We start from the raw sequence: 57,671 nt of genomic DNA on the forward strand, positions 1-57,671 counted from the left end.
AACGTTGGGAGATGAATTTCAAGGACTTTTTCAGGTGGATACTCCTATTTTCCATCTGATTGATTTGATTAATCATCACATGGATATCCCTATTCGATTTGGAGTAGGAGTAGGTTCTATTTTAACAGACATCAATCCTGATATTAGTATTGGGGCTGATGGACCTGCTTATTGGCATGCTCGTGAGGCTATTCGTTATATTCATCAAAAAAATGATTATGGTAATACTACATTAGCTCTTCGGACTGGTCATCACAACCAAGATGATGTATTAAACAGTTTACTAGCAGCTGGAGATGCTATTAAAGCCAACTGGCGAGCTAGTCAATGGGAAATTTTTGACACGCTTTTAGATTTGGGTATTTATGAAGAATACTTTGATCAACAACGATTAGGAAAGCAATTATCTCTTAGCTCTAGCGCTTTGTCAAAACGTCTAAAAAGTAGTCATGTTAAAATTTATCTGAGAACACGGCAGAGTGCACTAAACTGTCTCAAACAAATCAAGGAGGAAGCTGATGATTAATGGTGTCTCTCACTACCTAGCTCAAACCCCTACCCTTACCCTGTTTCTCATTTGTCATGTGTTATCAGACTACCAGTTACAAAGTCAGCAAGTAGCTGATTTAAAAGAAAAACATGTGACTTATTTAGGTTACCACTTGATTGGAGTTAGCATTCCCCTAATTTGTTTAACTCTCATTATCCCACAAGCATGGTTGATGAGCCTTTTGGTTATGATAAGTCACGCGCTTATTGACTGGCTAAAGCCACAGGTGGCTAACTCTCTAAAATGGAAAAGAGAGTGGATTTTTCTGCTGGATCAATGCTTACATATCGCTATTAGTTCATTTGCTGGGCTAAGATTAGCACGGGTGACCTTGCCTAATTGGCTTCCGATACCTATTTTGATGACCGTTTTATTTATCCTACTCATTACCAAACCAACTAATATTGTCTTTAAACTCTTTTTCAGCAAATACCAGCCTGACCAAGGAGAAAAAATGGACACGATCATAGGAGCGGGGGCTACCATAGGAATTCTAGAGAGAATTGTTATTGGTGTGTGTATGATCATGGGGCAATTTGCTTCAATAGGTCTGGTCTTTACCGCTAAATCTATTGCTCGCTACAATAAAATTTCGGAAAGTCCAGCTTTTGCAGAATACTACCTGATTGGGTCTTTATTTAGTATTCTCAGTGTTTTTATCGCAGCATGGATTTGTTTCTTCTAGTCGAAAAGGGTTCCCATAGAAAGAGGCTAACGCTTAGTCTCTTTCTTTTTCTTTCTTCTTATTTCTGTTATAATAAGTCAGGTAACTACATTAGAAAGATTTGTGGGTCTGTCATCTAAGAGATGTCATTCCCGAAGAGGTATTAGTGACTTGTCTCAATCAACTGCAACTTATATTAATGTTATTGGAGCTGGGCTAGCTGGTTCTGAAGCTGCCTATCAGATTGCTAAGCGCGGTATCCCCGTTAAATTGTATGAAATGCGTGGTGTCAAAGCAACACCGCAACATAAAACCACTAATTTTGCCGAATTGGTCTGTTCCAACTCATTTCGTGGTGATAGCTTAACCAATGCAGTCGGTCTTCTCAAAGAAGAAATGCGTCGCTTGGATTCCATTATTATGCGTAATGGTGAAGCTAATCGTGTACCTGCTGGAGGAGCAATGGCTGTTGACCGTGAGGGGTATGCAGAGAGTGTCACTGCAGAGTTGGAAAATCATCCTCTCATTGAGGTCATTCGTGATGAAATCACAGAAATTCCTAATGATGCCATTACGGTTATCGCGACGGGTCCATTGACTTCAGATGCCTTGGCAGAAAAAATTCACACGCTAAATGGTGGCGACGGATTCTATTTTTACGATGCAGCAGCGCCTATCATTGATAAATCTACCATTGATATGAGCAAGGTTTACCTTAAATCTCGCTACGATAAAGGCGAAGCTGCTTACCTCAACTGCCCTATGACCAAGGAAGAATTCATGGCTTTCCATGATGCACTAACAAACGCAGAAGAAGCACCGCTGAATTCTTTTGAAAAAGAAAAGTATTTTGAGGGCTGTATGCCGATTGAAGTTATGGCTAAACGTGGCATTAAAACCATGCTTTATGGACCTATGAAACCCGTTGGATTGGAATATCCAGATGACTATACAGGTCCTCGCGATGGAGAATTTAAAACGCCATATGCTGTTGTGCAATTGCGTCAAGATAATGCAGCTGGAAGCCTTTATAATATCGTTGGTTTCCAAACGCACCTCAAATGGGGTGAGCAAAAGCGTGTTTTCCAAATGATTCCAGGGCTTGAAAATGCTGAGTTTGTCCGCTACGGCGTCATGCACCGCAATTCCTATATGGATTCACCAAATCTTTTAGCCGAAACCTTCCAATCTCGTAACAATCCAAATCTTTTCTTCGCAGGTCAAATGACTGGAGTTGAAGGTTATGTCGAATCAGCAGCTTCAGGTTTGGTAGCAGGTATTAATGCAGCCCGTTTGTTCAGAGGAGAAGAAGCGCTTGTTTTTCCTCAGACAACAGCTATTGGTAGCTTGCCTCATTATGTGACTCATGCCGAGAGTAAGCATTTCCAACCAATGAACGTCAACTTTGGCATTATCAAAGAGTTAGAAGGCCCACGCATTCGTGACAAAAAAGAACGTTATGAAGCTATTGCTAGTCGTGCTTTGGCAGACTTAGACACCTGCTTAGCGTCGCTTTAACACTAAAAAAGAGTTCCTTTTCAGTTGAGTTGCTGAAGAGGACTTTTTTACTTGCTGATTTGAGCGCTAACTATGCAAAAGAATGCACAAAAAATACATGAATGGGCTATGGTCGCTAAGGGCAATATTATATAATGAATAGTACTCATTAGTTGATTTAGTTTGGAGGTTTTAGCATGCAGCAGCAAGTCGCAATAACGGAGACAGTTTTACGAGACGGTCATCAAAGTTTGATGGCAACGCGTCTACCTATCGAGGACATGCTCCCAGTTCTTCCTATATTAGACAAGATTGGTTACTATTCCCTAGAATGTTGGGGAGGGGCCACGTTTGATGCTTGTATTCGTTTTTTAAATGAAGACCCTTGGGAAAGGCTGCGCACGTTAAAAAAAGGCTTACCTAATACACGCTTACAGATGTTATTGAGAGGCCAAAATCTTTTAGGCTATCGTCATTACGCAGATGACATCGTTGACAAATTTATTAGCTTATCGGCTCAAAATGGGATTGATGTTTTCCGTATTTTTGATGCCTTAAATGACCCACGAAATATTCGTCAAGCGTTATCGGCTGTCAAAAAAACGGGTAAAGAAGCTCAACTGTGTATTGCCTACACGACCAGCCCTGTACACACTCTGGACTATTACCTTTCTTTGGTAAAAGAATTGGTTGAGATGGGCGCTGATTCTATCTGTATCAAAGATATGGCTGGTATTCTAACCCCCAAAGCGGCTAAAGAATTGGTAGCTGGTATCAAAGCCATTACTAACTTACCTCTTATTGTGCATACCCATGCAACCAGCGGTATTTCAGAAATGACTTACTTAAAAGTGGCAGAAGCAGGAGCTGATATTATTGATACAGCGATTTCCTCTTTTTCAGGGGGAACCAGTCAGCCTGCCACAGAATCAATGGCGATTGCCTTGACGGATTTAGGCTTTGACACAGGCTTGGATATGCAAGAGGTAGCCAAAGTTGCAGAATATTTCAATACCATTCGTGACCATTACCGAGAGACAGGGATTTTAAATCCCAAAGTCAAAGACACTGAGCCAAAAACATTGATTTACCAAGTTCCAGGTGGCATGCTATCAAACCTATTGAGCCAATTAACCGAGCAAGGCCTAGCTGATAAATACGAAGAAGTCTTAGCAGAAGTACCTAAAGTAAGGGCTGATCTTGGGTATCCGCCACTCGTAACGCCATTATCACAAATGGTTGGAACACAGGCCTTGATGAATATCATCTCAGGGGAACGCTACAAGGTAGTTCCAAATGAAATCAAAGACTATGTTCGAGGGCTATACGGTCAATCACCAGCGCCATTAGCAGAAGGTATCAAAGAGAAAATCATTGGTGACGAAGCAGTCATTACTTGCAGACCAGCCGACCTAATCGAGCCTCAAATGATTTATCTGCGTGACGAGATTGCTCAATACGCTCGTTCAGAAGAAGACGTGCTAAGCTATGCAAGCTTCCCACAGCAAGCCAGAGATTTCTTGGGACGCCGTGAAGATTCTTTCTATGATGTTCCGGTTCAAGAAGTTACTGTACAACTGGACATTCAAGACTAACAGAGAAAATAGCTAATCCTCTTAACCATTAATCTCCTTGGTTGGGGAACTAAGCGTTTTTTCTTAGTGAAAAGTATTTGCTGTAAGAATAATACCAAAAACCTACCTGATTTTGAAAATCAGGTAGGTTTTTTATCTCAATAATGTTTGACAGACGAAGTGGACTGTATCTTTTCAATAATGGGACGGGCTTCTGGTGAACGAAAATAATCCAAAGACGTTTTGGGAAGAAGTTTTGCCAATAGTTCCCAATCATTATCTTTCAATGCCTGCCTAGCCGTTGAGGCACTGATAGGATCTTGCTGCTGATTGATAGCTTTCCTTGGCAGAATATCTAGGAGGATACCAGCTTGCTGCAACTGCTGAGCCATGATTTCATTGTAAATAGCAGTTACTCGGCTGGTTGGCTCTTCTCCAACGTATCTTTTATGAATATGAAGGGTCTGAGCAATTTCAACAAAGATTGCCGTATCTAGTAAGGCTTGGCTCTTAATCACGTCATTGTCTTCTTTTTGGAAATAGGCTGGGAAAGTCGCTTGGCTAATCAAATAAGGACCTGTTTCATGATATATGACATTATCAAGATGAGCTAGACCTTCTTGAATCAACCTCTTTCTCACCGAAAAAGGAATTAGACTGCGGTCTTCACTGACCATAAACAGATGAACCCAATCATTTTCTCTTGCAGCTTTCTCCACTAAAAATTGGTGCCCTAAGGTAAAGGGGTTAGCGTTGATAACAATAGCAGCAACCTTATCCCCTATGTGCTCAGGAGTCTCAAGATCATTTAGGTAGTTTTGGAAGCCATTTTTTTTATTTTCCAAAAAGCTAATATGATGATCAATATGAGCAATTTCAGTAAAACCAAGATCCTTGAAAAAAGCAGTAGAGGAAGTTTTAGTATAGACAAAAAGATGGAAGTTACCAATAGCATATTCTTCATCTATCAGATGACTAACAATTCTATTAAGAAGACCTTCTCCTTGATAAGCTCGGGAAACGCAAAGACAGCGCAAACTATTTCCAAAATAAGAACCTGTGGCAATGACATCACCAGAATCATTAAAAATAACACAAGTATAATCTAAATGAGCATCTAAGCGTATTCCTTCTTGATGAAGCAGGTTCTTTACTTTGGCCATTGTCGTTTTATCTGAAGGAAAGACTTTTGAAATGGTATAGTGAGACATTTCTTCTCCTTATCTATGGTTTTATTAAATCATATCATAACAACTCATTTACGAACCATCCATTACTAACTCAATCAATTAATTAGTCCCGTAAAATTTGTCAAGCTTATTATAACATGATTTCACAGCTATTTTATCAGCCCATTGGGCTTAAGAACAGCAAAAATACTATCCTTAAGACTTCAAAACTATAAGTATAGCAGAAGCGCTCTACTATCACTTATAGCCAAAATAGACTAACCCTTAGATGGATTAGTCTATTTTTATCAGCGATGTTTTTTAAAAGGAAAACGAATATGTTTCACAGACTCAAACGTATCCGCAAGTTTTTGATTGCGTTCCACAGTCCGTAAGGTTTCTTGGTCTAATAAGTCTTGGCTTTTTTCTAAGACATCAACGGTAATGTAGTAGAGTTTAACCAGGCTTCCTATCTTATGTTTACCAGATTTTGGAGACATGGCAACCACTTCATTGAGGCTACTGTGAAGCCATTTTTTATGGGGCTTAGCAGGTATAGTTGCGACTACAAAGCCAAGTTTTTCTAAATGAGCTTGTGCCTGATCAACAGGAAGATTGACCACATCATCTATCGTGCGTAGCTGCATCTCCCTTTCATGTTTTTGTTCCATCCGTTTTTCGATAATTGGGCGACTGTTATCAATCGTTTTTCCAATAATTTCAGTGGTGTCAGGAATAATTGACATCAATTTCCCAACTGCTCCCAGAGCTTTGCTTATTTTCTTTGGCATCTCTTTTCTCCTCGAGTCGTTTCTTTCTTTTATTATAACAAAATGTCTGAAAATAGCATGCGATAAACCTTACAGAACTGTAAGTTAGCTCATTAGCATTGTAAGGTTATTACTTGCCTTTCTGGAGTAAACTAGAGTTACAAAACAAGAAAAGGAGACCGACCGATGAAACGGTATTCCAAAGGATTAATCATTTTAGGTATTCCCTTATTAATCATAACAGGCATAGCTTTTTATGGGATTCAGCGTTATGGACCTAACTTTAACCTTTATCTATTTCCACCCAGCGTTCAAAAATATGGGGATATCGCCTTAGAACGCTTAGACACACTCGGCTTATATGCTCAAGGAGAGCAGTGGAACAAGACACGTCAAGAAACTCACAAAGCGTTAAAAAAAGCTAAGTCTTACAAAGAAGCGCAACAAATACTTCAGAAGGCAGTGGTCGTAGCAGGAGGAAAACACTCTCGTTTAATCAATAAGGCCAGTTTTAAAAAAAGCTCAATGAAGCATCCTCAACCGCAAATCCGAGCGGAAGATGATGGGTTATTCTATCTCAAGGTACCTGCTATCGAAGCACTAGACAAAAAATCAATGACAATTTACGCCAATCAATTAAACAAGCCTCTCACTAAAAAATACAAGGGTATCATTGTCGACTTACGTGGCAATACTGGTGGCAATATGGCACCGATGCTTATTGGTCTATCAGGACTTTTACCAGATGGGGACTTATTCCGTTTTGAAGATAGATACCATAATCAACAGGTCATACAGTTAAACGGACATGAATTGAGTCATCAGGAGAATCTCCAGTTGGAGCAATCCGTTATCAAGCAAAAAGTTCCTGTTGCAGTCCTTATTGATCGCTACACAGCCTCATCAGGAGAGATGACCGCCTTTGCTTTTCAAGGACTTGAACATACCCTATTTTTTGGAGAAGCAACAGCTGGCTACACCACTGGAAACCATGTTATCCCTTTATATGATGGTGCCTTGTTGGTCATTACTAGCAGTCGTGTCATTAACCGTCAAGGACAAGCCTACGAAAACAATCCAATCCTCCCTGATAGAGAAAGCAAAGACCCACTCACTGAAGCCAAAGTATGGCTATCAGACGTTACAAAATAAGATATAATAGACATAAGGTTGTCAAAGGAGTTTATCATGTTATTAGAAATTAATCACCTCGAAAAAGTCTTTCGCACGCGCTTTTCTAAAGAAGAAACGAGAGCCCTACAAGATGTTGACTTTAAAGTGGACAAAGGGGAATTTATCGCCATCATGGGTGAGTCTGGCTCAGGAAAAACAACCCTCTTAAATATTTTAGCAACTTTAGAGAAGCCAACGAATGGTTCCATCTTTTTAAACGGTACCGATGTTACCAAAATCAAAGAAAGTCAACTTGCTGATTTTCGTCTCCAAAATCTCGGATTTGTTTTTCAAGATTTCAATTTGCTGGATACCTTGTCTGTACGAGACAATATTTTCTTGCCTTTAGTGCTAAATCGTAGACCTGTCAAAGAAATGGAATCTCGACTAAATCAAATTGCCCCTAAATTACACATTGATTCCCTTTTAGACAAACGACCATTTGAACTATCAGGCGGACAAAAACAACGCGTCGCCATTGCTCGAAGTCTTATTACACATCCACAATTGTTGCTTGCTGATGAACCCACAGCCGCATTAGACTATCGTAATTCAGATGAACTGCTCAACCTGTTTGAAGACATTAATAACGACGGTCAGACTATTTTAATGGTTACCCATTCAGCAAACGCTGCGAGCCATGCTAAGCGGGTATTATTCATTAAAGACGGCCGTATTTTCCATCAAATCTATCGAGGCAATAAAACCAACTTAGACTTCAACAAAGACATCTCCATTGCCATGACAGGCCTTTTAGGAGGTGAGTAGGATGTTTTACCTCAAATTAGCATGGAATAACCTGAAAAATTCTCTAAGCGTGTCAGCTCCTTTTTTACTGGCCAGTACTGTCCTCTATATGCTTAATTGCATTGTCCTCATTATTCTCATGAGTCCCATATCAGAAAATATGAGATATGGCAAAATGCTTCTAGGATTGGCCATTGTGATCTTAGTCTTATTTGCTCTCATCATGGAAGTTTACAGTTACCGTTTTTTACTCAATCAAAGAAGTCGAGAATACGGTCTCTATAACATGCTGGGCATGACCAAAAAGCAAATCAGTTGGATCTCTAACCTCGAGCTTATTTTAATGTATCTAGTGACAGTAGGAGTAGGAAGTCTCTTATCAGCTGTTTTCTCACACCTCTTTTACTTGATTTTTGTCAATTTGATTCATTCTCCTAATCTTACCCTACAATTTCAGATTAGTGCATTTATCCTAACAGCCCTTGTTTTTGCGTTCATTTTTGGTTTCTTAGCCTTAGTGGGCTTGGTTAAGGTCAAAAAAACCTCTCCCTTAATGCTGTTTCGAGACAAGGAAAAAGGAGAAAAAGAACCACGAGGAAACCTCTTGTTGGCAGCTTTATCTCTTATTGCTCTAAGTATTGGTTACTATATTTCCTTAACTTCATCAACATTAACAGCTTTTGAAACCATCATTCGTTTCTTTATAGCCGTTATCATTGTCATTATTGGAACTTATCTGTTCTATATTTCCTTTATGACTTGGTATTTAAAACGCCGTCGTCAAAACAAGACTTACTTTTATCAGCCAGAACATTTTGTTAGCACATCACAAATGATTTTTAGAATGAAACAACATGCTGTAGGACTTGCTAATATCACTATTTTAGCAGTAATGGCGTTTGTTTCTATTGCAACAACAACTGCCTTATATACCAACACAGAATCATTGGCAGAACAGCTTTTTCCAAGAAATAGTAGAATTACGTTTGATAATCCTTCTCTAACTCATCAAGACGAGATTTTTCAAAAGCTTATCCTAGACAAGATTGATAAAAAAGCATCTGACTTTCTGATTTATAAAGACACCATGATATCATTTGAAATCTCTCGAGCATCTAAAATTGTGGTTACCAAGAAGGAAGTGATGCATCCTAACATCGCCAAAACTGGTTTCGTTTACCTCGTTACTCAAGATGACTTCCGTTCTCTGGGAAATCAACTCCCTCAATTAAAAACAGGTCAAACCGCCTTCTTTAAACAAAAAGGGGATAGCCAGCTAAAAGAACTCGATTTACTTGGCTACCATTTCGAGAATGTCCTTAACCTCAAAACCGTTCACTTCCCTGAAGCTGCCAATACCTATAATCCTGGAGTCTTGGTGGTTAGTGATGAAGCTACCTTAAATAACATTCAAAAAACATTTGAAACAGTGACTCATTATGGCTTTGAACCATCAATAACTGCCTACGCTAATCTTACTAAAGAAGAAATAGCGAACCTCCTAGATGACAAGGGAACCATCAGTGATAACGGTCAATTTATTGGTAATGTAGAAACAAAAGAAGACTATCTTATGGGAACCTACGCCCTTTCAGGAGGTTTCCTCTTTACAGGATTCCTACTTGGCTTTAGTTTCATTCTTGGCGCAGCCCTCATTATTTATTACAAGCAATATTCCGAAGGTCATGAAGATCAAAAATCATACAAGATTTTACAAGAAGTAGGGATGAGCAAAGAACAGGTGAAAAAGACCATCAATTCACAAATTCTTTTAGTCTTCTTTATGCCGATTACCTTAGCTGTCGTCCATTTCTGTGCAGCACTTGTTATGCTCAGACAGATGTTATTATTATTTGGCGTGTTAGACTCAGTGCTCATCTACCTCGTCAGCGCAGCCACCATCGCTATTATTATTTGCCTCTACTTTATCATTTATAAAGTGACCAGTCGAACCTATTATCGGATTATTGAAAGATAGGAGAAGTGGCGATTTTTCGCCACTTTTTTGGTAGAATAACAGTATGACAAAACATGATAAAATCTATATTATTGAAGATGATGAGACCATTTTAACCCTTCTTCACAATCACCTTAGCCAATCTTATGATGTTAAGACGGTCACTAACTTTAGGGATATTAAACAGGAGGTACTTGCCTACCAGCCAGACCTTATCTTAATGGATATTACCCTACCTTTTTTCAATGGTTTTTACTGGACCACTGAAATCCGAAAACACTTAACGATTCCTATCATTTTTATTTCCAGTAGTAATGATGAGATGGATACCGTTATGGCTCTTAATATGGGGGGAGATGACTTTGTCTCGAAACCTTTTTCGCTAACCATTTTAGATGCTAAAATAGCAGCCTTTTTACGGCGTGCACAACAATTTACTAGTGACGACATTAGTCTCGATCAGTTTAAACTCCATTTTGACGGTACCTTTTCAAATGGGAACGAAGCCGTTACCTTATCACCAACCGAACATAAAATCCTAACCATTTTAATGACTAGACATCAAGAAATTGTTTCTAAGGAAGAAATCTTGGAAAGACTTTGGGAAAATGATAATTTTATTGATCACAATACCCTGAATGTCAATATGACACGTCTACGCAAAAAAATTGCAACTATTGGTTTTGACCGTATTCATACTATAAGAGGAGTGGGGTATCTCGTTAAATGATAAGAGCTTTTTTAAAAGAATATCGTTTCTTTTACAGTCAATACATCATACTTCTAGGCCTTTACTGGTTGGTTTTTTACCTCTATCATCTTCAAATGAAGTATTTTCTCACAGCTAACTTAATCGCCCTTACCATATTAGGTCTAAATAGTCTGTGGAAATATTATCAATTCAGAGAAAAGATCAAGATTTTACAGGAATTTATTTATGTAAATGAATTGGATACTCTGTCTTTACCTAGCGATAAGGCTTACCGTTCCTTGATTCTTAAGCTGAAAGAAGCAGAAGCTGCTCAACTATTACAACAAATCAAGCAGCAAAAAAACATCGAGTCCCTCATCAAAATGTGGTCTCATCAAATGAAACTCCCTTTATCTGCTCTGTCTTTAATGGTTCAAACCAAAAGTACGGATGTAAAAGAATACCAACAGCAAGTTTTCCGCTTAGAAAAATACCTCAATAACCTCTTAAGTTATTTAAAATTTAAACAACATCACGACGATTTTCGTTTTCAGATAGTATCTGTAAGAGAAATCATTTCTTCTATTGTGAAAGAATCTCGTTACTTATGTATTGCTAAAGAGCTTAGTGTGACCATTCAAGGAACCTGTCAACTGAAGACAGATAAAAAATGGTTGAGGTTTGCCTTGATGCAATTGATTGACAATGCTATAAAGTATTCAACCAAAGGTGGAAACATAACCATAACATTAAACGATAAAAGTATTATTATATCAGATAACGGTATCGGAATACTAAACGAAGACCTGCCACGTCTTTTTGACGAAGGGTTTACTGGATTTAATGGACATGAACATCAAAAGGCAACGGGATTAGGGCTTTATATGACCAAAGAGATATTAGATCAGCTCAACTTAGACATAAAGGTTAGTAGCCTAATTGGGGAAGGAACTCAAGTCATCATCTCTCCTCTAACAAGATAAAAAAACTGGAGGTCATTAGAGTGCCTCTGGTTTTTACGTAATTTTATTTATGTAAATGCTAAATAATCCAATCGCCCAGTAACTCTTGATGAAACTGTTTCAGAGGGGTTACCTTTAGCAGCAAATAGTTGCCTGCTAGTCCAACAAAGAAACCTGATAAAATACCGCTGAAAGAGAGTATAGGGAGATAATTAAGCACTAACCAAGATCTTGCAATAAAAGCAAAAACCAGTAATTGACCTACATTATGCATGATGCCGCCGAGAGTCGAAATTCCAATCACACTCACCCGTTTAGGACCTAATGCTTTTAAGCTTAACATCACTAGAAAACTCAAAAGTGTCCCTGAAAAACCATAAAGAAAGGTTGAAAAAGTTCCACTTAAAAGAGTTGAAATAGACAGTTTTAACAAAATAACCTTGGCACTATCTATGGGTTTTAAGGTAAATAAAGCTAATACGGTAATGAGATTGGCTAAGCCCAACTTAGTCCCTGGTGCAAAAGCAAATGGCGTAGGAATAAAGTGTTCATAGAAGGAAATGACCACCGCCTGCGCTGCTAGCATCGTAATAAATAATAATTTTTGAGATTGTTTGTTCATAGCCGTTCTTTCTATCTCTTAATACACCCCATTTTAACACAAGAGCCGGCCAAAAAGTCAATATAAACGATTATTCTGTGACTGTTCTATTAATATCATCTTGAATGTCACTAGATAGTATGATATAATTGCCCATGAAAACGTTAACGGAGGACACCTATGACACACAATATCGTCATTGTCGGTGCTGGTTATGCGGGAATTGCTTCCGCTAGATACTTGGCAAAAACATTTAAAAAACAAGATGATGTCACCATCACCCTGATTGATAAAAACTCATTTCAAACTTACATGACCGAGCTGCATGAAGTAGCAGCTGGACGTGTTGAACCTGAAGCTATTAAATATGACTTGCAACGTATTTTTAAAAAATACCCAAAAGTTCAATTAGTGACTGATAAGGTCGTAGCTATTGATTACGAGCGTAAACAAGTCCAAGCAGAACATCAAAGCCTTGACTTTGATTACTTGATCTTAGCCATGGGAGGAGAAGCCAATGATTTTGGTACACCAGGCGTCAAAGAACATGGTTTTAGCTTATGGTCAATTGAAGCAGCAGAAGCTCTACACTATCATATTCTAGATGCTTGTTACCGCGCTATGAAAGAGCACGATGTGGCTAAACGCAGAGCTCTCTTAACCTTTACTGTTATTGGTGCTGGTTTCACTGGTATTGAGATGATTGGAGAACTCATTGATTGGGTACCAATTCTTGCCAAACAATTCAAGCTGGATGTTAAAGACTTCTCCTTAAAAGTAGTAGAAGCTATGCCATCTATTTTGAATATGGTGACCGAAAAAGAACAAACTAAAGCCCAAAAATACCTTATCAAAAAAGGAGTTGAACTTGTCCTGGCTGATGGTGTTGCTAGCGTCGAAGAAGATGCTCTTTACCTTAGCTCCGGTCGCAAAATTGATACCTATACTTCTATTTGGACAGCAGGAGTCAAAGCAAATACTGACACAAGTGAGTTTGACATTGAAAAAGCTCGCGGAGGACGCCTCGTTGCGAACCAGTACATGGAAACTTTGGAACATCCAAATGTCTATGTTGCTGGTGACTTGGTTTATTATGAAGATCAAAATCAAGATGGCAAACCAACCCCACAAATTGTTCAAGCTGCTGAGCAGACCGGTAAAACAGCTGCCCAAAACATTGCTGCAAGTATAAAGAAAACTGAAAAAGTTAGTTACAAAGGTAAGTATGACGGCTTTATAGTTTCCATCGGCTCCAAATATGGAGTTGCCTATTTGATGGATAAATTCCATATGTCTGGCTTCTTGGCTATGGCTGTCAAACACTTTACAAACTTACTTTACTTCTTTACGATTAGTAGTTTCTTTAATATCGGAGCTTACCTTAAACATGAATTCTTCGATATTAAGGATGGCCGTAATATTTTTGGAAGTAATTTATCCAGTAAAGGGAACCGTTTATGGTTAGTTCCTTTACGAGTTTTCTATGGATCATTATGGCTGTACGAAGGTCTTAAAAAAGCCTTTGGTTTGTTTGGAACCGAGTCTTGGTTCGGTGATAAAGTTGTCTTCCCATTCCCATGGCTACAAAAAGCCGCTGAGGTAACTTCTGGTGCTTCAGAAGCAGGTGGTGAAGCTTCTGCCAAGGGCGCAGGTGAAATGGCTAAGCAAATTTTTGGATTGAGCTATACCTATGGTGAAGAACCCATGCAAGTGCTTAAATCAATGCCTCACTGGTTTGAATCACTGATGAAAATCATGATGCCAAACCAAGAAGTGGCCCTATTTATGCAAAAAATGATGACCTGCTTAGAGATTGCAATTGGTCTTGCCTTAATCGTAGGAGCCTTTGTCTGGTTAGTCAGCGCTGCTACAGCAGCTTTAGTGGTTATGTTCAGCTTATCCGGCATGTTCTACTGGGTAAACATTTGGTTCATTCCTGTTGCCATTGCTTTAATGGCAGGAGCAGGAAGAAGCTTTGGACTTGACTATTGGATCATGCCTTGGTTAGGAAATCGTCTAGATAGATGGATATATGGTAAGCCCAAACACCTTTATCTAAGGAAAAATCATTAAGTCGGCCTATAGCGAGAATAAACTCTCACTAGCCCTATCTTGGACTAAGGCAGACAACAAGTAAAGGAGAAATTAGTTGTGATTCATCCCATTTGGAAACATCATGGTGACATCGAAGAGGCATTAGTCAGCGTTAAGCACATCATGATTTCTGAAATGTCATCGCTGCCTCCTGATATTAAAACGACTATTTTAGACTACATCAATGCTTCAGGAAAGTACCTTCGAGCTGGTCTTTGTCTCTATCTTGAAAAAGAAATCCAAGGGGAAATCTCTCAAGGAAAACTGTATCTCGCAGCAGCTATCGAAACCTTTCATTTAGCTACCCTTATCCACGATGATGTTATTGATGAGGCAGAGTTAAGAAGAAATATCAAGTCTCTACATCAGGTCTATTCTAATAAAATAGCTATCTATGCTGGCGATTACCTCTTGTCCTACGCGGGACGATTGGCTACTAGGGGAGCACAACTTCTAAATATCAAAGATAACTGGGAAGACAACGGGCCTCTTCCTTATCACGTCGTGGAACGTATTTTAGCTGGAGAATTAGCACAACTTATGAACCAGCACAATAGTCAAATGACTATGAAAGCCTATTTAAAACAAATAAAAGGTAAAACAGCCTTTCTATTCGGCTTGGCCTGTCAGCTGGGAACTTGGTATCCTAAGATTCCTCAGAAAACCTCTAAGGCAGCCTACCAGTTAGGTATCTTTCTGGGAATGGCCTTTCAACTGTCAGATGATTTAATTGATTATCGTCTGAGAGCTGATCAATCCGGTAAACCTAGATTACAGGATGTTCAAAATGGTATCTATACTGCACCGCTGATTCTAGGAATGGCGCAGTCACAAACCATCCAACAATTGGTTGACAAGCACCAAGCTGTGGAATGGAAAGAAGAAGAACTAACACTACTTTATAATCATTTGCTAAATACACAGGCTTTTGAAGCAACTGAAGCGTTAATTGAGAAATATCTTATGAAGATTAGTCAGACCAGTGGCCTATTGCCACTCAATCATCAAGAAGGTTTTTTAACCTTTACAAAACACGTTTTAGCCAGACGGTATTAACAAAAATTAGTAAGGGCTTACAAAAACGGTCGACTTTTCTTCACTTTTATGGTAAACTAATTAAAGGAAATTAAATTGGAGGTCTTTTTAATGAAAAAGAAATTATTAACAGGTTCCCTGTTAATTGCATCACTTGTCATGCTTGCTGCATGTGGTAGCAAGTCAGACGATAAATCAGCAACCTCATCAGAAGCTAAAACTGAAAAAGTTGCAAAATCTACTGATGATAAAGCTATGCTTAAAGATGGCACTTATAAAGCTGAGTCAGTATTTGACGAACGTGGCTGGAAAGTCGTTCACACTATTACCGTTGCAGACGGTAAAATCACAGCATCAAACTTTGGATACGAAAATAAAGACGGTAAACTCAAAGCTGATGATGAAGAATACAACAAAAACATGAAGGCAAAATCAGGCGTTTCTTCAAAAGAAGCCACTGAAAAGTTAAACAGCCAACTTGTTGAAAAACAAAACCTTGATGATGTTGAAGTTGTTTCAGGAGCTACACATACTTCAGAAAACTTCAAAAAATCAACTGAGGCACTTCTTGAAGCAGCTAAAGAAGGTAAAACAGATACTATTGACTTAGGCAAATAAGTTACTATCAGAACCGAGGAGTTGAGGGAACCCTTAACTCTTTGGTTTTTTTATGATAAAAGGAGGAGTTATGAAATCTCTCAAATGCCTTATTGCAATTCTTATCTGCTTATGCTTAGGAGCTTGCCAAAAAGAAAATGCCAGCCAATTAGCTGTTAGTGATTCTCCACTTGTTCGGACAGAACCCTTGTTGCACACTGTTGTTCAGCTCAGCATTTACCATGATCATCAAGAAAAAACAATGACTGAAGCGATTCAATACATCAAAGACATGGAAAAACTCTTATCTACCAATCTGGAAGGATCGGATGTTTATCGCATTAATCACCAAGCTGGTCAAAAACCAGTGACAGTTGACCCTAAAACCTACAGTATCATTAAAGCGGCGAAGCAAATGGCCGAAGCCAGTCATGGAAAATTCGATATTTCTATTGGCGCTATTACGAATTTATGGCGCATTGGAGACGATGTTGCTAGATTACCAAGCGAAGAAGAAATAGAAGCGGCACTTCCTTATATTAATTATCAGAACATTCATCTTAATGACAAGGATAAATCAGTTTTTATTGAAAAGGGCATGACCTTAGAGTTAGGAGCTATTTCAAAAGGTTATATCGCTGACGGCGTTAAAGCCATTTTTAAAAAACACAAGGTCAATACTGCCATTATTAATCTGGGAGGAAATGTGTTAGTCCTTGGCACCTCTCCTAAAAATCCTAAAGAAGGATGGAACGTTGGCGTTCAAAATCCAGATCAAGTGCGAGGAGATACTGTTGGTACTGTTCATCTCAAAGACCAGTCCATTGTTACCTCAGGTATTTACGAACGCTTTTTCGAAGTTGACGGTAAAAAGTACCATCATATTATGGACCCCAAAACAGGTTACCCTGTTGAGAATAATATTTCCGGCGTCACCGTTTATACTAAAACCTCCTTGCAGGGAGATGAACTCTCGACCACTCTCTTTTTATTAGGAATCGAAGACGGCCTTAAGTTTATTAATAAGATGGATCACGTAGAAGCTGTTTTTATTGATAAACAAAATGGTGTCCATCTCAGTAAGGGACTGAAAAACAAATTTAGCTTAACCAATAAGGAGTATCATATCATCAATGGAAACTAAACCACTGACCTTGCCCGTTTTCTTGGAATTTGTTGAATTAAAAACAAAGGTAGCTAGTGTCTTTCCCATGTGTATTGGATTTGCTTGGAGTCAATGGCAATATTATCAGCTAAATGTGACCAATAGTTTATTGTTTGCTTTAGCTGTGATTGCCTTTGATATGTGTACAACAGCTATTAACAACACTATGGACTATCACAAAGCTTATGATGTTACCTATCAGCGTGACGAAAATGTTATCGGAAAGCACCAACTCAATTTCAAAAGCATGACCTTTATCATTTATGGCTTGCTAATCTTTGCATCGCTTATTTCCCTGCTATTAGTGGTCAGAACAGATCTTTTGTTGTTACCTGTCGGGGCTCTTTGCTTTTTAATCGGTATTTTTTATACCTTTGGTCCCTATCCACTGTCTAGACTTCCTTTAGGAGAATTATTCTCGGGAGTTACCATGGGATTTGGTATTTTTTTCCTTGCAATTTATGTTCAAGACCCTCACCAGCTTTTTTACAGCCATTGGAATAGTGAGAGCATTTCCATAACGCTAAAGTGGATGCAAGCCTTAAAAATTGGACTCATGTCTCTTCCTTTAGTGGCTCTTATTGCTAATATTATGCTCGCTAATAACATTTGTGACTATCAGCAAGACCTAAAAAACAGACGGTACACCTTGGTTCACTATTTAGGTGAACAGCATAGCCTTTATCTGTATACTGCCTTGCATAGCTTGGCCTGGCTAATGTTCACCCTATTTATCATTTGGAAGTGGTTGCCTTTAATCGCATTACTAGTCTTTTTAGCTTACCCCATTAGTTTCAAAACACTCTTAACCTTTTTAAAAAAACAAGTGAAACAAAAAACATTTATTGAATCCATTAAGAATTTTGTCTTAGTCAGCAGCATCTATTTACTGTTACTCATCATTCTTTGTTTCATCTAAAAAACAACCTCAGTTTATTGGGATGATCTAACATCACCAAAGTGCTGAGGTTGTTTTAATATGCTAGTAATTAAAGTGGGAGAATAAGCTCATCTTCTTCGTTTTGAGGTGAATCATCACTTGACCCTTGAATTTCAATAATCAGTTTATGAGGAAGGCAAACAGACACCTGGCCTGGCTGACTAATCCAGCCAGTTTTTACGGCAATCTGATCAGGGCTATTGTCTTCTTTAACGCGGATACGTTCACCATCAATTTCAATGATATTATAATGCCCTTTTTGTGGGTAGTAGGTCTTTTCTTGATGCTTTCCTCCTTTTTTCAAAGGAAATTCATCAGCTACCTGACCATTAATTTTGACTACAGCTACTAAATTCTGGGGCGAAGCAGTAGTTGAGCGATAGTAGGTTGTTACGACTAATGGAATAAAGGAAATCACAATAGCTAGGGTAACCAATAGATAGTCGTAAGGTTTGAAATAAGATAGAATTGGTATTAGTTTTTTCTTCACAGTATTATTTTAATGAAATTTTTGCAAAATGTAAATAATTCAGTATTTATTTTACATAATTATTTTTATGTATTTTTTTATAATTTGTCTAAGGCGTTTTTTTGTTCATCGTTAACAATATGGGTATACAAATCGGTAACTTGAGTCGATGCATGCCCCAATTGATGACTGACCAAAACCTGGGACTTGGTCGCATCATAAAGACGTGTGGCTAATGTGTGTCGTAACTTATGGGGAGTCACACGAATTTTAAAATCTTGAGAGTATTTACCAACCATTTTTTCAATACTGGAGGCATCCATGCGATTAGGGACTCCTCGATATTCCGTTAAAAAGAAGGCAAGGTCTTGTTTTTCAGCCTTATAACGATTCTTGCGAATAGCCAGATAAGCTTCTAAATAAGGTTTAGCAAAACCTGCAACATTCACTGAATCTCGTTTTCCCCCTTTGCGGATAACCTCAATAACCATCATATTAAGGTTAACATCTTTTAAATCAAGATTAACGGCTTCTGATAGACGAACGCCTGAGGCCAGTAGTAGGGCAATAATAGCTAGATCTCTCTCTTTATTTTTACGGAAAGAAGATTTGGCACGATTGGATAATTTGAGTTCATAGTCCTTATCTACATACTCTAGAAAACCCATGGTTTCATCCCCTAAAAAAAGCTTTTGTTTAATGTTTTCAGCTCTAGAAGCTAGGGTTTCTTTTTTCTTCTTCGTGGACACCTTCTTCATGACATTCCGATAGAAATAAGGCTCTCCCTGATCATTTTCAACCTCTTCAGTCAAATATTTATAAAGGCTTGATAAAGCAGACAAAGTGCGATTAATCGTTGTTTGAGAAAGACCCTCTCTGGTGGAATAAGTATTAAGAGAAGGGCGTTCTCTTAGGTACAGAACAAAGGCCTCTAAATCTTTCTTAGTCAAGTGTTCAAGAGTCGCTAAATCGATATCAGCAATGACAGTCGCATCCGTTAAGTCAGCATCCATTAACCAGTCAAAAAAACGTTTGTATTCTTTTAAATACTCATATAGCGTTGTAAAACTGTATGGGACAGCCAATTTTGACTGATAGTATTCTAACACATACCAAGGCATGATAGCTTTATAAGTTTCTATTTTTTCGAGTAATAAATCACGTCTCATATTATGTTTCCTTTTTAAATACCTTACCTTATGATTAGAGAAATCGTTCTAACAGAAGTATATCACAACCTTATCTATTTTTCAAGAAAATTAAAGTTTTTCGGAAAGATGTTATAAGGAAAATAACTGTCTCTCTCCTGTCCTTGTTTTACTAATTTCCCTGCATCTCGGCAGATACAACTAGTTTTAGTTTACATACGCATGACATTAACAACCACCTTCTAAAACTGTTTCTTAAATCCTCTGAAATCGTCCATGTTGTTTTTGATCATTTTCATTTTAATCTATTTTTTCGTCGTGTCGTGTCTTTCTGTTAAGGCTCACCTTATTAGCTTTTCAGGTTTCATTTCCTTTGTTTATAGCTATTCAATTCATGTTAGCCTAATTTAATCCTGTGAAATCACTTTTAGTAACTCTTTGAGGTTTTTGACTAATTTTCTAGCTCAGGAAATCCTTGTTTTAATTCTCTAGTTTATATTCTATAGACTAATGTTTACTTGTTAAAAAATATTTTTTACGAATGTGAAAAACACCTTGACATAATTGTTTCTTAATTTTAATATATATGTAACAATAAGACATCAAAAAGAAATGTTTTTGTGGTATTGAATCTGAATTTCTGGAGAAATGTTAGGATCCTACTATGAAAATCATTAGTGCTACTGCATCGGAATTTTTAGCTGCCCAAGAAGCTTTTTTAACCTCTAATATACTACAATCTCATCAGATAGCTGAACTACAAGAAGAACGCAATCATTATAATAAAGTTGAACGCTTATTGTTCCTTGAAGATGAACAAGTGATTGGCTTGGCAGTTGTCGATTACCGGAAAAAATGGAAATATTTCCAAGAAGCTTTGGTCATTCAAGGTCCTGTCTTAGATTATTCAAATCCCTCACTAGTTGTTCAGGCAATCCAATCGTTGGAACACCATGTCCGTCAACAGCAGGCTATCAGTCTAATGTGCCACCCCTATCTTATCGATCAGCGTAAGGATGAAAACTTGGCCATTATTAGTCAGAATGAGAGTCAAGAGATTGCTGATGTATTTAGGCGTTTAAGTTACAACCGTTATTTCGATTCTGATTACTTATTCAATGGGATGATGCAAGTCTTTCTGAAAGACCTCCGACCGTATCGTAATTATCAAGAGATTGAGGCAAGTTTCTCCAATTCCCTCAGACGGAACATCAAGAAATATAGAAATTCTCACGTCAAAGTAAAAGAGTTGACAGCTACAGAAATTCCCTTATTTTATGATATTTTACAGCAAACTTCTCATCGGAAATCATTTAGTATCCAAGACCTTTCTTTTTTTGAAACTCTAAAAGATAAGTTGGGAGATCAGGCAAAGTTTATGTATGCTTATCTTGACTGCGCATCCTATCAAACCTATCTAAAGGATCACATCAATCGGTATCAGGGAGAAATTAAAGATTTAGAGAGTAAAGCAGATTCTAAAAAACGTAACACAGCTATCAAAAATGCGACGCAACAGTTAACCAGTTACCAAAAACGTTGGCAGGAATTCCAAAAACTTCAGGTAAAAACTGACCATTTACCTCTTTCGTCCTACCTTTTTATCGACTACGGCGATGAATTGCTTAGTTACTTTGGAGGTAATATTCAAGAATACTTTATCTTTGGGGGAGCAACTTTAATTAATTGTGACATGATTCGATATGCTAAAGAATCTGAGATTTCTTATTTTAACTTTGGAAGTACCATCGAAGTTGATCAATCTCAAGAAGGAATTGGTAATTTTAACTACAAGAAGCAATTTGGCGGACAGCTTGTTCAATATTTAAGGTCTTTCACTAAACCATTAACATTAGTAGGTAAATGCCTTCTTTTCATGAGCACCACATTCAAAAAGCAACACCGCTGATAAAAACAGTGGGGTTGCTTTTTGAATCATTTAATCTTCGTTAGGATCATTTTTAGCATCTTCATGCGTGTGATGAATGGTACCAAAAACGTGGTCTGGACCAGCATAAATTGAGTAGATTTTTAATGGAGTATCGCCAATGTTTTGAACATTGTGCCAAGTATCTGCAGGAACTAAAATAGCATCGTCTCCTTCAACCACTTGCTCAAAATCAAGATGGTCTTCTGCATCTCCCATCTGACATAACCCTTTTCCAGATTCAATCCGTAAAAATTGGTCTATGCCGTGATGAATTTCCAACCCGATATCATCGCCGGGCTCAATACTCATTAAGGTGACTTAGAGTTTCTCCCCAGTCCAAATGGTTGTACGGTAATTCTCATTTTGTTTGGTATAATCTTCAATATCAACAACAAAACGTTCTTTACCATGGTCTTTATAATCGAATGTCATAATATTGTCCTCCTTTATTAGGCACTAGACTCATCCGAAATAAATCTGTACTCCAACGCTATCATGAAAGCGTTTTCAAGTCAAAGAAAAGCATTGCTACTGACTAATGAACAATGAGCATCTACTAGCTTTCACTCATGCTTTTAGGAAAACAAACTACTACCTCTGTTCCTTCACCTAATATCGAATCAACAGCTAACTTGGCACCTAAGCGCTGACTAATTTTCTTCACGATTGTTAACCCTAAGCCATAGCCTTGCTGAGAATGGGAACTCTCTGCTTGGTAAAATTCTTCAAACATACGATGCTTAACCGCGTCTGACATGCCTATTCCCTTATCTCTGATGATGACCTCCACCATGTTATCATGTTCCTCGCAAAAAATACTCAAGTCTACAGGAAGTGACGGTTTACTATATTTGATAGCATTGTCAATCAGATTAGTCCAGATTTGCATGCACAAGTCTGGGATTGTTTCAAGGGTAACCGCATCTGATTGAAAGTCAATCTGCAGTTCCTTGTCCTGCCATTTTTCAGCTAACAAAATAAGAGCATGTCGTAGTTGTTCATCAATGCGAACACTTTGGACTTGATAGTCCCCTTTTTCGAGACGGGATAGATTTAATAAATCATCACACAAGCGTGATAAACGCTTGGTTTCAGACTGCATGAGTTCCAGTAACTCTTGTTGCTCTTTTTCAGGGACGGTCTTATCCAATAATAACTCACTGATACCTGATAGGGAAGCAACCGGGGTTTTCAATTCGTGCGAAATATTTGAAATAAACTCTTGACGCATGATTTCTATTTGCTGAAGATCTTTTGTCATTGTGTTGAAGTTATGCGCTAACTCATCAATTTCATTATGAAAAGCTGCTTTTTGATGTGGGTATTTCCGGCGATCGATTTGAACGGATAAATCCCCTTTAGATACTCTTGTAACCGCATCGTTCAATTGACTAATTGGCCGAGTCAGGTAGATGGAGCCATACCACATGCACAAGGAACCTATAACAATACTGATGAAACAGGCAATAGCTGCTATCAGATGGATATCATGGCTGCTCAGGATATAATAATTCAGTAAGGCTGCTAATAAAATTCCTATCAAACAAGAAAAAATAAGAATGCTACAAAAAACCCAAACAAAATAATATCTAAGTGAGAAGGCTAGTTCTTTAGGAGGTTTGTCCATGATTAATTTGTCCTTTATACCCTAAACCACGTATGGTGATAATATCAAAATCTTGATAATCTTTGCATTTTTGGCGGATGCGTTTGATGCAGGCGTCAACCACGCGCTCATCGTAATCCTCTTCCATCCCCCAAATATCATCAAGCAAATCCAAACGGGTAAATATTTTCTGAGGAGTGCTCAAAAGCTTATACAAGACATAAAATTCCTTGGGAGGCAGTTGCTCAATACGACTTGTTTTGAGATTTGTTAAGGCCAAAGATTGGTATTGCAGTTTACAATTAGCCAGTTGCAATTCTTGTTCATGTTCCAGCTTAACCCGTCTAAGCAGGGCTTTAATGCGCAACACCAATTCAGATAAGATAATGGGCTTAACAAGATAATCATCAACACCTAACTGAAAAGTTTCTTCTAAGGATTCAAATTGAGATTTTGCTGTCATCATTAAGATTGGTAACTGTTGACCACTTTCTCGGAACAGTTTTACGAGGCTATAACCATCCATAACAGGCATCATAATATCAGCCACCATGAGATCGATGTGCGTGTTCTCTAAATAATTTAAGGCTTCTTGGCCATTAGAAGCTACATGAACATGATAACCTTCTTGACCTAGTTTAGTGTAACCTATTCAGATAGCTAATAGCTTATTGTGGTAAAAGTTATTGAGATCAGTGGTTTTGTTCTTTCATTTGACGAATACCTTCTTCGAGAATCTCTATCTGAGCAATCGTTTCGTCATCTTTTACAAGTTTAGGTTTCCCCAAGCAAATACTATCATAAATAGCTTGGTACATTTGAGCATAGGAACCTTTTTCTGAAATGACTTTTTCGTCATGGTAACCCCCTTGATCGTCAATATAGGTTAGGGTGCCATAATCCTCTGGTCTATCCATACCGAAATCAGTGTTGGTCGGCATGTAAAAGCGTTTCAAATCTTCTTCTTGACGATCCTTAACAGCTTTCACAAACATCCCCTTTTTACCATAAACGACAAAGCTTGGTCTTTCTTTAATTCGAAAATAACTCGATTTAATAGAGACTTTGAGGCTATTCGGATAATAAAAATCCAAATCAAAATAATCGTTCATGCGTCCCTCACCTAACAGTTGACGCACATCATAATGAACCTTATCAGGTTTTCCAAAGTAAGAAATAACTTGATCAACGGTATGACACGCATGCCCATACAAATAGGACGTGTTCAAAGAATACTGATCAACACTTTCTGGAATTTCTGGACGAAAATAGTCGAAGTGCATTTCGACTTCTAAGATATCTCCTAAAACACCTGAGTTGATTACCTTTTGAACCGTTAGAAAATCAGTATCAAATCGACGATTTTGATAGGCCTGTAAAAACACGCCTTTTTGCTTAGCCAAATCAAATAATTCTTTGGCTTCTGCTACTGTCTCGGTAAATGGTTTTTCAACCAAAGTATTTTTACCTGCTTCCAAACACTGCTTAGCCACTGCATAATGAGCAGAGGGAGGGATGGATAAAATAACAAGTTGGATATCTGGATCGTTTAGGACCTCATCAATGTTATCGGTATAAGTAACCCCTTCTAGTGGCTCCCAAGGACTAGGAAAAGGATCATAAATTGTTTTAATATGAATGTCTTTTAGTTGTTTAGCAAATGGAATGTGGTAGCGATTGGTGCTCTTTCCGTTACCAATATAGGCAATTGTTAGCATGGTAGCCTCCTTAATATTAATAGATGTTCACAAAGATAAACTATTGTTATCATACGCTTTCTTAAGAAAATTGTCAAAAATTCTAATAATGATATCGTGTGAAGTGCTTGCTTTTCCAGCGTCATTTTGTTATACTTTTAGTAAAGTTATAACTTTACTAAAAGGAGTACTTTCATGTTTTCTGGAGATCAATTAAAAACAGCACGTTTGGCAAAACAACTAAGCCAAGAAGAGTTAGGTCAGCTATTAAATGTTAATAAAATGACTATTTCTAACTGGGAAAAAGGGAAAAACACCCCTAATCAAAAGCACTTTGAGCAGCTCTTAAGTCTATTTGGAGTAACAGCGGACTATTTCAACAAAGACCATCGTTTGCTGATTCCTTTTAATCAACTGCTTCCTGTTAATAAAGAAAAAGTTATTAGCTACTCAGAACAACTTCTTAATCAACAAATACCTATCACTAAGCTTCCTAATAAGTCCAAAAAACTTTATTCTTACCGTGTTTATGAAAGCTTATCAGCTGGTACTGGCTACTCTTACTTTGGTGATGGCAATTTCGATGTGGTTTTTCATGATGAACAATTAGACTATGACTTTGCCTCTTGGGTTTTCGGAGATTCTATGGAACCCACTTATCTAAATGGGGAGGTCGTTCTCATTAAGCAAGACAGTTTTGATTACGACGGTGCCATCTATGCCGTAGAATGGGATGGGCAGACCTATATCAAAAAAGTTTATCGTGAGGAAGATGGCTTACGCCTTGTCTCCTTAAATAAAAAATATTCCGATAAATTTGCTCCTTACGATGAAGACCCAAGGATTATAGGAAAAATCATCGCTAATTTTATGCCACTAGAAGTGTGATGCTATCGAAGTTAAATCATTAAAGGCATTCAAGTTTATATGACAATCATAAAAAAGAAGCTAATGAATAACACTTTCCCTAGAAATAGTTGGACCTATCTCCACTTTCAGGGATATCAAGTTATCCGTTAACTTCTTTTTTGTTATTACCACAAAAATTCTTCATAATAAATCCGTTGATGAGCTACTCCCTGCTGTATTAATCGTTTTCGCCACGTTCTTCCCATACCAGTAGGTCCTCCTAGTAAAACAACGCTATTGGCACTTTTAGTCAAAAATTCTCTTAAAATAATATCTTCACTATGGCGCCCAACTTGGCTAAAAACATGAAGATTCCCTTTTAAGGACATCTTTTTTAAAGTTTCCATATGAACAAAGTCTTCTTGTCTTTTAACAGAATAAAAGAGTGTTGTTTTGATATGACTATTAACTTCCATAATGGCCATCAGTGGGACAATTCCAATGCCACCAGCTATTATGAATAATTCACTAGGTTGGTGCCTTTTTATGATACTTTGATATTGTCCAAAACCTTGAGAAATGGACACTCTGCTCCCTAATTCTAAGCTAGCTAATTGCTAAGTAAAATCTCCAACTTCCCGTATCACAAATTCTATATCCTGCTTCATATTAGGAACATTAAAGACAGAAAATGGATGAGGTTCCTTCATCTTAGGATATTCGGGAAATGATATAAAGACAAAATCACCTGGCTGAATGTTTAATTGAGACTGTTCGGGTACGGAAATCGTTAACTTAACAATATGATCCCCTATTTTTTGACAGTCCTTGAGATGACCTTGTAAACCTTTCGCCTGAGGAGCAAATGCTGCCCATAAATATAAACTCATGACAATCAAACTGACAAAACTAAATAAACTCACAAAAAACTTGTTTTGCGTCACTTCAGGAATTAATAAAACATGTATGAAAATTAGCGCAGTTGCTAAAAGCATCAAGCGATGAATCCAGATCGATTGCTCATGTTTCAAGTAAGATTCCAACTTTTTCTTGATAAAATCCAAAATTTTGATTCGGCTGGTTAACCAACCTGATAAAAATAACATTGAAAAGGCTGCTACTGCAAGAAATATAATGAGTGCTGCTTCGCCAGTGGACTTGATCAATCCCTGTGAAGGATCTAGTTCTTTATGAAATAAGGCTAATAAAATAGCCGATAAACTAAGGATACCATGTATAACATATAGGTGTGACAGCCCAACCAATCGATCAACCCAGTGCGGTTTAGTACTAAGATAAATGGTTGATAACATCCATGCATAAGAAACAACCCCTAAACGAACTCCCAGTTCTAAAGAACTTCCTATTAAACTAATTAAAAAGAGGGAGGGAAGTAAAAAAAGAAAAAGACTCCAAATGACAACTAATCTAGCGTTTAAATGGTTGATAATCATAACCTTCTCCTAGCTTTATTCCTCTAAAAGTGAATTTTTCAACTTATCTCTTCTTAAACAGAAGTTTCTACAAGGAATTAAGAACTCCATAGCTATTGTGATAGCTAAATCTTAGTCATTTAAACTTAACTTTTTCTTAAAATGAAAGATATTTTTAATGATGATTCATCATTAGCTTTATGATGACCTGTCTACTAGGTCATTAGACTGAAATAAAAAGGTCTAGTCCTGTAGTATACAACACTAAACCTTTGGTCAATGAACCTTTATTTTATAGAGATGAATTGGAAAACTGTTACTTACGCTTTTTCTTAGCTTTTTTGATTTTATTAGCTTGACGTTTCATGGCCTGTTTCATCGCAAATTGTCCAATTTTCCCCTTGAACCCACCACCAAACAGTTGACTCATATCCATATCACCACCAAGGCCAGATAAATCAGGCATACCACCTTGTCCCATCATCCCTTCTAATGAAGACATATCTGGCATACCAGCAGGCATGTTTTTAGGAAGATTATTGGGGTTAATACCCATATCTTTCATCATTTTAGACATATCGCCCGACATAACCCCTTGCATCATGCTTTTGGCTTGGTTAAAGTCTTTGATAAATTTATTAACTTCTACAAAACTGTTCCCGGAACCAGCTGCAATACGACGGCGACGACTCGGGTTTAGTAAGTCAGGATTTTCACGTTCAGCGGGTGTCATTGAAGAGACAATAGCACGTTTGCGAGCAATTTGGTTTTCGTCAACTTTGATATTGGCCAAAGCTGGATTACCAGCCATTCCTGGAATCATTTTCAAGAGGTCTTCCATAGGCCCCATATTTTGCACTTGATCTAACTGTTCAATAAAATCATTGAAATCAAAGGTGTTCTCTCGCATTTTTTCAGCTAACTCTAAGGATTTTTTCTCATCATATTCCTGGCTAGCTTTTTCAATGAGGGTAAGCAAATCCCCCATTCCCAAAATCCGACTGGACATGCGGTCTGGGTGAAATGTTTCAATATCTGTGATTTTTTCACCAGTACCTGTAAATTTAATTGGTTTCCCAGTGATTTCACGGACAGATAGCGCCGCACCTCCACGGGTGTCACCATCAATCTTTGTTAACACAACCCCTGTGATGCTCAATTGATGATTAAACTCGTAGGCTACATTGGCAGCTTCTTGACCAATCATGCTATCTACAACCAAAAGAATTTCATTTGGTTGTGCTAAAGCCTTGACATCGCGCAGCTCTTCCATCAGTTTTTCATCAATTTGCAAGCGACCCGCAGTATCAATCAAGACATAGTCATTGCGGTTTTCACGAGCTTGTTCCAAACCTTTTCTGACAATATCGACTGCTAAGTGGTCTGTCCCCATATCAAAAACAGGTACATTGATTTGTTGCCCGAGTGTTTTTAACTGATCAATGGCCGCTGGACGGTAAATATCGGCAGCAATCATCAGTGGTCGCGCGTTTTCTTCTTTAATTAATTTATTAGCGAGTTTTCCTGCAAAAGTTGTTTTACCAGCCCCTTGCAAACCGACCATCATGATAATAGTTGGAATTTTTGGAGATTTATCAATCTCCGCAGTTTCTGAGCCTAAAATACTCGTTAATTCTTCATTAACAATCTTAAGAATTTGTTGTGTTGGATCAAGAGTATCAATAATCTCATGGCCAATAGCGCGCTCACGTACGCGCTTAATAAAGGTTTTAACAACTGGTAAAGCGACATCGGCTTCTAAAAGAGCTAGACGAATCTCTTTTGTCACTTCTTGGACATCTGATTCTGATAATTTCTTTTTACCGCGAATGTGTTTAAACACATCTTGCAAACGTTGGGTTAAGCTTTCAAAAGCCATAGTCAAAACTCCTCTTACTCTCTATTGTCAATACTGGTTAAAATGGAAATTCTTTCCTGTAAATACTCGTCATCGGGATAATGATCCATCATCTCATCAAAGATTTCACTTCGGACAATATAATCCGAATACATGTGAAGTTTCATTTCATAAGTCTCTAAAATCTTTTCCGTCCGTTTAATATTATCATAGACTGCCTGACGACTAACACCAAATTCCTCAGCAATTTCAGCTAAACTGTAATCATCTGCATAATACAACTCAATATAATTCATCTGTTTATCTGTTAACAGAGCTGCATAGAATTCAAAAAGGGCATTCATTCGATTTGTTTTTTCAATTTCCATAATCTTCATTTTATCATATTGTGATGGTTTTTAACAGTAACAAATCAGTGTAAGGGCATTGATTCTCTTTAAGGCAATCAAAGATGGAAGCTTCTCAGAAACTTCCATCTTAATTATTTTCTAAATAAAATTCAAAACGATCACCGACATATTGGCTTCGTACATATTCGAAGGGTTTACCATCTGTAAAATAAGAAATCTGAGTCAAGGCTAAAATAGCATGACCTTTGGCAACTTCCAAATAAGCAGCGACGCGATCGCTTGCTGTTTTAGCATAAATCGTCTGCTGGCTCTTACCGATTTCATAACCGTTAGCTATTAATGTTTGGAAAAAATGCTCTGTAATATCCGTCCGTTTCACACGTTTAATAAATTTCTCGGGAATTGAAGCAACTTCATAGACCAGAGGAATGTTATCAGCATAACGGATACGTTCCATTCGAATCACATGGTCTGTTTTTTCCAGAGCCAATTCTTTCACTTCTGTATCACTGGCTAACTGTCTCTGATAGGACAATAATTTCGAGGACGGCGTGCGTCCTTGGGAACGCACAATTTCTGTAAAACTTGTGGTTCCACGCATTTTTTCTTGAACACGGTGACTGGCCACATAGGTGCCGCTCCCTATCCTTCTTTCAAGGATCCCCTCTTCCACAAGCAAGGTAATAGCCTGTCGTAAAGTCATGCGGCTAACAGAAAAATGTTCTGCCAAGTCTCTCTCACTAGGCAGACGACTACCAATTGGCCAAACACCGTGATCGATGTCTTTTTTGATAGCGTCATGAATTTTAATATAAGCTGGTAGCATGCCTTACTCCTCAAGTCAATTCTTCTCTTATTTTATCATATTTCACCTTAAAATGGCAGGGCAAATAGCCAGGCTATTATTAATTAATGGTATTACCTACAATCGTTACAGGCGAATTGGGAGGAAAATGAATTGGCTCCATAAACCAACTTGGAGAAGGTTCTTTGTTAGCTCTAGAAACAATGGAAGAAGCGAACACATTATTTATTACCATGATGGCTCCTACTTCTGAAGAATGCTGACCAATAGAACCACTGTAAGCTTTTAACTTCCCTTTGGAATCGATATAAGGTAAAAATTGATTTTGGCTTATCGTAATATTATGACATAAATGTCGTATTTGATTGAAAGTATCATAGTTTGGAGCAATTTTCTTTAATAGGTCACCATCCCATGCAAATCGATGTGTAGCAGCATCAAACTGAATGGCTTCTGAGAAAAAGTCATGTCCTCCAGCTTTTGAGAGCAGCCCGCTTTCTTCTGTTAGCTCAGGAGCATAGCCGATGAAGTCATTTTTTTCAAATAATGAATTTTGCAAAGAACCTAAATCAAAAAGATGACTATTACGTTGATGAACCATAGTAAATCTATTATTGTAAACATGCCAATCGCTGCCATGGTTAGCCATAATCATAAAGTGATTGCCTTTGTTTAAGTCACTTGCTTTAAAGTGAATACCTGCTAAAGTGAGATGATGCACCCCCTGATGAGCTTCGGGTCCCGTCGGAAAGCCAAACCAATACATGGTTCCTTGAATGATTAACTCTGTTTGGTTGCCTACGATAGCAGTTTCTGATGGCAGTACAGCATAATCTACGTCAGGAGTTATGGAACCAATCCGAAATTGTCCTTTTGGAAAAGCCAAAATACTGTTAGGATGAGTTTGAGCATACGTAAAAGCTTTTCGGAGAAGTTGATTATTTTCCTGGGCAGTATTCTCCTCCTTTAGAGCTATGCGGTAGGGTACTACAATAGCCTTTTCTGGAATGCCATCTAAGTGTTGACCATCATTCAAGGTCATATCATATTGGTAGCCACCACTCGAAGGTGCATGGTGAGTTTTAACCTTTTCTACGGTTGCTAATTGTCCCTGATAGGTATTTCCATCTTCTTTTACCTTCGGAGAAGATAACTTAACAATATCCCCTTTTGCAAACTTAGCCTTATCAGCTTTTGTCAAATCTGATTCTCCTACATGGATGCTCACTTGTTCCGTAGGGAAAGTTATCTCATAATGATAGTTGAGTCGGTACTTGTCATCCAGATTTGCAAGTCGCTTGCTTACTTTTCCAATCCAGTCACGGTATTTCCCCGGAAGTTTAACCTGAACTTCTTGCCCAACCTGATAATGTGGCTTTTGATTAGCACTTCTTTGGATTAGTCCTGCAGTTGCTAACATATTGTGAAGAGTCGAAAAACTATTGGTGAGTGCAAAGAGGGCAAATAAAAGACTGATCAAAAGCCCAACTAAGAGTAATTCACTCACTCGAAATAAGCCAAAAATTCTTTTCTTCCTAATCACAGGACCTCCTTGCCACTCATGTTTTCTACCTTAGTCTTCTATTGTAACATAACTCCTAGACATTTTTATATTCCCCTAGATAAATTCTAATGCCTTTTTGATAAAAATATGCTACAATAATTTGAAAACTATCAACCTGAGGTTGGTATAGAATGAAAGGATTATAATGACTGAAATTTCAATTTTGAATGATGTTCAAAAAATTATCGTTCTTGATTATGGTAGCCAGTACAACCAGCTGATTGCTAGACGTATTCGAGAGTTCGGTGTTTTTTCCGAACTTAAAAGCCATAAAATCACCGCTCAAGAACTTCGTGAGATCAATCCCATTGGTATCGTTTTATCAGGCGGACCTAACTCTGTCTACGCTGATAACGCCTTTGGTATTGACCCTGAAATCTTTGAACTAGGGATTCCGATTCTTGGTATCTGCTATGGAATGCAACTAATCACTCATATGTTAGGTGGTAAAGTTGTTCCTGCTGGCCAAGCTGGAAATCGTGAGTACGGTCAGTCAACTCTTCACCTCCGTGCCGATTCAAAATTGTTTGCAGGTACTCCTGAAGAGCAACTTGTTTTGATGAGTCATGGTGATGCTGTCACAGAAATTCCAGAAGGCTTCCATCTTGTTGGTGACTCAAACGACTGCCCTTATGCGGCTATGGAAAATACTGAGAAAAACCTTTACGGTATTCAGTTCCATCCAGAAGTGAGACACTCTGTGTATGGGAATGATATTCTAAAAAACTTTGCAGTCTCTATCTGTGGGGCGCGTGGTGACTGGTCAATGGATAATTTCATTGAAATGGAAATCGCGAAAATTCGTGAAACTGTAGGTAATCGTAAAGTTCTCCTCGGACTTTCTGGAGGAGTAGATTCTTCAGTTGTTGGCGTCCTTCTTCAAAAAGCTATTGGTGATCAATTAACTTGTATCTTTGTAGATCATGGACTTCTTCGTAAGGATGAAGGAGACCAAGTTATGGGAATGCTTGGGGGCAAATTCGGCCTAAATATTATCCGTGTGGATGCTTCAAAACGTTTCCTTGATCTTCTTGCAGACGTTGAAGATCCTGAGAAAAAACGTAAAATCATCGGTAATGAATTTGTTTATGTTTTTGATGACGAGGCCAGTAAATTAAAAGGTGTTGATTTCCTTGCTCAAGGAACGCTCTACACTGATATTATCGAATCAGGAACAGAAACTGCCCAAACCATTAAATCTCACCATAATGTGGGAGGCCTTCCTGAAGACATGCAATTTGAATTGATTGAACCTTTAAACACTCTCTTTAAAGATGAAGTTCGTGCTCTTGGAATTGCTCTTGGAATGCCTGAAGAAATTGTTTGGCGTCAACCCTTCCCTGGACCTGGTTTAGCTATTCGTGTTATGGGAGCTATTACTGAAGAGAAACTTGAAACTGTCCGCGAGTCAGATGCTATCCTTCGTGAAGAAATCGCTAAGGCCGGTTTAGATCGTGACGTGTGGCAATACTTTACAGTTAACACAGGTGTCCGTTCTGTAGGTGTCATGGGAGATGGTCGTACTTATGATTATACCATTGCCATTCGTGCCATTACTTCAATTGACGGTATGACAGCTGACTTTGCTCAACTCCCTTGGGAGGTCTTGAAAAAAATCTCAACGCGTATCGTCAACGAGGTTGATCATGTCAACCGTATCGTCTACGACATCACCAGCAAACCACCTGCAACTGTTGAGTGGGAATAATTCACTAGCGTGAGAACCATCTGTCTTATACAGATGGTTTTTTTGTTTGCTAATCTTTCTTTTCAAGGATAACGACCATACTCATGTTTTGAAATAATCTGCCAATTATCATTATTGTTTTTATGTCTATTATAAAACAACTTAAAAGGTATTTTTAGTCAAAACTTAACCTTTTTAGCTGAAAAATGTTATAATATAATGATGATTTCAGAAATATTATTGGAGTTCATATGCAAAACTTATTAGAAATAACGATTATTCTTATTGCTAGTCTCATGGCTACTCTGTTAGCAAATCGCCTAGCTATTCCTGCTGTTGTTGGCCAGTTATGTGTCGGTATTTTAATCGGTCCATCTTTACTCAATTTAGTCCATGAGGGGCACGTTATGCACTTCCTGGCTGAAATAGGGGTTATTTTACTGATGTTTCTAGCTGGACTAGAAGCTAATTTAGAACTATTAAGAAAATACTTCAAACCTAGTCTAGTAGTTGCTATATCGGGTGTTGTTATCCCTATGGTAACTTTCTACTATGTTGGAATTACCCTTGGCTTTCCTATTAATACAGCTGTTTTTTATTGGCTCGTTTTTGCAGCAACAAGTGTATCGATTACTGTGGAAGTACTGCAAGAGTACCAAAAGGTACGAACGAAAATTGGGGCAGTTATTCTAGGAGCTGCGGTAGCTGATGATGTGCTTGCTGTGCTACTGCTAAGTTTCTTTATGTCATCTGCAGGAGCATCAAGTCATTTAGTGATGCAAGTTGGTTTACAAATCCTCTTTTTAGTTTTCTTGGTTTTTTCTGTCAAACTATTGGTTCCCAAATTATATGATTGGAGCCAACATATCCCCTATTTTGAGAGAGAAACCTTCCTTGCATTACTGATTTGTTTAACCTGGTCTCTCCTTGCTTGGTCAGTCGGCATGAGTTCTGTTATTGGGGCATTTTTTGCCGGTCTAGCTGTTGGGCAAACATCCAAAGCGGATATTGTAGAACACAACATATTAGTAATTGCTTACAGCATCTTTATTCCCATCTTTTTTGCCTCTATTGCGCTACCCCTCCAATTAAATGGTGTCTTCTCTTATTTAGGATTAGTTCTAGCATTAACCTTATTAGCTATTGTTACCAAATTACTGCCTTCCTATCTCGTTGGAAGAGGTTTTGCTTTTTCTCGTCAGGAATCACTTTCTATTGGAGCTGGGATGGTTAGTCGCGGGGAAATGGCGCTGATTATTATCCAAATAGGTCTCGCAGAGAAATTGATTACTCATCAAACTTATTCTACTTTAGTTGTGGTTGTTATCTTAACAACAATGATTGCTCCTTTTATTCTAAAATTTTCTTTTAAAGAGCATTTAGAACAGTACCCTAATGTTAATAAATCTCTGTAACCATAGAGATGAAAAGAACTCGCTTACTTGTACGGACCCCCAATTGTTAGATTTATTGTCCAACTTTTTGGGGTCCGTACATACTTTGACGAGCTCTTTTTTAATGCTTATGTTTTAACCGTTTCCGGAAGATGTAAAACATATTAGCAAGGCCATACAGTGAACTCACAGGAAGTGTAAACTCTCCTATAAATTCTTCGATAACAGGAGAGAAATGAGACTTGAACCTTGTTAATCCATCGTCAAGAGTTCCTTCTACACCTCCCATATTCGCCCCAATAATCCCATCTTGATAAGCATCTTGAAAGACTTTAGGATAGAGAAGGTATTGCGGATAGCATTTTTTAAACGCCTCATTCATTCCGGCATAAAGCATCTCCATGACATTTCCATGAGAAATGGAAAGAATCCCTGCTATAACAACATCTTCAGGGGAGCTTGTCTCAAAAGTTTCAAAGTCAACAATGTAACGTTCCAAAGAACTTTTCTGTTCTTCTAATTTCTTGAGTCGTTTCTTTTGATGTGGTTGAGTAAGTTCAATCTCCTCGTTAACAACTGCTAATTGTTGCTGATAGTATGTCAATTGCTGTGAAATGTTGACTTTGGCCAAATGCAAGTAAGCTCTATCGCCATAGATTGCCATTAACTTTTTAAAATAAGCTTTATTACGCAGGGAAATATTTTTTCGTTTTTCTGTTAATGAAACAACTGCTGAAAACTGTTCAATCTCTGATGGCGTGGCACGATAAGTTCTTACCCCACGCTGCATAGCATCTTTCATCAGACGTCTAGTGTGTTTTGGAAAGGTGAGGTGATGGTCCTTCTCAGGATAAACATTAGCTTGAAACCGGGGTTGGATGCTATCTGCAATAGCTGTCGTCAACCCTGTCCAATGAGCACCTGCCTTCTTTAGATTCTCAATAGCTGTCAAAGCAGTTGATTTTTCCTCTCCTTCTTGACCTAGCGAATATTGTTTTAAAAGTATCGCAGGATCACATTTAATAAATAAAGCTTTTTTCAATTTACCGTAATCTTTGAGTGTGTTCATCGTAAAGGTTACCAAATCATAATCCTCATAGTCCATGACTGGTCCTCTAGGGATATAAATAATAGTCATCCCAAGAGGTAATGGTTTAATTAACAGAGATAAAGAAGCAACCTGCTGATTTCCTTTGTAGATACCAATCCGTTCATTTTCCCATTGGTCTTTAACCTTAGCCCAATTACTACTCTGTAGCAAATTGACTTGCTCATGTTGTGTTACAAAAGCATCGTGTTCTTCTGCCGAAATTCCTACTTTTGAATAAAATGTTACCTTTGTCATTTGCCTCTCTCATCTTCTAAATGTATTAACCAAATAAACGTCACTAAATCGTGTAGCAAGCAATCACTAAATCGAAACTAGCCTATCAAGAAAGGCTCAAAGATTATTTAGTCCTCAACAATATATTCGTAAATCATCCGATAAAATTGAGAGTTTATCAAAAAAAGCCAAATTTCAAGTTGAAGTTAGCCAGTTTTAACATTTCTACTGGCGACTTGTAGTTGAAGAGTCGTTTAGGATAATGATTGATCCAATGTTCAATAGCAGCGACTTCTTTAGGGGTCGTTGTTTTGGTACCTTTAGGGAGCCATCTGCGAATCAGGCGATTATGGTTTTCGTTAGTGCCTCTCTCCCATGACGCATAGGGATGGGCATAGTAGATGTCACTTGCTGGAAAGACATCTGATAAGCGAGAAAATTCTGTCCCGTTGTCTGCTGTGATAGAGTTGACGGTGTAGTCTTTTAGAATCCCCGTAAGAGCTTCATTGACGGCTTGAGCAGACTTATCCGGTATTAATCGAATCAGCTGATGACGTGTTTTCCTGTCCGTTAGGGTGAGTAAGCATTGATTTTTAGCCCTCGTCATAATGACTGTATCAATCTCATAATGCCCAGCTTCAAGACGTTGGTTAATGCTATCTGGGCGTTGTTCAATACTCTTTCCTGCGGGTTTAAAATAAGGACTGGCATGTTTTCTAGCCTGCTTAGCCTTTCTCGGATAAAGCATAGCCTCCTTACCAAGACTTAATTTCCCATGATGAATCCAGTAATAGATGGTAGATACAGGGACTTGAACTCCCTTAGCTTTAACTATCATCTCAGGGGAATAGTTCTGACGCATGTAGTGTTCAATAGCCTCCCTATCTTGCTTACGCTGTCTAATGGGTCTAACAGAACGCTTGCGATTTTCTTGATAGACCAACTGAGCATGTTGAGCAGAATAAACGGCTTCAAACTTTCCTTTACGAACCTGTTGCCTAACCAATCCTCGCTTGATTTCATTATGAATGGTCTGGGGGGTCTTACCTAGTAAGCGAGCAATTTCACGATTAGAGCGACCTTCCAGCTTCCAGCGTTGAATTTGCTGAAAAGGCAACACTTTTCTGTACAACATTTATAAAGTGTTTTTCTAGGCAATTAATCTTTTAGTCATTGGTGTTTGGTAGTTGAGACTACCATGAATGCGGTGGTAATTCCACCAATGAACATAGTCTTTAGTCTTAAGAGCTAGTTCTTCCAGCGATTGAAAGGTTTCTTGATAAACAAATTCAATTTTGAAAGCACGATACGTACTTTCAGCTACGGCATTGTCATAAGGACAACCAGCCTGACTAAGCGAACGTGTGATTCCAAAGGCTTCCAATATTTCATCAATTAACTGATTATCAAACTCTTTGCCACGATCTGAATGGAACATCTTGACTTTGGTCAGGGCGTAAGGGATGCTTTGTATGGCTTGCTTAACGAGTTCAGCGGTCTTGTGCCAACCAAGAGACAGGCCGATGATTTCACGGTTGTATAGGTCAATGATGAGGCAAACATAAGCCCAACGATTGCCTACACGAACATAGGTTAAGTCAGTGACTAAGGCATGTAGTGGTCTTTCTTGCTTAAATTGCCTGTCTAAGTGGTTGGGAATAGGGGCTTCATTCTTGCCTCTGGAATGTGGTTTGAAGGTGGCTTTCTGATAAACAGAAACCAAATTGAGTCGCTTCATAATGCGTCGAATCCGACGACGTGAACGTGTGATACCTTCGTTATTCAAGCATATTTTGATTTTTCTGAATCCGTATCTGGACTCGCTCTCGAGAAAAATAGCTTTGATATTTTCTTCAAGTTCCGCTTCAGATACTGGTTCTACAGCTTTGTAATAATAGCTAGAACGAGGAATGCTCAACCAACGACACATGGCTGAAATGCTATAGTTATCCTTATTAGCAGTGATTATTTCCCTTTTTGTGCCATAATCACCGCTGCTTGCTTTAGGATATCTAATTGCATTTCGAGTTCTTTATTGTGTTTCCTGAGTTCAATCAGCTCCCGCTGTTCATCTGTCAAATTATCAACAGACTTGAATGAACCTGTTGTTTTGGCTTGTCTAACCCACTTATCGAAGGTGGAAGGGGTTAGCTCATATTCCTTGATGAGACTGCTACGCTTTCTACCAGCATTGTAAAGGTCAACAATTTGTTGCTTAAAATCATCGGTGAAGTGGCGACGTACTTTTCTAGACATGGTTTTTCTCCCGTTTTTCTTAAGTGTAGAACACTTTATAAGACTGTCTAGTTTAGTGTAACCTATTCATGCCGACGCTCATGGATTGTCAATTGTTTGCCTTTTGGTGTATAATAATCTTGCATCTTTTTGAGTTTCCTTGTGTTTGTGGTGAACTACAAGTATACCTCTTAGAGGTGCTTTTTTCATACCTAAAAAGTGGCTAAGTTCATTTTAGAAGTTTTCTTATACTATTTGTTAATATTTTTATAGGTTTATTTTATGATTTATAGACTCTTTTTAGCTGAAATTAAGACTATCCATAATTTTAACAATCCAAATCAAACATAAACCTTTGCAGATTTAGATTCTGCTACTTACCAATCAGGACAAACGGATAGTTTAGGTCATATGGTTAAGCAAGATTCTTGCTATTTAATAATATTGCCTAATACAGATTGCTATTTACTCCCCGTATTTTAAAGCCTATTTAAGACTGAAAATCAATCAAGGAAAACTCTAATTAACCAGTTAAATAATTGCCTTCTCTTTCCTTTCTTGTTATAATGAAATAACTTTTTACAAAAAATTATTTATCAATTAGAAATGAGGAGATTTGATTGTGTCAAAATACCTAAAATACTTCTCTATTATCACGTTATTTTTGACTGGGCTTATTTTAGTTGCATGTCAACAGCAAAAACCTCAAACAAAAGAACGTCAGCGCAAACAACGTCCAAAAGACGAAATTGTCGTTTCTATGGGGGCAAAGCTCCCTCATGAATTCGATCCAAAGGACCGTTATGGAGTCCACAATGAAGGGAATATCACTCATAGCACTCTATTGAAACGTTCTCCTGAACTAGATATAAAAGGAGAGCTTGCTAAAACATACCATCTCTCTGAAGATGGGCTGACTTGGTCGTTTGACTTGCATGATGATTTTAAATTCTCAAATGGTGAGCCTGTTACTGCTGATGATGTTAAGTTTACTTATGATATGTTGAAAGCAGATGGAAAGGCTTGGGATCTAACCTTCATCAAGAACGTTGAAGTAGTTGGGAAAAATCAGGTCAATATCCATTTGACTGAGGCGCATTCGACATTTACAGCACAGTTGACTGAAATCCCAATCGTCCCTAAAAAACATTACAATGATAAGTATAAGAGCAATCCTATCGGTTCAGGACCTTACATGGTAAAAGAATATAAGGCTGGAGAACAAGCTATTTTTGTTCGTAACCCTTATTGGCATGGGAAAAAACCATACTTTAAAAAATGGACTTGGGTCTTACTTGATGAAAACACAGCACTAGCTGCTTTAGAATCTGGTGATGTTGATATGATCTACGCGACACCAGAACTTGCTAGTAAGAAAGTCAAAGGCACTCGCCTCCTTGACATTCCATCAAATGATGTGCGCGGCTTATCATTACCTTATGTGAAAAAAGGCGTCATCACTGATTCTCCTGATGGTTATCCTGTAGGAAATGATGTCACTAGCGATCCAGCAATCCGCAAAGCCTTGACTATTGGTTTAAATAGACAAAAAGTTCTCGATACGGTTTTAAATGGTTATGGTAAACCAGCTTATTCAATTATTGATAAAACACCATTTTGGAATCCAAAAACAGCCATTAAAGATAATAAAGTAGCTAAAGCTAAGCAATTGTTGACAAAAGCGGGATGGAAAGAACAAGCAGACGGTAGCCGTAAAAAAGGTGACCTTGATGCAGCGTTTGATCTGTACTACCCTACTAATGATCAATTGCGAGCGAACTTAGCCGTTGAAGTAGCAGAGCAAGCCAAAGCCCTAGGGATTACTATTAAACTCAAAGCTAGTAACTGGGATGAAATGGCAACGAAGTCACATGACTCAGCCTTACTTTATGCCGGAGGACGTCATCACGCGCAGCAATTTTATGAATCACATCATCCAAGCCTAGCAGGTAAAGGTTGGACCAATATTACGTTTTATAACAATCCTACCGTGACTAAGTACCTTGACAAAGCAATGACATCTTCTGACCTTGACAAAGCTAACGAATATTGGAAGTTAGCGCAGTGGGATGGCAAAACAGGTGCTTCTACTCTTGGAGATTTGCCAAATGTATGGTTGGTGAGCCTTAACCATACTTATATTGGTGATAAACGTATCAATGTAGGTAAACAAGGCATCCACAGTCATGGTCATGATTGGTCATTATTGACTAACATTGCCGAGTGGACTTGGGATGAATCAACTAAGTAACGCGTTTAGTTAATACAGCGACTTTAAGTTTGGAGTCTGAGAAAACAAGATACACAAAACTGTGCTGATCGTTTCCTCGGCTCCTTTTCTTATCGATTAAGGAGATTTCATTGTGAAACGTACTACCATTATTATCATCTGGAAAATCATCAGATGTATCACACTTATTTTTGGGGTATCTGTTTTGACCTTCGTTTTGTTAAAACAATCTCCAGTAGATCCCGTCATGGCAAGTGTCAATTATGACACATCACTAACCCCTGCTCAGTACAAAGCGATTGCTCACCACTATGGCTTGGATAAGCCAGCTCTAGTCCAATATTTTATTTGGTTGAAAAATGTGATACAGGGACATTTAGGGACCTCGCTCGTTTATCGGCAACCTGTTAGTGATATTATTAGATCACGGGCAGGTGCTTCTTTCATACTTATGGGACTCTCTTGGATCTTATCGGGTCTTATTGGATTTATCTTAGGAACGTTATCCGCTTTCCATCAAGGGAAATTACTTGACCGAGTTGTCAGGTGGTTTTCTTACCTTCAGATATCAGTACCAACGTTTTGGATTGGCCTCATTTTTTTATTAATCTTTTCTGTCCAGCTGGGGTGGTTCCCGATTGGTATTTCTTCCCCGATTGGGACTTTGAGTCAAGATATTACGTTAGCTGATCGGATTAAGCACCTTATGTTACCTGTTTTCACGCTAAGTATTCTAGGCATTGCCAATGTCACTCTTCATACGAGAACTAAAATGATGTCGGTGCTTTCTAGTGAATATGTCTTATTTGCCAGAGCGCGTGGGGAAACACAGTGGCAAATTTTTAAAAATCATTGTCTTAGAAATGCTATCGTACCAGCTATTACACTGCATTTTTCCTATTTTGGAGAATTGTTTGGAGGATCTGTTCTTGCTGAGCAAGTTTTCTCATATCCTGGCTTAGGGTCTACCCTCACTGAAGCAGGACTTAAAAGTGATACACCGCTACTTCTAGCTATCGTGATGATAGGAACATTATTTGTTTTTGCGGGCAATCTTATTGCGGACATTTTAAATAGCATCATCAATCCACAGTTAAGGAGAAAAGTATGATATTGAAACGTCGAACGATGGTTTTATGGCAACTAGGTATCGCCATTTCTCTCATTCTTAGTATTCTAGCCTTAAACCTTTATTTCTATAGGACGCCTTTGGAAACCAATGCAGCTTTACGCAACCTCGCTCCTTCATTAAACCATCTTTTTGGAACAGATGGTTTAGGTAGGGATATGTTTGTCAGAACGATTAAAGGGCTTTATTTCTCTTTACAAGTCGGCTTATTAGGTGCCCTTATGGGAGTCTTTCTTGCGACCGTTTTTGGAGTGCTTGCAGGTTTAGGAAATAGCCTTATTGATAAAATAATAGCATGGTTAGTTGATTTGTTTATTGGTATGCCTCATTTGATTTTTATGATTCTCATTTCTTTTGTTGTTGGGAAAGGGGCTCAAGGGGTTATCATTGCAACGGCTGTTACCCATTGGCCCTCTCTAGCAAGGCTTATCCGCAATGAAGTCTATGATCTAAAGAATAAAGCCTTTGTCCAGCTCTCTAAAAGCATGGGAAAAACGCCTTATTATATTGTGAGGCATCATATCCTGCCTTTGATTGCTTCTCAAATTTTCATTGGGTTTATCCTCTTATTTCCGCACGTCATCTTGCATGAAGCATCCATGACTTTCTTAGGATTTGGCCTTTCTGCCGAACAACCTTCGGTTGGTATCATTTTGTCAGAGGCAGCTAAGCATATCTCTCTTGGAAATTGGTGGTTGGTTATCTTTCCAGGACTTTATCTTATTTTGGTTGTCAATGCATTTGATACTATCGGAGAATCTTTAAAGAAACTCTTTTACCCTCAAACTGATCATTTTTAGGAGGTAGAGATATGACAGAAACATTATTAAGCATTAAAGACCTCTCCATCACCTTCACTCAATACGGAAGATTTTTAAAACCATTTCAATCAACACCGATACAAGCGCTGAATTTAGAAATTAAAAAAGGTGAGTTATTAGCTATTATAGGTGCTAGTGGTTCGGGGAAGAGTTTATTAGCACATGCTATTATGGATATTCTTCCTAAAAATGCATCTGTAACAGGAGATATGATTTATCGTGGTCAATCACTAAATTCTAAACGCATTAAACAGTTGCGAGGAAAAGATATTACGTTGATTCCACAATCAGTTAATTATTTAGATCCATCTATGAAAGTCAAACATCAGGTGCGCTTAGGTATCTCAGAAAATTCAAAGGCTACTCAAGAAGGATTGTTTCAACAGTTTGGTTTAAAAGAAAGTGATGGTGACTTGTATCCTTTCCAACTTTCTGGCGGAATGCTCCGACGTGTTTTGTTTACAACGTGTATTAGTGATAAGGTTTCTTTGATTATTGCGGATGAGCCCACCCCTGGATTACATCCAGATGCTCTGCAAATGGTTTTAGACCAACTACGCTCCTTTGCAGATAAAGGAATAAGCGTTATATTTATCACTCATGATATTGTAGCAGCTAGTCAAATTGCTGATCGTATTACTATTTTTAAAGAGGGAAAAGCTATTGAAACAGCTCCAGCTAGTTTCTTTAGCGGAAATGGAGAGCAGTTACAAACAGAATTTGCTAGAAGTTTATGGCGCTCTCTCCCACAGCAAGAATTTTTGAAAGGAGTTACTCATGACCTTAGAGGCTAAAAAGCTTGGCTTTTATCATAAAAAAGATCAATGGCTTTTTAAGGAGATTAATTTAGAGGTAGCACCTGGTCAAGTTTTAGGTATATTTGGACAAAGTGGTTGTGGAAAAACTAGTTTATCCAAAGTGCTTGCAGGTTTTTTACATCCTAGATCTGGTGAAGTATTAGTTGATGGCAGTAATTTGCCTAACAAAGCATTTAGACCTGTACAACTTATTCAACAACATCCTGAAAAAACGATGAATCCTTTATGGCCTATGAAAAAAAGTTTAGAAGAAGCTTATTACCCAAGTCGAGATTTACTAGATGCTTTTGGAATTCAAGAAAAATGGCTAAATCGTCGCCCTAGTGAACTCTCGGGAGGGGAATTACAACGCTTTTCGATTGTGCGTTCATTACATCCAGAGACTAAATACCTTATTGCAGATGAAATGACTACTATGTTGGATAGTATTACACAAGCTAGTGTATGGAAAAGCCTGTTGGAGATTGTAAAGGATAGAAATTTAGGTCTCATCATTATTAGTCATGATTTTGATATGTTAGAAAAACTCTGTGACGCGTGCTATATGATTGAAGAGAATCGTATTCAACTGTTCAAGCATACCTAACACCTATGGTTATTACCTATTGAGTCTTTTTCTAACAAAATCACACCATTAAAAAAACCAGCTTTAAGCTGGTTTTTTTAATTATTTTAATTTTTCCTTAACGGCATCTACAGCACCTTCAACCGCTTCTTTTGCATCGTCTGCAAGTTCTTTGCCTTTAGCAATTGTTTTTTCAACAAATCCTTTTGCTTCTAGCTCTTTATCACCTGTCAACTTACCGGCACCTTCTTTTAGGCCACCAGAGGCTTGCTCAATTTTTGATTTTAATTTTTCTTCTGACATGATTAGAATCCTCCTCTTTTTTTATTATTCTAACATGGATACCATTTCTTTGCAAAAGAAAACCGCTATTATCCAACTTTTATCACTACTCGTTACATAAAATGACTTCAAAATCACCGTAACTTGCTTTGACAAAGCAGTGCTTTAACAATGAGATCTTCTTTTGGTTAAGGGTTTATTTGTTGAAGTGTCTTGATATCATAAGTTACCAATTCACCATTTTTATTATAAAATTGGACACCTTCTGGTTGGAAAATGAGATACTTAGGATCGATATTAGCTTTTTGTGCTAATTGATTGATATGATCTTCTAGGGTTGCTCTATCTAGACCATAGTCTGGTAAACTGTCTATAAAGTCATCTGATTCTTTTTCTTCTTCTTTACTGGCTTCACTTGGCTGTTGGTTTTCATTGCTCTTATCTGCCTGTTGCTTTTCTTTGGGTTTATCCGTATCAGTAGCATCACCAGCGTTTTTCTTTGCCAATAACTCTTGAGCTTGTTGCCACTCAGCTTGGGATAGATCAGATTTATTAATGGTTCTCAATGAACTGCCATCTGCTCTTGGGATGCTAAAGGAGCCATCTTTCCATACAAAAGTTTCTTTTGCCAAAACATCTCGTGGATCGAAAATATAGCCGTCTGGTGTTGCAAAACGACCTTCTGCTAGGGCTTTTTGAACTTCTTCAGCAGAATGGATAATTTGCCAGTTTGGCATACCAGCACGTTTATCAAGAGGCGTAACATTTGGAATGACCGAACCTGACTCTTCATGCCCTGGCTTAGACCATACATCCGGACGAACTTCGGGGTGTTGCATCACATACTTGATTGTTGCAATCTGATCGCGCGTCAACCATGAATACGGAACGACATGGATATGATCAATATGAGGGATAACAAACGAACTTCCAGTATCGTAAGTAGCATTACCAGCATGCATCGGCAGACTTGACACATCTACAGCAAGTCGTGGCTCAATACCTGTGTCAACAATGTCATAACGGTAATGCTTCTTATCTTTAAGCATTAGTTCTTGTTCGGCAAAGGCAATCTGAGTCAAATCAAGTTGATCACGAGCATAGAAATAGTCCTTGCCATCTTTTGGCATCATATAGCCCACTTTACCATCTTTTGTTACTTTGCGACTCACTTTTTTAGTGTCAAAGAGTGGTTTTTCTTTGCCTTGTTCCTGATCCAAAGCAGCAGCTAGCTCATCAGCTTGACCTTTTGCTTTCACCCAGTTAGCGACCTCATCCAACTCATATTGTTCAAGTTCTCCAAATCCTATATAGTGGAAATGATCTCCGTGTTTAGCTGTAACTCCTGATTTATCCACTGAATGAATGGATTCTTTACTAAAAACATAAGCATCACTCGTATCATATGGTTTACCATCTAAGCCTTTTCCGTAAGCTTTGATGCGATGACCAAGAAAGGTATGTGTCACTTCTTTATCTGATGGTTTTGAGTGCTCTGAACCTGAGTCATTGTCCTCAGTTTGGCCGGCTAAGTATCGATCTGCTAATTCCATTTCAAGAGGTGATAACTGACTTCTTGGGATAATATGATAATGATCTCCATGAGGCACCACATACCCAAAAGCGTTTGATTTGATCACTTGAGTCGGTTCAAAAATCAACCCATCTTCTTCCACATGACGGTATTTCAAATCAAGGCGGTGTAGTTGATCTAAAAGTTCCTTAAAGGTTTTTCCTTTAAACTCATCTCTTTGGTGTTTGTTTTGTGACGCATCATTTGGCCTAGGAGGCGCTGGATGATAGCCACCGTTATCTGGCTGATGACCTTGTCCAGGGTTAGGCGTCACATCAGGAATTGGGGCTTTCCTACGACCTGGGGCTGGTGTCGGGCGGTAATCAGACGGTCTAGCACCTCGACCTTGTTTTTGACTCCAGTAGGCTTGTGCAGCAGCTAGCTCACTTGGAGACAAATCTTTTTTAGGAATATAATGGTAGTGATTACCATGAGGTACTAAATAAGCATCTCCTAAATCATCAATGATATCTGTCGGACTAAAAATATAGCCATCGTCTGTAGTATAGCGTCCTTGTCTTTTTGCTTCATTGACTGCCGCAACTTCTTCTTTACTGAGATGGGCCACTTGAGCTAAACCTTTTTCTTTAGCTTCTTTAGTTCCTTTGGCTACTTGCTCAGCAATTTGTTGTTTGGTTCGAATGTTTTTGCGCTTGCTACCTGGCTTGAGGTAAACATAATAGTTGCCATTGACTTTAATAACGTAACCGTCTAAGATTTCATTGATAACGTCTGATTGTTTAAAACGATAATTAGGATCCGTCATCAACAATTCTTCACTAATAATCGCATCATAAGGAACTTTCCCATTGTAAAAATGATAATGGTCACCGTGTGAGGTCACATAGCCTTGGTCAGTAATTTTGACTACGATCTGTTCAGCAGAGATGCCTTCTTCAGCACTGATTTGATCCATCGTTTTGTTTGTTTTAGGGGCTTTTGCCTTACCTTTGCTATCATCAATATAGGCAATCTGATTGTCCTTTGTTGCTGGACCCATATGATGCTTACCAAGTTGGTAGCTTCCAATATGAGTAGCTAGTAAAATAGCAGCAACTGAGCCGATATAACCATATGTTTTCTTCACTAATAATCTCCTTTACTTCAACTGTTGATAGAGCACTTCCAAATTTGCTCTAAGATTTTCTAGATATGTCTTGTTTCCGCTTGGAGCAGCTTCAAGTGGACTTAATGTCTTTACTTTAGCTCCTGTTGATTTCGCAATAGCATGAGCAATTTTGGGATTGACATTGTCTTCTGCAAAAATAGTCTTGACGTTGTATTCTTTGACAAAGTCTTGAATTTCTTTCAATTGGCGAGGAGAGGGCTCTTGCTCTGGAGAAATACCCGAGATACCAAGTTGTTTCAAGCCGAATCGTTTAGCCAGATAAGAAAATGCCGTGTGTTGCGTCACGAATGTTTTTGAGCGCACCTTTTTAAATTTTTGAGTGTATTCTTCGGTTAGTTGCTCTGATTCTTTTTTGAAAGCCTTAGCATTTTTAGTGTAACTGTCTTTGTGTTTAGGATCCAAACGTCCTAGCTCTTTAGCGATATTAACAGCTTCCTCACCAGCTAAAACGGGATCCGTCCAGGTATGTGGGTCATAAAGTGTCGCAGGGTCAATGCCTTGTGTGACTTCCATATCTTCTAGCCCTTTGACTCTATCTAGTGTCAGAGGTTTTGACGCTTCAAACACATCAACCTTTGATTTTTTTAAATTAGGGTCTAGATCCCTTGCCCAAGCTTCTAAGGTATGTGAATGGTAAACAAACAAATCCGCGTCATAAATAGCTGCCACATCATTTACAGACGGTTCAAAGGAATGAATGCCTGCACCTGATTGGATCATCCTCACATCATTGAGGTCTCCAGATACTTCTTTTGTCATCGCATACATTGGGTAGAAGCTGGTTACAACTGACATGCCTTGCGTAGGCTGTTTGGGGTTTGCTGACTTATCACACCCTGCTATCATTACTAAACTCACAACCATAGCCATGAGAAAAAAACCTTTTTTCATAGTACCTCCTCAATTATAATTTAACCAGTTATTAACCAGTTAATTTTACTCCTTTATCAATGCTTTGTCAATGGCAACTACCATCTTTTATCACAGCAACTGAAGAGATAAGCAAAAGACAATTGTTGACAGCTATTTGTCCTAACTTCTTTTTGATGAGGCAGCACATCTAAAAAAATAAAGAGAACCAAATTGGTTCTCTCTATTAAATAAGCTCTTATCAGTTTAAGTAATACTATTTTTTAGTTTCTTTTTGGCGTTTTGTTTTAAAGATATGAGCTACTAATCCCAAGAAGAAAGTGGTCATAACTAACTTAAGGAGATGTAAACGATTTGTATCCTTGTCATTAGTCATTGGTAACTGATCTCTTGTTGATGCTTTTGTAGCTAAAGCACGCTTAGAAGATCGTTTCTCTAGAGTACGAGAAGGTTGACCTTTTTGAGGAGTTTTACCTGGTGTTTGACCTGAACCGTCTTGTTCTGGTTTAGTTTCTGGTTTTTTGTCTGGTGCTTGATCTGAACCGTCTTGTTCTGGCTTATTAGAGTGGCCCTCCAATAGCTTAGTCACTGGTGTATAAGTGATGTTACCAGCCATATCTTCAACAACATAAGTAAAGTCTGACATTTTCAATGGAACAGTAGCGCCTTCCATTGTTTCAGCCTCTTCAGGAAGAGTAAAGGTACCATCTTCATTTGGAGAAATATACTCTGTTGTTGGCAGATCCTCATCCATATAAGTGTAAGCAATACGCTCACGGTAAACCGGTTGGCTGGTTTTTGGTTTAGATGCAAGTGTCAAACGACGATCTTCTGTTGAGAATGTTGCCGATGTTGCGACTTCAGGTGTCGTATTGTCTACAATCACATCAAAATCAGTGTGTTGTTCTTTTGCACCTGAGCTAATCGGAGTGTAGCGGACACGATAGGTGTAGGTTCCGTTAGCAACAACTTTGCCGTCTTTATCTTTACCGTCCCAACGCGTTTTTTCAAAACGGGTTGAACCAAGTGTGCTTGCCAAGTCATTGTTGTAGTTTTTAACAACTTGCTCGGTTACCTCACTTGTCCAAACAACATTTCCTTCTTTGTCCAAGACTTCAGCCACAAGGTTTTTAGCATTACGCAAGAACGTACCTTGGAATTGGACATAATCTCTGTTACCGTCCCCATTTGGAGAGATCGCAGCATATGGCTTGCCATTAGCGTGACGGTGGATATAGTAGTGGCTATCATCGTCTTGTTTTGCAAAAGTACCTGCAAAAATGGTTTCTGTGATCTCTGAAGATTCGATATCCTCTATGTTTTCAACCCCTTCTTTGACAGCTTTAATAATCGTCCACGGGTTAGACTCTGTGGTAAGTGCTGTAAAGTTATTTTTTAGAGCGTAAAACTGTAATCCGTCACCATCTAATTGGTCTTTGGCATCACTATTTGCTTCATGATAGTAGCTGCTACCGTCTTTGCTATCATAAATTGGTTTTTCTAAGGCTGACAGATTGCTAAAATCACCTCGGAAACCAATATATGGAATGCTCATAAGCTCTTCTTTTTTAGGATCTTGTTTGAAACGAACAAAACCTTCTAAGAAATAGCCATTTTTCATTTGGGAAAGCAAGTCCTTGCTAAATCGACTAGCATCGATTGGAACGGTGACTTGTTTGCTGCTATTGGCTGGAATTGTGATTTTTTGCCATGATGTCTCATACAATGCTTTAGGAGCCAAGGCAAAGTGTTTTCCATCTACTTTATCTGTTTGAACAGTTGCTTGGTAATACAACTCTTGAGGTTTATCAGATTTGTTGTGAACTGTTACTGTTACTTCAAATTTATCAGAAACATTGTTCAGGTGAACCTTGCTTGAGGTATTGTCCTTATCTGTCACATACATCGTTGCTGCTGAAGCTTTTTTAGCATCGACTGCTCCTGCTCCTTGTTGGCGAGGAGAAAAATAAGCTTTTTCATCTTCATCATATAAGGCAGTTGCTGAGCTCATCAATACTTTTTTAGCTAAATCAAGACGCTCTGATGGTGTCATATCAGGATACTGTGTCTCATACTGCTTTTGCAACAGTCCCATGATACCCGCTACTAATGGCGCAGACATACTAGTTCCAGAAAGTTTGGCATACTTGTTGTTAGCCACTGATGACAAAATATCTTGGCCGGGTGCTGCAATATCTGGCTTAATATTGCCGTCAGCTGTCAGACCCCAGCTTGAGAAGCGGCTTAGTTTGGTGCCACTTGCTGTTGGCAATACCTTAGGTGTCGCATTGAAGGTGATGGTTTTTTGGGGATTGTCTTTTAATAAGAGACCAGCTTTTCGACTGATAAAGGCCGCAGGCATCTGATCAACATTTGGCAATTCAATCGGGAAGCCCTTGTCCTGATTGTCATAGATCAAGACTCCTACAGCACCAGCTTTTTTAGCTTTTGCAATCTTATCTTTGAAATCAATATCGCCACGTTCAATAAGGGCAATCTTACCTTTGACATCCTTAAAATCATCCTCTTTCGTCCCTCGATTAGCATAAGCATAGTCGTAAGCCTTGTTTGGCTCAAAGCGGTTTGTTGAAAGAACAGGCATTTCTTTATCTTGCTGATCGGCTGTTTTGACCGTAGCAGTTTCAGTGAGCTGTTTATCTGGGCTGTAAGAAGCAACTGTCAATGTTGAGTCTGCCGCTGCAGGTGTCCCAACCACCCCATAATCAGGATGGTCTGCTAGAGGTAGACGGGTCTTGCCCCCAAAGCTACTATCATTACCAGCTGAGGTCACAATGCTAACACCTTTTGATTTGGCATAGTCAAAGGCTTTTTTGGTTTCGTCTGGAAGGTTGGCGTAAGCTAGTGCAGCATTACCAAAGCTCATATTAATCACCTTAGCTCCCAAGTTGACAGCATCTCTGATAGCTTGAGCGTAGTTACGAGCATAGTCTGCTAGTCCATTTACAATTTCGACACGCATCAAAAGCAATTGAGCCTCAGGCATCGCACCTTCTAGGCGGTAAGGTTCTTTCGTTTCAGATGGAGCATTTCCTGATAAGATTCCTGACACGTGTGTGCCGTGCTCTTGATCGACAGCGGTTTTACCATCTTTACTATAGTCATGGTAGTAAGCAACCTTATCATTGACCCACTCGCCATAGGTAATACCGTGCTCTTTTTTAGCTTTTTCAAGATCTTCTTTTGATTGGTAACGTGCTTTGGCTTTGTCTGTTAAGCGCCACGCTTCATGATTTTTATCAAAACCAGCATCAATCACTGCAACAACAGTCCCAGCTCCCTTGCCTGCTTTTTCCTGCAGGGTTTTGACCTGAGAAGGGTCGTTCAAATCCCTAATAGTCGCTTTTGAGGTTGCTGGTGTATCAGCAGTTTTAGCAGGAGCTTGAGGGGCTAGATCATTAGCGTCATCTGCTACTGTTTCTCCTGCATCACTAGGAGTTTGTGGGGTTTTAGTTTCCTTTGATGATGGTGCTTCCTCAGAAACCGCTGTTGGTTGTGGAGTTTCTACTGTTTGTTCGGTAGCAGGAGTGTCTTCTGTCACAGTATTTGCTTTGATGTCTGATTGTGCATTGAGCAAGATGCTCGTAGACATAAGCGCAATGGCAAGTTTATCAAATGGTAGTTTCTGTTTTTTACGCAATGTGTCGTCCTTTCATGATGAGAGACTTTGTCTTTATGACCATTAAGAAAAGAGAGAATCAAACGATTCTCTCCTAGTTATCCATCTGTGCGTGGAGAAATAAGGATAACGTCTTTTTTAAAGAGCAAACAGGAGGTTATTTGCATATGATACAGCTATTTTTCTTGCTTTTGTCATAATTAATAAATGTATCTCATTTATTAATTATATTAATAACATATTCATTATAAAACAAAGATGATTATTAGTAAAGCTCAGCTTTTTAAGAGTTGCTTAGTTTGTGACCTCCTTATCCTCATTCTTTTAGACATAAAAGAGAGAACCGACTGGTTCTCTCTTGATGTTCACTCAGTATTACAAAGTGATAGCTTAGTTTTCTTTGGTTGCTTCGCCTGTTGACGGTAGCTATCTCTCGATTTCTGTCATTGGTACCTTAACATCTGTTCTGTTACTCATTTAGTTTACTGTAAAGGCTTCAGTATTTGCTACATCTGTTTTTTCAGACAACACATAACCACCTTCTGGACTATCTTTCTTTTCTATCTTTTCTATTTTAGTCTTATCCAGTTCTTGTACAAAATCCTTCATAGCCTCTTTATTAGAACTTAAATAATAGACGTACTTACCATCCGAAGACTCCCCGATAATCTTATGATGATTGCATTTTGTCATTTTTGTTATCTCTTCTTCTGACAAGCCTTTCTTAAACATGCCAATTGTCCCCACTCTTTTAAGTTGTTCTTTCCATTTATCATATCCATCTCCAATTAGGTTTAAACTGGCATTTTTTTGTTCTTCTGTCATTTCATCAAAGGTTAGGACCCCATATTTTAACTCTTCATCCAGTGGACTTTGATCGTCTAACATAGCTATTTTCTTTTCTTTTAGATATTTCTGGAATTTTTCCGATAGTTTAAATTTCAGTCCTAAATATTCATAAATGTACTCTTCCTTTGGGGGTAAAGTATAGTCTGACGGCTTAAAGGTGCTTTGTGCATCATTGTCATCTTGTGACGCACTTGCAATCTCAGTCGTCGTATTTTTCGGTCCTGTTACCTTATCTTCATCTTTTTTTTGACATCCAAAGACAGTTAAACATAAGAGTAAGATAACCACTGTATACAGTCCTTTTGATCTATTTTTCATGAAAATTTCTCCTAATGTTTATATTGGTAGGGAGTTTCCACTAATATAAACCCTTTCTTTAAGTATTTTTAGTTTTGTTTTAGGCCGAGTATATTGCTGCGAATCAGTACCCACTTCCAGTCGTTTTGATCACAGATCTTTTACTTATTAAGTAAAATTAGAATGATGGGCTTTTAAGATGAAATCTATGTACAATATTTTCGCCTACATTTCTTTCATTAGTAAAGAATTTGCCAAATCACAATCCCTTAGGAAAACTATCCTCAGGCACACTTTTTTTAAGTAACTTAGCTTGTACTCTAAATTATTGGAAGATTATTTAATCTATTACCCTAATCTCGCAGATTGTCCTCTAGTGCGTCAAAGATACGGTTTAGAGCAAAGATAATAAAGAAACAGACACTTCCTAACATGGCAACACTCGCTATTCCCATAAACGTATTTTCCATGCTAGGCTGGCCCAAAAGACCAATGCCATAACTTAGTATACTTAAGAGTAAACAGGCTGTACCTAGTTTTAGGAGATAGCCATTACGAACACGTTTTTTTATTTTTTGACTCGGGGTGGTCACTTTCTTTATCATCTGATGAACCTCATTCTAAGTTGACGCTGTCTCTTTTTGAGATTGGTCAACAGGCAGGTAGCTTCTTGGTTGTGGGGTTATGGTCTTGGGAGTTTGTCCCCTACGACATAGGTCAACAAACGAGCCTGCTCAGCTGTGAACGTCCGATAGGAAATGGTGCCTAGTCCCATAACATTTGACTCTGAAATTAAGATAGAACCATCTTCTTTGATTTGCTCTACAACAGCGACGTGACCATAGGTTGCATCTGCTCCTGCTTGGCCTGGTGCAAATGAGACGACATAGCCCACTTTAGGTTTATGGGTGGTCACAAAACCTGGTTTGCGCTGCCAGTCGCCACCGTTACCCATGTACCTATCGACTTGATAACCTAACTCTTTGACACGATTATAGGCGTACCAGGTGCATTGGCCAAAGCTGTAGGTCTCTGACTTGTAGGTCAAAACGTTTTGTGGCTGACTTCTTTTATAACCTACGGGCACTTCGCTAAATTGTGTCCCGGAAGTTATCTTGAGATGTTCTGGAATCTCAGGTGTGCTTCCATGATCATCTATCCATTGGTCTAGTTTGGTCATGATATCTGCTCGTCTTTGCCCACTGCCACTTGTATCTGTAAAGTAAACCCCACCATCAATCAAGGTATCCAACTGGCCTAGTGACCATTTTTTTGCTTTGAGGTCTTGTCTTTCAAAGGTTTGGTTTTTGTTGGCAATGATGGTGTCTTCTACCATGTGACGAATAGCAACCTCATCGCTGTATTTTTTGGCATTGTTTGGGTTGAAGTCAAAGGCACCATAACCAAACATATTGGCTCCTTTGTCTTTAGCAACTCCCTGAGTACCTAGTGAGCTTTCTGCCATTGCAATAGCTACGATAGCTCGAACGTCTAGTCCTGTTAGTTTTTCCCATTCTAATAAACGCTTTCCGTTTAAGCGTTCTTTATCATAGTGAATACCTAGACTGTTCAAAAAACCATCTAGCTGTTCAGCAGTAATCCCATAACGGCGTGACAACAGGTTGTGAGTGTAGGCAGACTCACCTGTCCAGTGTCTCACGTAAGCGGCTGATGAGCGACTGCTTGGTTTTAGCTTGCTCAGGTCTTTGTCACTTTCTCTCCACGGTGCAAAGACAGGAGCTGCTGCTGCTAAAGGAGGTTGGATGGGTTTTGGAGTGTCACGATTTGGCTCTGGGGTTTTTTCAGCTGATTTTTCTGGTCCTTTTTCAGGGGTTTTTTCAGCTGATTTTTCTGGTGTTTTATCAGGTGTCTGATCTTTTTGCTGATCAGGTGATGGGGTAGGTCGGCCATCTTTGTTTTGTGACTCTTTTTGAGACGACTGGTCTTTGGGAGATGGGGTGGATTGATCACTGCTGTCTGGTTGATTGGTGTTGTTTTTGTCTTTATTTGGTTTGTCAGTAGCTTCAGATGATGCCTGATCGGTCTGCTCAGTATCATTTGAAGAGGGGGGTAGGTGATCGTGTGATGGCTTATGGTCTTTTTGGGTGTCGTACTGTGACGCTGTTTCCTTGCTTTTTTTGTCTTTTTTTGCTGTTTCACTCTTGTCATCCGTATCAGTATCTGCTGTAGTAGGCTGATCAGTGGATGATGTGTTATTACGCAAGGAGGTGTCAGCAACAACTAATGGCACTGCACTGTTTAAGAGTATGGTACTTAATAGTGTTACTGCTAACAATTTCCTTTTCTTCATATATGATTTCTCTCCTCTTTTTTATACTTGCCTAAACAATGATGGGTAAAGGTCAAGGCATGGTTAGTGATTGATTACTTTTGTCGTCCTACTAGTGTGGATCAATCGTCATGATGGGATGGAAAATCAATCGTAAATACCATCCATCTTTGATCAAAAACAACAAAACGATAAGCCAGATGATGCTGATCAAGAATCTGGTGGGTAATAAACAGCCCCAATCCTGTACCACCGTCTTTCCTGTTACGACTATAATCTGGTCGATAAAACGGTTGGAATAACTGTTTCATCTGCTGTTGTGTCAATAATGTCTCTGCTTCATTTTTAATCACTAGTTGGTTATCTTTTAGTTGAATCATCACTTGGCCGCCTGATTTGGTATAGTGAAAGGCATTGTCAATAATATTTTTAATCGCCTTTAGTAGGTATACTTTATTGGCTTTGACGAATTGTTCTTCGAGATTGATAGTCACTTTGAGGTGTTTTAGTTCTGATAAAACGAGAAAGACTTCCATTTCTTCTTCTAGGCTGCTTTTTAGTGAAAACAGTTCTTGATTTTGAGAAGCTAGGGTTTCAATCTTAGATAAAGATAAAATGGATTGAACCAGTTGGGCTTGCCCTTCAAGGACGTCTCGGCATTTTCGCAAATATTTGTCACGATCTGCAAAGTCACCAACATTATAGAGCATTCCATCAATCATTCCGATAACACTGGTGATTGGTGTCTTTAGCTCGTGCGATGTCATGCGTAAAAACTCAGATTTCTCTCTTTCTGAATCAGAAGCTTTTTCATACTCTTTTTGCAAGGATTTGATGCTCGTTGAAAGACTCGCATACAAACGGTTAATATCACTAGCCAACATTGCTATTTCATCTTTGCCGTGAATGGTACACGTTAAGTTTGGTTCTAGGTTGACCATTTTTTGGGCGGTTTGTGACATGCTAAGGATACGCCGGCTAGAAGTCCTACTATATAAGTAGGCGACAATACTCCCTAGGGTCACTGAAAAAATCAATAGTGACGGGTAGAGGTCAAGGAGAACTTTGCTAGCATCTGTTACGGGTTGAAGTGAAGATTGCCCAAGCAATGTCATTTTTTTTCCATCGCGCAGGGTTACTTTTTGACTCATCACCTTAACATTAGAATAAGAGTTGTCAAAGGTGGTGACGATATTAACATTTTGACTGTCTTTGCTTTCACTGACACCGTCTAGGAGCTGCAAGGAAGGATAGAGCAGTTGGTTATCACTGTCTACTAAGCTGTACCAAATATTATCTTTGTTGATTTTTTTTGTTAGGATATCTCTAATCTCGGTTACCGTTTTGCCTTTAATTTGCTTGCTTGTTTGGTCAAATTCACGCTTAACTTCCTTGTCTTTGACTTTGGTGTAATAAATTGGCATTGCAAAATAAAGCACTAACAAAATAGAGGTAACCACTACAATAATTAAGCCATTGATGACCAAAAAGGTTTTTTTAATTAGTCTCACTCACGCTCTCCCAATAAATAGCCCATGCCTGTAATTGTCTTGAGGGGAATGCCCGTCATTTTTTTACGAAGGTTCTTGATGTGGTTGTCAAGTACACGCGTGTCCAGTTCAGAATAGCCCCATATGTCATCCATCAATTGGTCTCTGGTGACAATCTTTTGGTGACGTTTTGCTAAATAATCAATAATGTCATACTCTTTTTTAGTTAGTTTGACCAATGTTCCTTGCCAATAGACGCTATGTTCGATCTCATCAACAAGTAAGTCTCCGATTTGGTGCTTTTCATCTGGAGTAGAGACGCGTAATACATTTTCGATACGTTTGATTAAAATGAGTGGTGAAAATGGTTTGGTCACATAATCACTAATCAAATGGTTGAAGCTTACAAGCTGTGTGTACTCGTCATCTAATGCCGTTAGCATAATAATAGGGATATCTGATGTCTTTCGAATTGTTTTTAGCACTTCTAAGCCACTTAAGGAAGGGAGCATGATGTCTAAAATAATCAGATCATAAGACGTTGTCTGCCACTTGTCTAAGGCAGCTTGGCCATCAAACACACAATCTGGATCATAGTTATTCGCTTTTAAAAACTCACAAATCACTTGACTGATAGTATCATCATCTTCAACTACTAATATTTTAAACATAACTTTCCTTTCTAGATTGGCGTTTAGTGTATCAAGCAGCTAAGGATGACATCAAAGGGTCATCCTTTTTGACTTTTATGCTTGTTTGGTTGATTATTCAAATCGCAATGCTTCAATTGGGTCTAGCTTAGACGCTTTAATGGCTGGTAATAGTCCAAAGACAATCCCTATAATACAACAAAACGCTAAACTCAAGACAACTGAGAACAAGGATAGGATATAGGGATACTCGAGTGATCTTGTGATGATTAATCCTGATACCATCCCTGAAATAACCCCTATCACACCACCTAGCAAGGTTAGAATGACCGCTTCAATTAAAAATTGTTTTAAAATAAGCTTACGTCTAGCGCCAAGCGCTTTTTTGATCCCAATTTCTCTCGTTCTTTCGGTAACTGATACTAGCATAATGTTCATCACACCAATACCACCTACGATAAGAGAGATGCTAGCAATACCAGCTAATAACACAAAATTAGATTTGT

General features: G+C 38.5%; 50 protein-coding genes and 1 pseudogene (2 of these 51 running past the window's edge). 23 read left to right on the top strand and 28 right to left on the bottom strand.

Going from position 1 to position 57,671, the window contains the following annotated elements:
- From FQT67_RS05320 to FQT67_RS05335, 4 genes are all read left to right on the top strand, one after another.
- Window positions 1–526 carry the 3' portion of a SatD family protein gene (locus tag FQT67_RS05320; protein WP_003061859.1) on the top strand. The gene continues 140 nt to the left of window position 1, outside the view, so only the last 526 of its 666 coding nucleotides appear in the window; its start codon lies off the left edge, out of view; its stop codon occupies window positions 524–526.
- Window positions 519–1,235, top strand: coding sequence for a DUF3307 domain-containing protein (locus FQT67_RS05325; RefSeq protein WP_046177258.1), 717 nt, complete (start codon window positions 519–521; stop codon window positions 1,233–1,235). The genes FQT67_RS05320 and FQT67_RS05325 overlap by 8 nt, the downstream gene beginning before the upstream one ends.
- Window positions 1,236–1,385: 150 nt before the next feature.
- On the top strand, window positions 1,386–2,732 hold the full coding sequence (gene trmFO, locus FQT67_RS05330) for a methylenetetrahydrofolate--tRNA-(uracil(54)-C(5))-methyltransferase (FADH(2)-oxidizing) TrmFO (RefSeq protein ID WP_046177259.1): 1,347 nt from the start codon (window positions 1,386–1,388) through the stop codon (window positions 2,730–2,732).
- A gap of 176 nt (window positions 2,733–2,908) precedes the next feature.
- Window positions 2,909–4,306: an oxaloacetate decarboxylase subunit alpha gene (locus tag FQT67_RS05335; protein ID WP_111679171.1), complete on the top strand. Its 1,398-nt coding sequence runs from the start codon at window positions 2,909–2,911 to the stop codon at window positions 4,304–4,306.
- 137 nt (window positions 4,307–4,443) lie between these two features.
- On the opposite strand, the gene citC is transcribed toward FQT67_RS05335, so the two are convergent.
- Together citC and FQT67_RS05345 are read right to left on the bottom strand one after the other, a co-directional pair.
- Entirely contained in the window at window positions 4,444–5,496 is a 1,053-nt protein-coding gene (citC, locus tag FQT67_RS05340) for a [citrate (pro-3S)-lyase] ligase (RefSeq protein WP_046177260.1), read from the bottom strand.
- A gap of 266 nt (window positions 5,497–5,762) precedes the next feature.
- On the bottom strand, window positions 5,763–6,245 hold the full coding sequence (locus FQT67_RS05345) for a PASTA domain-containing protein (protein WP_003057532.1): 483 nt from the start codon (window positions 6,243–6,245) through the stop codon (window positions 5,763–5,765).
- Window positions 6,246–6,410: 165 nt separating this feature from the next.
- Between FQT67_RS05345 and FQT67_RS05350 the strand changes: the two genes are divergently transcribed.
- The 5 genes from FQT67_RS05350 to FQT67_RS05370 are packed head-to-tail and all read left to right on the top strand — an operon-like array spanning window position 6,411 to window position 11,775.
- The gene (locus FQT67_RS05350; protein WP_143936379.1) at window positions 6,411–7,376 is read left to right on the top strand and encodes a S41 family peptidase; all 966 of its coding nucleotides are present in this window, start codon (window positions 6,411–6,413) and stop codon (window positions 7,374–7,376) included.
- A 36-nt stretch (window positions 7,377–7,412) separates the two neighbouring features.
- A complete protein-coding gene (locus FQT67_RS05355; protein ID WP_003057522.1) occupies window positions 7,413–8,165 on the top strand; it encodes an ABC transporter ATP-binding protein in 753 nt (250 codons plus the stop codon).
- A gap of 1 nt (window position 8,166) precedes the next feature.
- Window positions 8,167–10,122, top strand: coding sequence for an ABC transporter permease (locus FQT67_RS05360; protein WP_143936380.1), 1,956 nt, complete (start codon window positions 8,167–8,169; stop codon window positions 10,120–10,122).
- A gap of 43 nt (window positions 10,123–10,165) precedes the next feature.
- The gene (locus tag FQT67_RS05365) at window positions 10,166–10,831 is read left to right on the top strand and encodes a response regulator transcription factor (protein WP_003060151.1); all 666 of its coding nucleotides are present in this window, start codon (window positions 10,166–10,168) and stop codon (window positions 10,829–10,831) included.
- Window positions 10,828–11,775, top strand: coding sequence for a sensor histidine kinase (locus FQT67_RS05370; protein ID WP_046177261.1), 948 nt, complete (start codon window positions 10,828–10,830; stop codon window positions 11,773–11,775). The genes FQT67_RS05365 and FQT67_RS05370 overlap by 4 nt, the downstream gene beginning before the upstream one ends.
- A gap of 58 nt (window positions 11,776–11,833) precedes the next feature.
- On the opposite strand, the gene FQT67_RS05375 is transcribed toward FQT67_RS05370, so the two are convergent.
- Window positions 11,834–12,376, bottom strand: a complete 543-nt coding sequence (locus FQT67_RS05375) for a Gx transporter family protein (protein WP_046177262.1) — start codon at window positions 12,374–12,376, stop codon at window positions 11,834–11,836.
- A gap of 159 nt (window positions 12,377–12,535) precedes the next feature.
- Between FQT67_RS05375 and FQT67_RS05380 the strand changes: the two genes are divergently transcribed.
- From FQT67_RS05380 to FQT67_RS05400, 5 genes are all read left to right on the top strand, one after another.
- Window positions 12,536–14,428, top strand: a complete 1,893-nt coding sequence (locus tag FQT67_RS05380; RefSeq protein ID WP_046177263.1) for an NAD(P)/FAD-dependent oxidoreductase — start codon at window positions 12,536–12,538, stop codon at window positions 14,426–14,428.
- Window positions 14,429–14,506: 78 nt separating this feature from the next.
- Window positions 14,507–15,505 carry a polyprenyl synthetase family protein gene (locus tag FQT67_RS05385; protein ID WP_046177264.1) on the top strand — a complete coding sequence of 333 codons (999 nt, stop codon included), beginning with the start codon at window positions 14,507–14,509 and terminating at the stop codon, window positions 15,503–15,505.
- Between the two features lie 90 nt (window positions 15,506–15,595).
- Entirely contained in the window at window positions 15,596–16,102 is a 507-nt protein-coding gene (locus tag FQT67_RS05390; RefSeq protein ID WP_046177265.1) for an FMN-binding protein, read from the top strand.
- A gap of 70 nt (window positions 16,103–16,172) precedes the next feature.
- On the top strand, window positions 16,173–17,225 hold the full coding sequence (locus tag FQT67_RS05395; protein WP_115256897.1) for an FAD:protein FMN transferase: 1,053 nt from the start codon (window positions 16,173–16,175) through the stop codon (window positions 17,223–17,225).
- A complete protein-coding gene (locus tag FQT67_RS05400; protein WP_046177266.1) occupies window positions 17,215–18,165 on the top strand; it encodes a 1,4-dihydroxy-2-naphthoate polyprenyltransferase in 951 nt (316 codons plus the stop codon). Before FQT67_RS05395 ends, FQT67_RS05400 begins: the two co-directional genes overlap by 11 nt.
- A 70-nt stretch (window positions 18,166–18,235) precedes the next feature.
- Here the strand turns inward: FQT67_RS05400 and FQT67_RS05405 are convergent, their stop codons facing one another.
- Together FQT67_RS05405 and xerS are read right to left on the bottom strand one after the other, a co-directional pair.
- Complete coding sequence (locus tag FQT67_RS05405) at window positions 18,236–18,676, bottom strand: NusG domain II-containing protein (RefSeq protein ID WP_046177267.1); 441 nt, start codon at window positions 18,674–18,676, stop codon at window positions 18,236–18,238.
- A gap of 77 nt (window positions 18,677–18,753) precedes the next feature.
- Window positions 18,754–19,824, bottom strand: a complete 1,071-nt coding sequence (xerS, locus tag FQT67_RS05410) for a tyrosine recombinase XerS (RefSeq protein WP_046177268.1) — start codon at window positions 19,822–19,824, stop codon at window positions 18,754–18,756.
- Window positions 19,825–20,467: 643 nt separating this feature from the next.
- On the opposite strand from xerS, the gene FQT67_RS05415 reads away from it, so the two are divergent.
- Complete coding sequence (locus FQT67_RS05415; protein WP_046177269.1) at window positions 20,468–21,712, top strand: peptidoglycan bridge formation glycyltransferase FemA/FemB family protein; 1,245 nt, start codon at window positions 20,468–20,470, stop codon at window positions 21,710–21,712.
- A gap of 30 nt (window positions 21,713–21,742) precedes the next feature.
- Here FQT67_RS05415 and FQT67_RS05420 read toward each other — a convergent pair.
- The 4 genes and pseudogenes from FQT67_RS05420 to FQT67_RS05435 form a co-directional block, all read right to left on the bottom strand.
- Window positions 21,743–22,165: pseudogene (locus FQT67_RS05420) on the bottom strand (cupin domain-containing protein).
- 124 nt (window positions 22,166–22,289) lie between these two features.
- On the bottom strand, window positions 22,290–23,360 hold the full coding sequence (locus FQT67_RS05425) for a HAMP domain-containing sensor histidine kinase (protein WP_115256900.1): 1,071 nt from the start codon (window positions 23,358–23,360) through the stop codon (window positions 22,290–22,292).
- The gene (locus FQT67_RS05430; protein WP_046177271.1) at window positions 23,344–23,991 is read right to left on the bottom strand and encodes a response regulator transcription factor; all 648 of its coding nucleotides are present in this window, start codon (window positions 23,989–23,991) and stop codon (window positions 23,344–23,346) included. The genes FQT67_RS05425 and FQT67_RS05430 overlap by 17 nt, the downstream gene beginning before the upstream one ends.
- Before the next feature lie 40 nt (window positions 23,992–24,031).
- On the bottom strand, window positions 24,032–25,057 hold the full coding sequence (locus FQT67_RS05435; RefSeq protein ID WP_046177272.1) for a Gfo/Idh/MocA family oxidoreductase: 1,026 nt from the start codon (window positions 25,055–25,057) through the stop codon (window positions 24,032–24,034).
- Between the two features lie 174 nt (window positions 25,058–25,231).
- On the opposite strand from FQT67_RS05435, the gene FQT67_RS05440 reads away from it, so the two are divergent.
- A complete protein-coding gene (locus FQT67_RS05440; RefSeq protein ID WP_003058325.1) occupies window positions 25,232–25,924 on the top strand; it encodes a helix-turn-helix transcriptional regulator in 693 nt (230 codons plus the stop codon).
- A 146-nt stretch (window positions 25,925–26,070) separates the two neighbouring features.
- On the opposite strand, the gene FQT67_RS10940 is transcribed toward FQT67_RS05440, so the two are convergent.
- The 6 genes from FQT67_RS10940 to FQT67_RS05465 all read right to left on the bottom strand — a co-directional run bounded on the left by FQT67_RS10940 (window position 26,071) and on the right by FQT67_RS05465 (window position 31,874).
- Window positions 26,071–26,472, bottom strand: coding sequence for a hypothetical protein (locus FQT67_RS10940; protein WP_232619968.1), 402 nt, complete (start codon window positions 26,470–26,472; stop codon window positions 26,071–26,073).
- Window positions 26,473–26,502: 30 nt separating this feature from the next.
- On the bottom strand, window positions 26,503–27,339 hold the full coding sequence (locus tag FQT67_RS10945) for a hypothetical protein (RefSeq protein WP_232619967.1): 837 nt from the start codon (window positions 27,337–27,339) through the stop codon (window positions 26,503–26,505).
- A gap of 295 nt (window positions 27,340–27,634) precedes the next feature.
- The gene (gene ffh, locus FQT67_RS05450) at window positions 27,635–29,197 is read right to left on the bottom strand and encodes a signal recognition particle protein (protein ID WP_003061124.1); all 1,563 of its coding nucleotides are present in this window, start codon (window positions 29,195–29,197) and stop codon (window positions 27,635–27,637) included.
- A gap of 14 nt (window positions 29,198–29,211) precedes the next feature.
- The gene (locus tag FQT67_RS05455) at window positions 29,212–29,544 is read right to left on the bottom strand and encodes a putative DNA-binding protein (RefSeq protein ID WP_003058340.1); all 333 of its coding nucleotides are present in this window, start codon (window positions 29,542–29,544) and stop codon (window positions 29,212–29,214) included.
- Window positions 29,545–29,653: 109 nt separating this feature from the next.
- Entirely contained in the window at window positions 29,654–30,352 is a 699-nt protein-coding gene (locus FQT67_RS05460) for a GntR family transcriptional regulator (protein WP_003062350.1), read from the bottom strand.
- Window positions 30,353–30,431: 79 nt separating this feature from the next.
- Window positions 30,432–31,874, bottom strand: coding sequence for a hypothetical protein (locus FQT67_RS05465; protein WP_046177274.1), 1,443 nt, complete (start codon window positions 31,872–31,874; stop codon window positions 30,432–30,434).
- Window positions 31,875–32,040: 166 nt separating this feature from the next.
- On the opposite strand from FQT67_RS05465, the gene guaA reads away from it, so the two are divergent.
- Both guaA and FQT67_RS05475 read left to right on the top strand, forming a co-directional pair.
- A complete protein-coding gene (gene guaA, locus FQT67_RS05470) occupies window positions 32,041–33,603 on the top strand; it encodes a glutamine-hydrolyzing GMP synthase (protein WP_003058332.1) in 1,563 nt (520 codons plus the stop codon).
- A 230-nt stretch (window positions 33,604–33,833) separates the two neighbouring features.
- Window positions 33,834–34,997: a cation:proton antiporter gene (locus FQT67_RS05475; RefSeq protein ID WP_046177275.1), complete on the top strand. Its 1,164-nt coding sequence runs from the start codon at window positions 33,834–33,836 to the stop codon at window positions 34,995–34,997.
- A 100-nt stretch (window positions 34,998–35,097) separates the two neighbouring features.
- Here FQT67_RS05475 and FQT67_RS05480 read toward each other — a convergent pair whose 3' ends face one another.
- The 3 genes from FQT67_RS05480 to FQT67_RS05490 all read right to left on the bottom strand — a co-directional run bounded on the left by FQT67_RS05480 (window position 35,098) and on the right by FQT67_RS05490 (window position 38,556).
- Entirely contained in the window at window positions 35,098–36,321 is a 1,224-nt protein-coding gene (locus tag FQT67_RS05480; protein ID WP_046177276.1) for a lipid II:glycine glycyltransferase FemX, read from the bottom strand.
- Between the two features lie 157 nt (window positions 36,322–36,478).
- The gene (locus FQT67_RS05485) at window positions 36,479–37,435 is read right to left on the bottom strand and encodes an IS30 family transposase (protein ID WP_143936381.1); all 957 of its coding nucleotides are present in this window, start codon (window positions 37,433–37,435) and stop codon (window positions 36,479–36,481) included.
- Window positions 37,436–37,450: 15 nt separating this feature from the next.
- A protein-coding gene (locus FQT67_RS05490; protein ID WP_115256964.1) for an IS3 family transposase occupies window positions 37,451–38,556 on the bottom strand; the annotation gives its coding sequence in 2 pieces (ribosomal slippage) (window positions 37,451–38,280 and window positions 38,280–38,556; 1,107 coding nt in all).
- Between the two features lie 601 nt (window positions 38,557–39,157).
- Here FQT67_RS05490 and FQT67_RS05500 point away from each other — a divergent pair.
- From FQT67_RS05500 to FQT67_RS05520, 5 genes are all read left to right on the top strand, one after another.
- Window positions 39,158–40,786 carry an ABC transporter substrate-binding protein gene (locus tag FQT67_RS05500; protein WP_046177483.1) on the top strand — a complete coding sequence of 543 codons (1,629 nt, stop codon included), beginning with the start codon at window positions 39,158–39,160 and terminating at the stop codon, window positions 40,784–40,786.
- Window positions 40,787–40,898: 112 nt separating this feature from the next.
- Window positions 40,899–41,876 (top strand): ABC transporter permease, encoded by a 978-nt coding sequence (locus tag FQT67_RS05505; protein ID WP_011185011.1) that lies wholly within the window; start codon window positions 40,899–40,901, stop codon window positions 41,874–41,876.
- Window positions 41,873–42,694: an ABC transporter permease gene (locus FQT67_RS05510; protein ID WP_002982520.1), complete on the top strand. Its 822-nt coding sequence runs from the start codon at window positions 41,873–41,875 to the stop codon at window positions 42,692–42,694. Before FQT67_RS05505 ends, FQT67_RS05510 begins: the two co-directional genes overlap by 4 nt.
- 11 nt (window positions 42,695–42,705) lie before the next feature.
- Entirely contained in the window at window positions 42,706–43,509 is an 804-nt protein-coding gene (locus FQT67_RS05515) for an ABC transporter ATP-binding protein (protein ID WP_000140980.1), read from the top strand.
- The gene (locus tag FQT67_RS05520; RefSeq protein WP_046177484.1) at window positions 43,493–44,119 is read left to right on the top strand and encodes an ABC transporter ATP-binding protein; all 627 of its coding nucleotides are present in this window, start codon (window positions 43,493–43,495) and stop codon (window positions 44,117–44,119) included. The genes FQT67_RS05515 and FQT67_RS05520 overlap by 17 nt, the downstream gene beginning before the upstream one ends.
- Before the next feature lie 81 nt (window positions 44,120–44,200).
- Here the strand turns inward: FQT67_RS05520 and FQT67_RS05525 are convergent, their stop codons facing one another.
- From FQT67_RS05525 to FQT67_RS05570, 10 genes are all read right to left on the bottom strand, one after another.
- Window positions 44,201–44,401 (bottom strand): CsbD family protein, encoded by a 201-nt coding sequence (locus FQT67_RS05525; protein ID WP_002982507.1) that lies wholly within the window; start codon window positions 44,399–44,401, stop codon window positions 44,201–44,203.
- A 167-nt stretch (window positions 44,402–44,568) separates the two neighbouring features.
- Window positions 44,569–47,040: a pneumococcal-type histidine triad protein gene (locus tag FQT67_RS05530; RefSeq protein WP_109828643.1), complete on the bottom strand. Its 2,472-nt coding sequence runs from the start codon at window positions 47,038–47,040 to the stop codon at window positions 44,569–44,571.
- A gap of 12 nt (window positions 47,041–47,052) precedes the next feature.
- On the bottom strand, window positions 47,053–47,973 hold the full coding sequence (lmb, locus tag FQT67_RS05535) for a metal ABC transporter substrate-binding lipoprotein/laminin-binding adhesin Lmb (protein WP_015016979.1): 921 nt from the start codon (window positions 47,971–47,973) through the stop codon (window positions 47,053–47,055).
- Window positions 47,974–48,208: 235 nt separating this feature from the next.
- Window positions 48,209–51,610, bottom strand: coding sequence for a S8 family serine peptidase (locus FQT67_RS05540; protein WP_046177485.1), 3,402 nt, complete (start codon window positions 51,608–51,610; stop codon window positions 48,209–48,211).
- A 456-nt stretch (window positions 51,611–52,066) separates the two neighbouring features.
- Window positions 52,067–52,756, bottom strand: a complete 690-nt coding sequence (locus tag FQT67_RS05545) for a hypothetical protein (RefSeq protein ID WP_012766901.1) — start codon at window positions 52,754–52,756, stop codon at window positions 52,067–52,069.
- Window positions 52,757–53,088: 332 nt separating this feature from the next.
- Entirely contained in the window at window positions 53,089–53,340 is a 252-nt protein-coding gene (locus FQT67_RS05550; protein WP_003056043.1) for a hypothetical protein, read from the bottom strand.
- A 77-nt stretch (window positions 53,341–53,417) separates the two neighbouring features.
- On the bottom strand, window positions 53,418–55,046 hold the full coding sequence (locus tag FQT67_RS05555; protein ID WP_046177486.1) for a CHAP domain-containing protein: 1,629 nt from the start codon (window positions 55,044–55,046) through the stop codon (window positions 53,418–53,420).
- 101 nt (window positions 55,047–55,147) lie between these two features.
- Window positions 55,148–56,536, bottom strand: a complete 1,389-nt coding sequence (locus FQT67_RS05560) for a HAMP domain-containing sensor histidine kinase (protein ID WP_012766899.1) — start codon at window positions 56,534–56,536, stop codon at window positions 55,148–55,150.
- Window positions 56,533–57,186, bottom strand: a complete 654-nt coding sequence (locus tag FQT67_RS05565) for a response regulator transcription factor (protein WP_003059317.1) — start codon at window positions 57,184–57,186, stop codon at window positions 56,533–56,535. The genes FQT67_RS05560 and FQT67_RS05565 overlap by 4 nt, the downstream gene beginning before the upstream one ends.
- 93 nt (window positions 57,187–57,279) lie before the next feature.
- On the bottom strand, window positions 57,280–57,671 hold the final stretch of the coding sequence (locus FQT67_RS05570; protein WP_046159533.1) for an ABC transporter permease. 826 nt of this gene lie beyond the right edge of the window; 392 of the gene's 1,218 nt are visible here — the last part of the coding sequence; its start codon lies off the right edge, out of view — the gene reads right to left on this strand; it ends in the stop codon at window positions 57,280–57,282.

The sequence above is a fragment of the Streptococcus sp. NCTC 11567 genome, from assembly GCF_902141215.1.
In the GTDB taxonomy this organism is placed as follows: Bacteria; Bacillota; Bacilli; order Lactobacillales; family Streptococcaceae; genus Streptococcus; species Streptococcus dysgalactiae.

Coding starts and splice junctions, on each gene's coding strand:
- FQT67_RS05325 (WP_046177258.1), top strand. CDS start 519: ATGATTAATGGTGTCTCTCACTACCTAGCTCAAACCCCTACCCTTACC.
- FQT67_RS05335 (WP_111679171.1), top strand. CDS start 2,909: ATGCAGCAGCAAGTCGCAATAACGGAGACAGTTTTACGAGACGGTCAT.
- citC (WP_046177260.1), bottom strand. CDS start 5,496: ATGTCTCACTATACCATTTCAAAAGTCTTTCCTTCAGATAAAACGACA.
- FQT67_RS05345 (WP_003057532.1), bottom strand. CDS start 6,245: ATGCCAAAGAAAATAAGCAAAGCTCTGGGAGCAGTTGGGAAATTGATG.
- FQT67_RS05350 (WP_143936379.1), top strand. CDS start 6,411: ATGAAACGGTATTCCAAAGGATTAATCATTTTAGGTATTCCCTTATTA.
- FQT67_RS05355 (WP_003057522.1), top strand. CDS start 7,413: ATGTTATTAGAAATTAATCACCTCGAAAAAGTCTTTCGCACGCGCTTT.
- FQT67_RS05360 (WP_143936380.1), top strand. CDS start 8,167: ATGTTTTACCTCAAATTAGCATGGAATAACCTGAAAAATTCTCTAAGC.
- FQT67_RS05365 (WP_003060151.1), top strand. CDS start 10,166: ATGACAAAACATGATAAAATCTATATTATTGAAGATGATGAGACCATT.
- FQT67_RS05370 (WP_046177261.1), top strand. CDS start 10,828: ATGATAAGAGCTTTTTTAAAAGAATATCGTTTCTTTTACAGTCAATAC.
- FQT67_RS05375 (WP_046177262.1), bottom strand. CDS start 12,376: ATGAACAAACAATCTCAAAAATTATTATTTATTACGATGCTAGCAGCG.
- FQT67_RS05380 (WP_046177263.1), top strand. CDS start 12,536: ATGACACACAATATCGTCATTGTCGGTGCTGGTTATGCGGGAATTGCT.
- FQT67_RS05390 (WP_046177265.1), top strand. CDS start 15,596: ATGAAAAAGAAATTATTAACAGGTTCCCTGTTAATTGCATCACTTGTC.
- FQT67_RS05395 (WP_115256897.1), top strand. CDS start 16,173: ATGAAATCTCTCAAATGCCTTATTGCAATTCTTATCTGCTTATGCTTA.
- FQT67_RS05400 (WP_046177266.1), top strand. CDS start 17,215: ATGGAAACTAAACCACTGACCTTGCCCGTTTTCTTGGAATTTGTTGAA.
- xerS (WP_046177268.1), bottom strand. CDS start 19,824: ATGAGACGTGATTTATTACTCGAAAAAATAGAAACTTATAAAGCTATC.
- FQT67_RS05415 (WP_046177269.1), top strand. CDS start 20,468: ATGAAAATCATTAGTGCTACTGCATCGGAATTTTTAGCTGCCCAAGAA.
- FQT67_RS05425 (WP_115256900.1), bottom strand. CDS start 23,360: ATGGACAAACCTCCTAAAGAACTAGCCTTCTCACTTAGATATTATTTT.
- FQT67_RS05435 (WP_046177272.1), bottom strand. CDS start 25,057: ATGCTAACAATTGCCTATATTGGTAACGGAAAGAGCACCAATCGCTAC.
- FQT67_RS05440 (WP_003058325.1), top strand. CDS start 25,232: ATGTTTTCTGGAGATCAATTAAAAACAGCACGTTTGGCAAAACAACTA.
- FQT67_RS10945 (WP_232619967.1), bottom strand. CDS start 27,339: ATGATTATCAACCATTTAAACGCTAGATTAGTTGTCATTTGGAGTCTT.
- ffh (WP_003061124.1), bottom strand. CDS start 29,197: ATGGCTTTTGAAAGCTTAACCCAACGTTTGCAAGATGTGTTTAAACAC.
- FQT67_RS05455 (WP_003058340.1), bottom strand. CDS start 29,544: ATGGAAATTGAAAAAACAAATCGAATGAATGCCCTTTTTGAATTCTAT.
- FQT67_RS05460 (WP_003062350.1), bottom strand. CDS start 30,352: ATGCTACCAGCTTATATTAAAATTCATGACGCTATCAAAAAAGACATC.
- guaA (WP_003058332.1), top strand. CDS start 32,041: ATGACTGAAATTTCAATTTTGAATGATGTTCAAAAAATTATCGTTCTT.
- FQT67_RS05475 (WP_046177275.1), top strand. CDS start 33,834: ATGCAAAACTTATTAGAAATAACGATTATTCTTATTGCTAGTCTCATG.
- FQT67_RS05480 (WP_046177276.1), bottom strand. CDS start 36,321: ATGACAAAGGTAACATTTTATTCAAAAGTAGGAATTTCGGCAGAAGAA.
- FQT67_RS05485 (WP_143936381.1), bottom strand. CDS start 37,435: ATGTTGTACAGAAAAGTGTTGCCTTTTCAGCAAATTCAACGCTGGAAG.
- FQT67_RS05510 (WP_002982520.1), top strand. CDS start 41,873: ATGATATTGAAACGTCGAACGATGGTTTTATGGCAACTAGGTATCGCC.
- FQT67_RS05515 (WP_000140980.1), top strand. CDS start 42,706: ATGACAGAAACATTATTAAGCATTAAAGACCTCTCCATCACCTTCACT.
- FQT67_RS05520 (WP_046177484.1), top strand. CDS start 43,493: ATGACCTTAGAGGCTAAAAAGCTTGGCTTTTATCATAAAAAAGATCAA.
- FQT67_RS05525 (WP_002982507.1), bottom strand. CDS start 44,401: ATGTCAGAAGAAAAATTAAAATCAAAAATTGAGCAAGCCTCTGGTGGC.
- lmb (WP_015016979.1), bottom strand. CDS start 47,973: ATGAAAAAAGGTTTTTTTCTCATGGCTATGGTTGTGAGTTTAGTAATG.
- FQT67_RS05545 (WP_012766901.1), bottom strand. CDS start 52,756: ATGAAAAATAGATCAAAAGGACTGTATACAGTGGTTATCTTACTCTTA.
- FQT67_RS05550 (WP_003056043.1), bottom strand. CDS start 53,340: ATGATAAAGAAAGTGACCACCCCGAGTCAAAAAATAAAAAAACGTGTT.
- FQT67_RS05555 (WP_046177486.1), bottom strand. CDS start 55,046: ATGAAGAAAAGGAAATTGTTAGCAGTAACACTATTAAGTACCATACTC.
- FQT67_RS05565 (WP_003059317.1), bottom strand. CDS start 57,186: ATGTTTAAAATATTAGTAGTTGAAGATGATGATACTATCAGTCAAGTG.